Here is a 57,671-nt window from a genome sequence, read left to right as displayed (position 1 = left end):
ACATCTATTTCAATTGCTAAATCTGGTGGTGGATCTGACTCCCAATCAATTCTTTTTTTGCCTACTACTGCTCTGCAATTTTCAATGTAAAAGCAAAAGTCTGGCTCAATACCACTAATTTCTGGCAAGCTCATCGTGATGGGCGTAAATGACTCGTATATGTGGTTTAAATGGTCAAGTAGAGCTATTACTATCAATGCCAACAAACTTGCATCTCTTCCATGCTCTGGTAGCGGTGCCATCAGTAAAATTTCTCCTCTGCGATATTTAATGCGAGGCGAGGAGCGATCGCCTAGTTGCTGACTCAATACTTGATAGTCTTTCCAATTTCCCAAAAGCTTCAACACCGCGCCAGGTGGTAACTTGATTCTTTCTGGTGTAATTACGGTATCCATATATTAGCTCGCATTATTTCCATCGAAGATAGGCGATCGCAGGATTCATCAATTTAATGAACAGATTGTTATATCAAGGGCTTTTGCTGACAAATACAAAGCCACGGCTCTTATTTACTGAGGCATCATTTGTGAGCATTGCTTTCCATAAATCTGCTGCTTTTACCCAGACTGGTGGATATTTGTAACGAGAAACATCAAGAATTAAAAACCTATCTGTTTGCTCATTATATGCTGCTAAAGGAGAAATATGCCCACCTATCTCTTGACCTATTTGTTTGCGTAAATAGTTTACTAAAACAAAGTTTTGTGGTTGTTTTAAATTTTCTGCTGCTTGTTTGCGGAACTGCTCTAAACTAGTGTCGGCAGCGTGGTAAACATTAACTTTAACGCCATAGCTGGCTAGTAATTGCCCTAACTGGTCTAAAGTCATACCTTGGCGAGACACAACTTCAGGACTTAGGACTTTTTTTGTATTATCATTACTAAAAAAGTTTTCTTGAGTAAATATTCGATATGGCTTGTACTGCGGTGCTTCTGGTGCTGGAATTTGTAAACTATTCAGTACCATAACCATACTTGCAACACCACAATATGCCTGATTATTTTGAGTGGTGAATTGCATACTCAGTGGAAAGAAGTCTTCGTTTGACTTACTCTGAACTAATAATTTTTCACCTTCAGGTGTATTAAAACCTACTAAGTTAGAGGGAAGTGGTAATGTTTGAGAGAGAACGCTTCCGCTAGAGATACATAAGCCAATAGTTAAAGCTTTGAAAAATGTTTTACTGATTTTTCGTAACATAGCATTTATAAGTACCGTAAAATTTTCAAATCAGATCATATCAAGAATCTCACATCAAGATGCTAAATAAGTATAAAATTTTAGGAGAAATGGGATAAAAATGCTTACTGTTACTAAACCCAAGCGAGTTGCAATCGCAATCTTTTCTTTGGGCGTCTTGCTTTACAGTCAAGTCGCCTCAGCTGCCTTAACTTTACCCCTACACAGCAAAAAGGGGATGGTGGTTTCGGCCAATCCCTTAGCTAGTGAAGCGGGAATTTCGATGTTACGCAAAGGTGGTAATGCAGTGGATGCAGCTGTAGCCACAACCTTTGCAATCTCAGTAGTTGAGCCTTTTTCAGCCGGAATCGGCGGCGGCGGATTTTTGCTGATGCACTCTGAGAAAACTGGCGAGATGAAAGCGCTAGATTTCCGCGAACGCGCACCCCTGAAAGCCACAAGAAATATGTATCTAGACGCAAAAGGAAAGGTGCGCCCCAATGCAAGTATTAATGGTTATTTAGCAGTAGGCACACCAGGAACGGTGGCAGGACTTTATGAACTGCATCGTCGCTATGGTAAGCTTTCTTGGCAAGAGGTAATGAAACCTGCGATCGCACTTGCTGCATCTGGCTTTGTCCTCAGTTCTCAAATAACTTGGCGTTCCCTCCCAGAGTACGAAAACCGCAAGCAAGTAATTCTCAACAATCCAGCCGCGCGGGAAATTTTCACTCGCAATAGTGAGTTTTATCAACCAGCAGAGAAGCTAGTGCAGCGTGATTTGGCACGCACTTTAACAGAAATTGCCCAAAATCCCCAAAGTTTTTACACCGGAAGTATTGCTCGGGCGATCGCTTCTGATATGCTAAAAAATGGTGGTTTAATTACTCTAGATGACCTCAAAGCCTATAAAGCAATCTGGCGGACTCCCGTTTGTGGAAATTTCCGCAAAGCTAAAATTTGCTCAATGCCACCACCTTCATCGGGAGGTGTTCATCTATTGCAGATTTTAAATATTATTGGTGACACTGATTTAAAATCTTTGGGATGGCATCATCCCGACGCTATACATTTAATGGTAGAAGCAATGAAGATTGCTTACGCCGATCGCTCAGAATATTTAGGCGATCCTGATTTTGTCAAAGTTCCTGTGCAACAACTGCTCAGTCCAGCTTATGCCAAAAAACGCCGTCAAGAAATTAATATGCAAGTGGCTAGACCTTCGACCGAGGTCAAGCCAGTAGATAAAGAGACACTACAACGTTTTAGTCAAGCTAATAATCAGAAATCGGGAGATAATATTATCCCATCATCGCTTCAGTCTCTACAAACGAACGCAAGTCGCCATGAATCTCTTGAAACCAGTCATCTTACGGTTGTGGATGAAGAACGCAACGCCGTAAGTCTGACTTTCACGATTAACCTTGGTTTTGGCGCTGGTGTCGTGACACCGGGAACTGGAATTGTCCTCAACAATGAGATGGATGATTTTGCTTCTGCGCCAGGAGTGGCGAATGCCTTTGGTTTAGTTGGTAACGATGCCAATGCGATCGCACCTCGTAAGACTCCTTTATCCAGCATGACTCCCACAATTGTCACAGAAAATGGTCATTTCCGCATGGCAGCAGGTGCGCCTGGCGGTAGCACTATCATTACCCAGGTTTTGCAAGTAATCCTAAATGTGCTGGAATATAACATGGATGTTGGGGCGGCTGTTTCTGTTCCACGCATACATCATCAATGGCTTCCAGATGAGTTGCGCGTCGAATCTTGGGGCTTAGATGCTCTCACTATCCAAGACTTACGCCGTCGGGGACACAAAATAAAGCAAACTAATCCTTGGGGTAATGGTAACGCGATCGCTGTTACATCTGATGGAACTCTAGAAGGGGCTGCTGATCCTCGCGGTGAAGGTTCCCCCAGAGGTTTGTGAGCGAGTGAGGGACTGAAAAGACGCAGAGACGCCAAAAATAACAAATGACCAATGACCAATGACCAATGACCAATGACTACTGATTTTGGGTCGTTGACTCTACGTAGCTGCTACTGCCAAACTCATTTGCTCGTGCGCTAGGTACTAGTGTCCAACCTGCTTTGAGAAGTTTTTGATAAGTTGCCCAACCTTTAGAACCACCTGGTATTTGATAATCTGGGATTGTAAAACCTCTAAAAGCTGTGTAAGGACGCCAAGGTTGATTAGGTTCTGTCTGCAAATACAAAATTTTCTCTCCGTTGCCACCAGACTTAGGTAACCAGCACATTTGTCGATGCATTACAAACTCCTTGTACTTTTAGCTAATCAATCATAATAACAGACTATTGTCAAGCTACTTATCACCCTTCGGGGTTACTTTTTTGCCTAATATTTTAGACAAGGTGTAATTAAGTTCTGTCCATTACAGGATAATTACTTAACAACTCAGAGCTTACAAGACATCTGCTAGAGGGACACGAAGATAAACAGCTTTGCCTCACCCGATAAATAGGGTGAGATTTTTCTAATCTTATCCGCGTTTTTTGGGTTTATGTGTAACAATAACTACTATTTTTGCTGAAGTTCGCAATTAAACTATTTGTTTTTCTGATTAAATACATAAAGCCTATTGCCGATGATTAAGCCGGAGATGGCGGTTGCGCCTAGTGTTCTGTCCCATTAATTTTGCAAAGCTGCGAGATACCCCGACTTCTTGAAGAAGTCGGGGAGCTAAGTAGGTAGGCAAGATAAAATCAAACTATGTAACGAAAAGTAAAATCTCTGTATTTGGCTCGTAGTTGCCCTTTAGCGAAGACAGCGCAACTACGAGCCAGTGATAATTATTTGCGCCCACTTACTTAAACACCACGAACCTCTGAAAACTTTTGGGACAGACGGCTAGTGCGCCTTTGCATTCAAAAAATTGGTCTTTGATAACCCGTAACTTGGGTTATTACAAAGATGGAGCATACAACTTATCGCCGATAATCTGGCGAATTGTCTCTACTATTTGAGTGTATGCAAAGTCAGATAAAACTGGTTTTGCTCCTTGCAAATGAATTGGTTGATCTAAATCAATCCATGACTTGCAACCGCCGTATTTAGGGTGGTAGGGAATTTCTTGTTGGGGTAGTTTATATGTCCGCAGGAGGAGAATATAAAGCGGCTGGCGTGGCTTCCATTTGAGGCGATCGCTAATAAAATGCTCGTTCCAAATATGGAAGGGAAGCAATGTGTTGACAATAGACTGATCGCTACAGGGCAAAATATCTGTAATTTCAGCCCAACTGCCGATGGGTACTTTCTCTGGATGCCAACCTGATGTTACTGGATAAACACGATTGGCATACTCAGCTTTCAGCATGAAAGCTTGTTGATGTTCATAAGTAGGATAAAGCAAAATTTGCTTGTGGGCAACTTGAAAATGTCCATTTCGTTCATGAATACCGCCTTTGCGGAGCAACATAATTGTTTCGCCACTTTCTAAGGCATTTACGGCAACTGCCCATTCTTTGAGAGCATGAAAAGTTGTAGTCAATTCCATCAGCATCTACTGTAACTCTGATTTAATTTCAAGTTAAGACCGATAAAGTGTAAAACTATCTAGGGGAATGAATTAGAAAGTAAGCAGTTATGGAAAAGCGATCGCTAGGTACAACTGAAGTGCAAATCACACCCATCCTTATGGGAACTTGGCAAGCTGGTAAAAGAATGTGGGTGGGAGTTGAGGACGCTGACTCGATTAAAACGATTCGAGCCGCTTATGAATCTGGGATCACGACAATTGATACTGCTGAAGCTTATGGTCAAGGACACTCTGAGCAAATTGTCGCTGAAGCTTTATCTGATGTACGCGATCGCGTGGAGTATGCCACGAAAGTTTTTGCTAACCATCTAAAGTATGAACAAATCATTGAAGCTTGCGAGGGTTCCCTAACCAACCTGAAAACTGATTACATTGATCTTTACCAAATACATTGGCCCTCCGGTGCTTTCAATAGTGAAATAGTACCTATTGAGGAAACTATGAGCGCTCTTAACCTGCTTAAGGAGCAAGGTAAAATTCGAGCTATTGGTGTTTCCAATTTTTCCCACGCCCAATTGGCAGAAGCAGCAAGTTATGGACGTATTGATAGTTTACAACCACCCTATTCTTTATTTTGGAGACAGGTAGAACAAGATGTATTGCCCTATTGTATCGAAAATAATATTTCTATCCTTGCTTATTCGTCTTTAGCACAGGGGTTGTTAACAGGTAAATTTGCCCAGGGTCATAAATTTGACCCAGCAGATAACCGTGCTAAAAATAAACTGTTTCAAGGCGAAAACTTTGAACGTGCTCAACAAGCGCTACAACAACTGCGTCCCATAGCCCTTTTTCATAATTGTACACTTGCTCAGTTAGCTTTAGCGTGGTTAATTGCTCAACCCCAAACAAATGCAATCGCCGGGGCGCGTTATCCCGAACAAGCATCAGACAACGCATTAGCTGCCCAAATTAAGCTTTCCGCCGACCAATTGGCAGAAATTGATGCCATTGGACGTATTGTCACCGACCATTTGGATAACAGTCCAATTATGTGGAATTGGTGACAATGTAGTTTAGTTAGCCATGCTTATCTATCCAAGATCCCTTTAATTCTCTTAAAAATAGGCCTGGGGATCAAATCTATGATTCTAGATTGCAAAATCTAACAAAACGTCAACTTTAGTAAACGAAGGGTTGCAACTCACAAACTAAGTGGTAAATTAAATAGTAGGACACCACACAAAAAACCAAATTAAAAGGGTAAATGACTTAGTGTCTCCTGTCATCAACCCAAGCAGATTTCAGCATATTAAATATAGAAGTGGTAAAAAGCCAAATGTAGAAGGCAAAGCCAAATCCTAAAGCGGAAAAACACAATAATGCTGAGTTTGTTCGTTGTTTAGTCAACCTTAGTTATTACCTTTCAATTACTTAATTAGTTTAACAATTTGAAACCTGTAAACTCCATAAAACCTGGTCAACCTCGACCAGGTTTTTGGTATTTTATCATCATTTCCCTCCGCCTCCAGACACGGTTTAGCCATCCGTATTTAATACCGATTACAGAAAGCTTAAATTTGCTCAGTTGAAGCTTTTGGTCTGCCTATGTGTTGATTGGCAATTGGTTGTAATTTGGAGATCAACTAAATGAGCCGTTTTTTTGTCGCCCTTCTACCACCACAAGACATTCAAGACTACGCCAACCAGATTAAGCAGTACTTCGCCGATCGCTATGATAGTAGTGCGGCGCTAAAGTCTCCGCCTCATATTACCCTGCAACCACCCTTTGAATGGGCAGATGATAACAAGACAGTCCTAGAAGCGTCCTTGAAGGAATTTGCTAGTAGACAACAGCCAGTAGCAATTACACTCAAGGGGTTTGATGCCTTTGTGCCTCGTGTCATATACATTAATGTAGCCATAAGTCAAGAACTTTTGACTTTGCAAGCTGATTTAATGGCTTATGCAGAAAGCAACTTGGGAATCGTTGACAAGGTTTCTAAAACTCGCTCTTTTGCTCCTCATATAACGGTTGCGTTTCGAGATTTAAAAAAGCACAACTTTAAAGCTGCTTGGCCAGAATTTGAAAAGCGTCAGTTGCATTTTGAGTTTACTGCCGACAAATTAACGCTACTGCTTCATGATGGTAAGCGCTGGAATATTAAATCGGAGTTTGGTTTTCTGAACAATGAGTAACGTCTAAAGTGTATGGTTACATTACTTTTACTTTAGCTTTGCCTGCGAGTCATAGCCATCACCGCGTTAACCATAAGCTTTGGCAAATCCCCCAAAGTTGGTAAAATGTCTTCTGCGGAACAAACTAGTGGCAGATCATCTCCAAGCCATACCCAAATCTGTTGGCGAGTTATATCTATTAGCCAAGCTAATTGCGTTCCGTTGCTGAGACAGTGAAGAATTTTGTTTTGCAAGTCTAGGGTGCTTTGGTCAGGAGAGCGAATTTCAATTAACCAGTCAGGCGCTCCCTCTAGAGGGCCATCTTTATCGTCAAGGCGATCGCAAGCTATAACAGAAATATCTGGTACTGGGGAGTAAGGAGGTACAATACAACGCAGTTCTTGCACGGCTTCAAACAGCAAGGTATGACGATTTATGTAATTCACTAAATTACGTTGTAGCCGCGAGTGAAAAAGGGTTGGCATTGGTTTTTCCAGCGCTTGGCCGTTAATTAACTCCCATGCGGGGGAAGCCTCAATGTTGGGTTGAGAGAGAAACTCGGCTAAAGGGGTCTTTGCAATTGACTTCATATTATGAGAGCATAGATTCTTGCTGCACTTTAATATTAAACTACTTCCAACTTAGTAATATATAGTAACTGCGAACCCTACAATCAATAAAGAGCGATCGCACTACTATCAAGTTTAAGACTCAGCAATATATGCTCCCCCACTAATTCTACAAGTGCGATCGCGCTACTTAAACTACCAAAATCGACGATCTTACGGGGTTATTGCTGTCTAATTTTGTCTTGAGCATTGTCCTTATAATGGCATGTAATATATGCGATCGCTATTTAGAACAACCTGAAGCGATCGCCCACCAACGCTAAACGTCTCAAGGTCACACATCGCTTAAAGTTTTGAACGCCTTGTAAATAAGACATGTTAGATTTATTTATTTCTACTTAGATAAGGTTTGTAAACCAAGATACATTAAATAGGAATTTAGTAGCAAAGGAACCAAAAAGTATGGCTGTTAGTAGCCCTGAAGTTATCCGTCATATATTGATTGGGCTGGGATATTTAGCTCCTGAAATAGACCCTAACCCGGATCTGACTAAATTTGCTCCCTGGAAGCGCAATAACAACTCTTTGACAGATGATCCTACTGAACAAGCGATTAAAAAGTTTCAAAAACAATACCCACAAAAACTTGTGGTTAATGGTAATGCTGATGCCCAAACTCGAAGTGTAATGGAAGATACAGTTATCGGACTTCAGAATAAATTGAAGTTTCACGGTTTTGCAACCAATGCCGAAATCCCAAAAGACTTGCCTTTTTATGGGCCAGCCACTTATACAGCAGTCAAGAAATTTCAGAAATCTCAGGGTTTAACTGAAAATGGCATTGCCACTATTGAACAGCGTCAAATTTTACAGCAACCTACTCTCACAAACAAGCCGCAGTCGCAGCCACAGTCACAGATTAAGCTGATAGATTTATTGACTCAATTCAAAAAGAATCCTCAAAATCCTTCTTACATCGCAGCCCTAAATAACTTGCAACAAAATCTCCCCAAGGACGTTTTGCACAAAGTTACTAATACATGGAGGGGGACTAACGATCAAAACCCTGAGATTGTCAAGCTGACGAATGTGTTCACTTATTATGATGACAACAATCAAAACCATCGTGATGCACTAACTCACTTACAAAGTCAGATCACCCCAGCTATCTATAAAGAATTTATTAATCTCTGGAATAAGAAGTAAGCTAACCGTCAACCGATTTTGGATTTTAAATTTTGGATTTTAAATTGACCCCCCCTACAAGGGGGAGCCACTGTGGTCTTCGCTCGTAGCCAAGATGAGCAAGTGGCCTTGGGGCCTAAACCGAAATAATCTAAAATCTAAAATTGGCAAAGTTAAGCTATATTCTAGCGTTGACACTAATGCTTGCTTAAGCCCTTAGCCAGAAAAAGGCCGCAATGACTGATGAACAACTCAAACTGTTCACCCCTCAACGGAGTGAAACAGCATTTATTTTCTTAAACAGTCGATAATGTAAATAAATGTAATAAAATCTTCAGCAGGACAAAAGCATATATGCGTGTAATTTTGATGACCGGGAAAGGCGGCGTGGGCAAAACTTCCGTTGCTGCTGCAACTGGACTGCGTTGTGCGGAACTAGGCTATCGGACATTGGTTTTAAGTACAGATCCCGCTCATTCCCTCGCAGACAGTTTTGACATGGAACTGGGACATGCACCCCAAACAATTCGCCCAAATCTCTGGGGTGCTGAACTGGATGCCCTGCAAGAACTCGAAGGAAACTGGGGTGCTGTGAAACGTTATATTACCCAAGTTTTACAGGCAAGGGGTTTAGACGGCATACAGGCAGAAGAATTGGCAATTTTACCAGGCATGGATGAGATTTTTGGCTTGGTAAGGATGAAACGCCATTACGATGAAGGTGAGTTTGATGTTTTAATTATCGACTCAGCCCCCACCGGCACTGCACTACGCTTACTGAGTTTACCTGAAGTCGGTGGCTGGTATATGCGCCGTTTTTACAAACCATTCCAAAACATCTCGGTAGCACTTCGCCCTCTGGTTGAACCTTTTTTTAGACCAATTGCTGGTTTTTCGCTACCAGATAAAGAGGTGATGGATGCACCTTATGAGTTTTATGAACAAATTGAAGCTCTGGAAAAAGTATTAACAGATAATACTCAAACCTCAGTCCGTCTGGTAACAAATCCCGAAAAGATGGTGATTAAAGAGTCTCTGCGGGCCCATGCTTATCTGAGTTTGTATAATGTTGCAACAGATTTAATTGTGGCAAATCGAATTATTCCAAGCGTTGTCCAAGATCCATTTTTCCAGCGTTGGAAGGAAAGCCAGGAACAATATCGCCAGGAAATTCATGATAATTTCCACCCTTTACCTGTAAAAGAAGTTCCACTATTTTCTGAGGAAATGTGCGGTTTAGCTGCCTTAGAACGCCTGAAAGAAACTCTTTATAAAGATGAAGATCCGACTCAGGTTTATTACAAAGAAACGACTATGAGAGTCGTACAAGAGCAAAACCAATACAGCTTAGAAATTTATTTACCTGGGATTCCCAAAAACCAAGTTCAACTGAGCAAAAATGGAGACGAATTAAACATTACGATTGGCAACCATCGTCGTAACTTAGTTTTACCGCAAGCCTTAGCAGCACTACAACCAGGAGGGGCAAAGATGGAAGATGACTATCTTAAAATTCGCTTTGCTGACAATATAAAAGTTTAATGCTGCTACGGTAATCTTCGACAAAAAGTGAAAACTAAAAAGCAAGAAAATATTCTTGTAGCTAATACAGACGCAATTTTTTAGCGTCTGTTTCTGTGAAACTGGGGTATTTTTTTAATGATTTGCCCGTAGTTTTACGGAAGACAAATTGATTAAATAAATTTCAAAATGACTTTAGATTTAATTATGTCACTTTGCAAATTATTAATTGATTTTGCTATAAGCAATGACTTCCAACCCCGAACAAGATTTGCCCTTATGTCGCCATGAAGAAAGTTTACTACGCCGCATTACAAACCGTATCCGGCGAAGCTTAGAGTTTGAAGAAATTATCACAGTGACAACGGCAGAAGTGCGATCGCTCCTAAAAACTGACCGAGTGATGATTTACAAATTTCATGCCGATGGCAGTGGTCAGGTGATTGCTGAGTCAATTTATAACAATCGTTTGCCGTCCCTACTGGGGCTGAATTTCCCTGCTGAGGATATTCCACTCAGCGCCCGTGAGCTATTTATAAAATCACGGGTGTGTTCTTTTGTCAATGTTGATACTCAACAGATTGGTCAAATTCATCTGCGTGACTTGGATAATGGAGAAACTATTTCAGAGGAAATCCGTTACCGCCCTGTAGACTCCTGCCATATTGAATATTTAACGGCAATGGGAGTAAAGTTCTCTTTAGTAGCGCCTATTCTCTATCAAGATCAACTTTGGGGACTACTGGTGTCTCATAATTGCCAAGGGCAGTTGATTTCAGAATATGACCTGGAAGCAGTACAAATGGTAGTTGAGCAACTGTCAGTAGCGATCGCTCAAAGTACCCTGCTCACTCAAGTCCGCAAAACTGGGGAACGGGAAGCGATCGTCAACCGCATTGCTACCCTACTACATTCATTACCAACAATTGTATTACAACCAGCTTTAGAAGCGGCTGTTGCTGCCTTTAATGGCGTTGGTGGACGGCTTTGCATTAGAAATGCACCTGTGGATTCCCACAATAGCAGGGTGACGAGCTTAACAGAATGCTTGATACCAGGAAATACTTGTATCAAGCTTTATATCTGTGGACAGCAACCTGTGATGCCACAAACTATATATCCACTAATAGAGCAATACAGTGTCTGGCAAGAACACCACAAGTCTACTAACTACGATGTTTGGGCGATTTTAGATATATATAATACTCCTGGTATGCGAAGTTTGCAACCTGCTTTTCAACCAACAAAAATTCGCAGCATGTTGATGATCCCACTTTTGTATCGTCAGCAGTTGCTGGGGTATTTAAGTATTTTCCGCAACGAAGTAGACACAGAAACCCTATGGGCGGGGCAGTATGAGTGCGATCAAAGGCAATTGTACCCCAGGCGATCGTTTGAGGCTTGGCGCGAATCTAAAAAAGCACAAGCTCAAAAATGGACGGTTGAAGAGATTGAACTGGCTAGAAACCTCGGTAAACATTTCGCTTCAGCAGTTCAGCAATATGAACTATACCAACAAGTGCAAACCTTCAATGAAAATTTAGAAAAACAAGTTAAAAGACGCACAGTTGAGTTACAACGGACAGCTGAACAAGAACAGGCTGTGTTTAAAGTTATTGCCGAGATTCGAGAATCTCTTGACACAGATACCATTTTTCAAACAACTACTAAAGAAGTTTGTCAATTAATCAAAGCCGATCGCGTTTGTGTTTATCGTTTCGATTCTAATTGGGGTGGCGAATTTGTCGGAGATTTTGAGGCTGCTAGTCCCTACTGGTCGAATGAGTCTGAACTAGGTGTTAATACAATTTGGAATGATAGCTACTTACAAGATACAAAGGGAGGACGCTACCGCAACAATGAAACATTTGCAGTCGATGACATCTACAAGATGGGGTTTGCTCAGTGTCATATCGGCAATTTAGAACAGTTTCAAATTCACGCTTTTGTGCTTGCTCCGATTTTTGTTGGGCAAAAACTTTGGGGTTTGTTAGCAACTTATCAACACACTGGGCCTCGGCAATGGAAAGCTTCTGAAGTTAACTTTATCAGTCAAATTGCGGCTCAAATGGGGGTAGCACTCCAGCAAGCTGATTTACTCACTCAGACACGACAACAGACGTTAATTTTGCAACAAGCAGCAGAACAACAACGGGTATTGTTTGAAGTTGTTGCGAAAGTTAGGGAATCTCTTGATCTAGATGCAATTTTTCAGACAACTACCCAAGAAATCTGTAAATCACTACAAGCGGATCGAGTTGCAGTCTATCGCTTTCAGGCTGATTGGAGTGGTGAATATATCGCCGAGTTTGTGGTTGATGGCTGGGTAAAGTTAGTAAGTGATACTAATACAGTTTGGCAAGATAGCTATTTGCAGGAAACCCAAGGTGGGCGATATCGTCATAATCAAACCTTTGCAGTTGAAGACATCTATCAAGCGGGTCACTCTGAGTGCCATATTGCGGTTCTAGAGCAAATTCAGGCGAGGGCTTATGCGATCGCACCCATATTTATCGGGCAACAGCTATGGGGCTTACTAGCAGCTTACCAGAACTCTGCACCGCGCCATTGGGAAGCTTCAGAAATTAAGTTCATCACTCAAATTGCCAATCAGCTTGGGGTTGCACTTCAACAAGCGCAATTGCATAATCAAACCAAAGAGCAGACCCAAAAGTTGACTCAAGCTCTGCATGATTTAAAGCAAACTCAAACCCAACTGATCCAAACTGAGAAAATGTCCTCACTGGGTCAACTAGTAGCTGGTATTGCTCACGAAATTAATAACCCGGTGAACTTCATTTATGGTAACATCAATCATGTCAACGATTACACCGAAGATTTACTCAGTATATTAGACCTCTATTTGCAAAATACTCCTAATACCAGTCCTGAGATACGCGATCGCGCCTTCGATATAGACTTAGAATTTCTGATTGAAGATTTGCCCAAAACTTTATCTTCGATGAAAATTGGAATCGATCGCATCCGGCAAATTGTCTTGAGTTTACGGAATTTCTCTCGTCTTGACCAGGCAGAAATGAAGCCAGTTAATATTCACGAGGGCATTGATAGCACTTTGCTAATTTTACAGCATCGGTTGAAAGCAAAACCAGAAAGTCCGGCGATTAAATTAGTCAAAGAGTACAGCAACCTTCCCTTAGTAGAGTGCTATGCTGGTCCACTGAATCAGGTATTTATGAATGTTATAAGTAATGCGATCGATGCTTTAGAAGAATACAGGGAATCTCAATCAAAACCTCATACCAGGCAAATTACTATTAGTACTGCTCTTGGAAAGCTTGAAGGCAATATTAAGAGCGTAGTAATTCGCATTCTAGACAATGGTCTAGGTATACCCGAAACCCTAAAAGCAAGAATCTGCGACCCATTTTTCACTACTAAGCCAGTGGGGAAAGGCACTGGCTTGGGGTTATCAATAAGTTATCAGATTGTCGTAGATAAACACAGTGGTGTGTTTAAATGTGATTCTGTGCCGGGGTTAGGTACAGAATTTTGGATTGAAATTCCGATTAAACAAATTATAAAATAGTAGGGAGTGAAGAATGGGGTTCTTTTATTATGGGTAATTTGGCGGACATGATATTATCTACCGCGATCGCGTTCTAAGTCATCAATCACTTTTTGCAAATACCAGTCGTCTGACATTCCCGGATGATAATCTTGCTTCTGCTGAATTAATCTTTCGGCAATTTCCCAATATCCGCCAACCATTCGCAAAAGTCGCTGACGTAGTACGTTATATTTTTGCTTTTTTGACTCTGGAATAAATTGTTGAATTTTTTCTAAGCTACTTAAGACTTGTTGATAATTTCCCCAGTCTTCTTGTTCACAAAAAATACTCGCCGCCCGTTGATAATCTTGCAGGGCATTTTGCATTTCTTCTATGCAAGTATAGGCAATGCCACGATTGTAGTAAGCTTGAGCATCATTTTTGTTTATTTGCAGCGCTTGGGTGTAGTCTTGAATTGCATCGAGATAATTACCCATTGTCCGATAGGCATTACCTCTGGCAATATATACTAAGGGATCTTTAGGTTGCATCTGGAGTGCTTGGTTGAGGTCTGCGATCGCACCTTGATGATCGCCCAATATAGAACGGGCTTTACCTCGGTTGCGATAGACAATAGCATCTTGAAAATTTAGTCGCAATGCTTGATTAAAATCTGCGATCGCTTCTCGATAATTCCCCATTTTGCAACGCACAACCCCACGACAGCAGTAAGCTTGGGCATCTTGTGGATCGGCTTTTAATACCCAGTTTAAATCGGCCAGTGCCTCTTGCGTATCTCCCTTTTCAGCCTTTTCTAATAATTGCGTAAAATATTCGTTTGTGGATATAGGCGCATTTGGAGAACGTGATTGCTCTACAACAGGTAATTCTTGGGGTTGTAGCTGTTTAATTTGTTCCAGACACAGACGACAATTGTCTTTATCCTGTTGTTCTAGATATAATTGTGCAGCTTTTTTAAAGCTAGCGATCGCATCTTGAATATAACCCTGTTTGCGCCGCACTATCCCCCGCAGATTATAAGCAGGAGCATAATTGAGATTGAAACGAATAGCGCGGTCAACATCTTCTAGCGCCCCCGGTAAATTTTTCAGCGCCACCCTAGCCAATCCACGACAATAATATGCCTCTACACTTTCAGGATTCAGCTTCAGGGCTTCGGTATAATCTGAAACAGCCTTAAGAATTGCTCCTGAATCATAATGTGCCAAACCCCGTTGCAAATAAGCTTCGGTAAAGTAAGGTGTCAGTTGTAAAGCATGGTTAAATTCTTCAATTGCTCCAGCGTAGTCTTTTCGCCTAGCCTTTTCCAATCCTTTATTGTACAATTCATCATTCATGGCGTTTGTTTGGTTGATTCAGTTAATTGAATTCCAGCACCCTTGTTTCGTAGTCTCTCCTATACACTCACCTTTAATATTTTAAGTATTAAGTGTGCCTTTGCTTCTCCTGTATTGAAAAATGTATCAATAATAATCTGTGGTTACTCTGGATTTATGCTTCCGGTTTGTGAAGATGTCGTGATTATGCAATTTAGATGTTTTTTAGCTTATAAGTCCTAATTCTATTCAAGAGTTTGTGGCTGTGGACTGGATACAGTTCCGATACCAGCTGATATAAAGATAGAAAAAATTGTAGCTTTATTAATTTATATGGCAATTTTAGCCATCAATTAGATAAACCACTATCAGCACGATTATCCCCAATTACAAATAAAAAAGCTGGGGAAATGACTACATTCAATTCCCCATATCTCTTAAATTGTAAAATATTTATAGTTAACTACAATTATCCTGAAAGTAAGCTAGGAGAAGTCAATACAAAAATATCCCAACTTCCTTGAGTGTCAGTTTGTGGTTTTATGTGATTGGCGAAATGGAAAAACTCATGGTCATTGACCAATAATAGTTCCCCCGGATTTAGAACTTTGCTAAACACAGGTTTTTCTTTTTTGGCAGTATACAGATGTGTTTCTCCACCTTGAATATTATTTCTACCTACTGAAAAGATGCCAATAAAATCAGTCCCATCTTGATGGATGCCTTCAGGCGCTGGATTACCCCAATTATCTGGCGAACAAATAATTCTAATTTGATGAACTCCGATTTCACCTTCAGGATGAAGTTTACAAGAATCACTAAATGCCAAGACAAGATTTATAAAACTATCAAGTTTTATCAGCGCATCATCTAATTCTGCAAACTCTCTTATTATGTCGCCCGCTAATGGATTATACTCTTTACTTTGAAAGAAGTAGCCATGAGGCAATTTGATTAACTCATTTCCGGAGACTGTGAACCGAGATAATCTTCTCTGACGATAGTTGCCTTTGATATAAGGGTCAATCGGCATATTACTAAAAAATGACTTGAAACCTTCTAGGTTTATCGAATTTACCTTTCTTAAAGTAAATAGAAAAGCATATTCTAATTCCGTTGCTGTACCCACTTTTTGCATAGGATTTACCTCCTTGCATCTTAAATTTCTCCCGGATTTTTCTTTATGGGAGGCTTATAACAACTAGTATATGCTACTTTTTATTAAAATATTGTAAAGATAACTACAAAGTTTTAAATTATATGATATAGAAAGTTACCTGAAATCTTGCACCAGTCTCAACAACCGCCTCAGAATGAATTCACCTCTCTTATAGCTAAAGTCTATCTATTGAAGACTGAACAAGGGTTTTAGCCCACTAAGCGTGGACTTTAGCTATCAGCCGAGAAATTTATTTCTGGCCGGGCGATGGTGTTAATCGAGAATGCTGCAAGATATCAGTTACTGAGTTTCTGTTATCGGGCAGAGTAGTTGCTGAAAAGATTTGCTCTTAAGAGGTAGGTGGGTAAGGAATCGACGTATATTTACTACCAGCAATAACCGACTTTCCGCACTTCATCGTGTAATATGCGTAGATTTCCCATAGGTGGAAAAAAATGGTTAAATCAACAACATAAATCGCCAATGGTATTCAATATTAATACTTAATAATTTGAACATTATTAGGAATTTTTATTGAAAAGATAGATAATACATTTTGAAGTGCGGAATGTGGGCAATAAGGTTTCATAATGATAGATTGGCTTTACCGTTACCCACCTTTATATTCGGGTATTCTGCTAAAACGCTACAAGCGGTTTTTTGCTGACGTTCAACTTACTTCTGGCGAAATAGTCACAGCACACTGTCCAAATACAGGGCCAATGACTGGAGTATCAACTCCCCAAAGTGCTGTACAGCTTTCCAAAAGTGATAATCTTAACCGCAAATTGGCTTACACTTTAGAACTAATTCAGGTACATGACAACGAGCCGACTTGGGTAGGCATAAATACTTTTTTGCCCAATCGGGTGGTAAAGCTAGCTTTGGCGAAACATCTTTTTCTAGAATTGGGGGGCTATAGCCAAATTAAGGGCGAGGTGCTTTATGGGTTAGATAAAAAAAGTCGAGTGGATTTTTTCTTGACGGGGAGTGATGAGGAACGCCCGATTTATTTAGAAGTGAAAAATACAACTTTGTCTGATAGCAGACTAGCCTTATTTCCTGACACGGAGACTACAAGAGGACAAAAACATTTGCGAGAACTAATGGCATTGCTACCTCTAACTCGTGCGGTGATGCTTTACTTTATCAATCGTGGTGATTGTACAGAGTTCTCCCCTGGCGATCGCACAGATCCTGTATATGGTAAATTATTGCGAGATGCGATCGCTCTCGGTTTAGAGGTCTTACCTTGCCGTTTTGATATTTCCCCCGAAGGTATCCGTTATTTGGGTTTGGCGAAACTAAAAATTTGATTACACCTAATTAAATCTAAACGCATAAAACAACAAATCCATCTAGACAGTATCTAGATGGATTTATTGGTAGTTGGTGTTTACTAAAAAACATTCAACCAGACTGTAATTGAGAAACGACTATAGGCAGTCGCACCAGAAATAGCATTAGCTATTCTGACGTTTCCTTATGCAGGAATCAAAACGGTGTCAATTACGTGGATGACACCGTTATCAGCAGCAACATCTGGTGTTGCAACTGTTGCATCATTGATTTTAACGCCATTAGAAGCGTCAATTTTTACATCTGAACCTTCAACTGTTTTAGCTGTCTTCAGCTTAACTACATCAGCAGCTAGTACCTTGCCTGATACAACATGATAGGTCAAGATTTTCTTCAGCTTGGGAATATCTTTGAGTAATGCGTCTACTGTACCTGCTGGAAGCTTATTAAATGCTTCATCAGTAGGTGCGAAGACGGTAAATGGTCCAGGGCCTTTCAGTGTATCTACTAGACCAGCTGCTTGGATTGCTGCAACTAATGTTGTGAAAGAGCCATTATTAGCGGCGGTGTCAACTATATTGGCCATGTGCTTTACCTAGTTCTGTGTAACTTGTTACAAATCTAAACTATTTATTTCATAAAATCTATCTATCGTTAGACGTATGTAAAATAAAATTATTTATTGATACCATAAAAAATTATCTATATTTTTATATAAGTAGAGAATCATATATACATTGTCTGGGCGGATTAGTTATGGGCGCTCTTGGATGCATCGCCTCTTTTTCTATACAACTGTAGGAGCGATCGCTCTTCACTAGTATCAACATTGCACTCACTTTACCAAAAAAGTTAGTTAAATCGATAGTTAAAAGTATTTAGTTGGTATAAATAGGGTTTTAGCTATTCTAGGAACTATATGGTAATTTTATAGTAAAACCTTTGCTATATAAGGATTTTAGAGCTTTTTAAAAATTTAGATGCGCTTGGTATAGCTCATTGTCAGGATTTGTTAACCAAAAATGTTGGTATTGTGCAGATTTAACTGATATTATTTCATCACTAAATACATTTCACTTGCTGTTTATGTAATTCTAGTTGGAAATAATAAACGGTCTATCACACCAATGCTTGCAGTAATTGTGATTGGCTGTTTATTTACAGAATTTATTATGCGTAGGACTTACGTATAAACCCTCTCTAACTCCCATTTCTTTATATCCTCTGCCTCTGCCATCTGTGTAGTTGCTTTTTCGGTTGCCTGTGCATAAGTCAGGTATGTCAACAATGAGACTTTTAGGTAATAATTTCCCCAAACTATGACTTTTATGAACAGAAGAAGACTGATTGGTTGGATTGCTACGGCAGTTACCAGCATGATGCTAGTAATAGGTTGGCAGTTTGTCAATTTATCACCAGCCCAATCTGTAACCACACTTAACGTATATGCGGCTGTCAGCTTAACAAACGCGCTGAATGCCATCAAGACTCAGTACCAAAATGCTAACCCAAGCGTCAATGTGATTTATACATTTGGTGCTTCTGGTACCTTGTTAAGCCAAATACAAGCAGGAGCACCAGCAGATATTTTCATTTCTGCTGCCACGGACCAAATAAATGTCTTGCAGAATTCAAGCCCAAGTAAATTGGTAGCAGGTAGCCGTAAGAACATTGTTAAAAACAGTCTAGTTTTGATTAAACCTACGACACCTCCTGTTAGTGCTGGTAGTGCTGGTCTCCCTAGCATCAATGGTTTGACCAACGCCAACATTACTGGCATTGCTATAGGTGACTACACAGGTACTCCTCCAGTTGTGCCAGCAGGAAATTATGCCAAACAAGTTCTCACTAGCCGAGGTATTTTCAATAACATAACTTCTAAATTATACCTTGGCAGCAATGTACGTACTGTCTTAACTGCTGTTGAGAATAAAACTCTTCAAGTTAACGGTGTAAATAAAACTATTGATGCAGGTTTTGTTTATAAAACTGATGCTCTCATTTCTAACAAGGTAAAAGTCGTAGAAACCGCCTTACCATCAGAGAGCAATCCGATTGTCTACCCGCTAAGTATCCTCACCAGAACTACAGTTCTCTCGGCGGCACAGAGTTTTTCTAGCTACTTAAGTGGTACTACAGCTCAGGCTATCTTCAAAAATAATTATGGCTTTGCCCTGCCTTAATTACCACAAAGTAAATCAATTAAGTACTCGTTGTCGTGAATTTTGAACTATTTGGAGTAATGTTTCGTGAAGTTCACTAAAAAACTCTCAATTATTGTTTGTAGTTTGACCACCGCCTTTCTTCATACTGCTGTGATTACCAATACTTATAAATCGGTAGCACAAGCGCAAGGACAAGAGCTAATTATCAACGGGGGATTTGAAAACGATTCTCTTGTAGATCCTAATAATCCCAAGACTCCAAATCCTAATATTATCGGATGGACTAAATCTGGCGATCCGATAGATACATCAGGTATTAGAATTAGTAACTTTCCTAATACTGGTAATCAAGGTTTATCACTTGGTGCATTTTCAGGGATTAGCTACATATCACAGACTATCCGTACAGTTCCTGGTAAACACTACCAACTTACTTACTATTTAGCATCGACAGAGGAAGCACCTGACCTGAAGAATAAATTTAAGGTTTTTATAGGTGGAAAGAAGGTTGATGTTAAAAACAATACTCCTTTTCAAGCTTATACAAAATCCACGTTAGATTTTAAAGCAAAAGGAAGATCCACAGAGATAAAATTTGGTTCCAAAGCCAAGTATGCGTTTTTATATTTGGATGATGTGAGTGTGAAAGCGACACCTGAACATCAAGGAAAAAATTATGGAGATTCAGGGGTAGGAGATTTCCAAGAAGTAAATTATCCATCTTGTGGAATGGGCATCTTGTCCGCCCTAAATCTGGAACAGGTGGAGATACTCATCCCACAAGAAAATTTGGGATGTTTTTTTATTCCGAAGTCCCTAGATGACGGTGATGAATAAACCATCGGTAGAAGCCTCTCAAGTTTAAATTGATAGTTAAGCAATTTCGTAGTGAGTTAGCGCAGTCTTGGGGGTTTCCCCCATGAGCGACTAACGAACCCGTTGGGTAAAGACTAAAACCCTTGTTTGATAAGCACTAAAGTGCTTACTACAAAGTTTTAAAAGTAGCTTAACAAAGTAGTAAAAAACCAAACAATGTCTGTCTCAATAAGTTTTATTGACAAGTACTTAGAGCCAGCATGAATGTAACTATCAACTTGTTTTAATTGTCAGAATTTAGAATTATTTGGAGTCAAGTTTCATGAAGTTAACTAAAAAACTCTCAATTATTGTTTTTAGTGTTACCACTACCTTAATTAGCACTGCTGTGATTACCAATACTTATAATACAGCAGCACAAGCGGCAGAACTTGTTCAAAACGGAAGTTTTGAACTCGATCCCCTCGTAGATTCTAACAATCCCAACCTGACAAATCCTAATGTTACAGACTGGATTAAATCTGGCGATTCGATGGATGCATCAGGGATTAGAATTAACAATTTTCCTCAGCATGATAATGGTAATCAAGGTTTATCGATTGGTTCATTTTTAAATCCTGCTTACATATCCCAGAATTTGGCTACAACTATCGGTAGTAACTATAATCTCAGTTTCTTTTTAGGAACAGATGAAGATAGCAGTCAAGTTGATAACATATTTCAGGCATTTGTCGATGGAAATAAAGTTTTTGATAAAATAAATACTATAAATATTGCTGGAGTTCCCTTTACACAATATGACTTGAATTTTTTGGCGACACAATCATCTACAGAGTTAAAGTTGGGTGGTAGAGCTAGCTATGGTTTTTTATACTTGGATAATGTGAGTGTAAAACCTGTGCCTGAGCCATCGAATATTGGAGGAATAGCAGTTGCTGTATCCATAGGAATTTGGCTGAAGAAAAAGAAGGCAATTAGCTAGAAAGAGATGGACTAGGATTCAACTTTTACATAATGTTTGGCTTAATACCGTAATAGCGATCGCTGTTACGGTATCTTCATAAAAGCGATATAGAGGTATTGACAAATACAGTAGCTATAAATTGATTGTGAGAAAATAACAAGGGTGTAAATTTAACTAAGTATGGGTGCAAAATGTAGAGGTTTTCGCTAACTGAATTGAACGAAACCTATCGAAAACCTTGTGAAATCAAAGGCGCATTTACACACAAACTTATAAGGTAATTAAAATGACTTACGATTCAGAAGATGTACAAAAAATCCTTCAAATAGCACTTGCTCGTAAACAGGAAGGTGGATTTTCACGAGAACAGCTTATAGAAATGGCATCTGAGTTAGGGATCTCTTCTGATATTTTGGAAAAAACTGAAAAAAAGTGGTTAGCTCAAGAAGAAGAGGAACGTTTGCGACGCACATTTAATACTTTCCGACGCAGAAGCTTTAGAGCACACTTGGTTAGCTTCATAGCAGTGAATTTATTCCTGATTATTTTGAATTTAATAACTAGTCCTAGTTATTTTTGGGCTATCTTTCCCCTATTAGGATGGGGGTTAGGACTATTTTTTCATTGGTGGAGTGTTTATCAGAGTAAATCAGAGGATTACGAGATAGCCTTTCAGAATTGGCGTGCAAAAATTTAACTCTTCCCTACTTTGAAGAATGGAGATGCCAAGAAGATGCTTTAAGTTTTAAAAGCAAATGTAGGGCAATTCATGAATTGCCCCTACGGAAAATTAAGGCTTTCACTGCCTTTTTGCGTAAGTCCTAAGATTCCTATAATTTTTTGGGGCGATCGCTTTACTAATCATGGTGGCAAAAGTTTGCCTATTGTTAAGCCCCTTCTTTACGAGTTGAAAGTAATTTTTCACCTATAAATGGGGAAATTTCCGTACTTGATACTTTGCTAACTCCACTATTGGATAAAATTCTCTCAGTGCTTGGATGAATTTATCTTCACTATTGGGCAAATCTCCTTGGGGTAAGGCTTTCCACTGCTCCAGTGTTGCTCAACAAATGATGAGGATAACTTCTGTGTGGTCATTGAGGCTGATTTAAACCTCTTTAGCAAGAAATCTAGGATATTCAGCCAGGGCTATTATCCAAATTTGTGCGTCCTTCTGGATAAAATTTTCCCTTAAATGCAGAGCAACCTTAAACTTGAGTTGTTCTATAAGCAAACCCTGCGATCTCTGTGTTTGCTAATTTGCCAAAATAGAGATGTAGGCTAGAATAACCACGCTTTTAGCATAGCTTGATTGCTTATACTCAGGAGCAAGGATCGGCTGGTTTGAAATAAGTTAAGAGGAAGGGAGTATGGACAGCAACAACTGGTTGCAACAGCTTATGATGGTGGGTCTTGGCACAACGTCTTTAGTAGCAGAAAAACTGCGCCAAGTCAGCGATGATTTAGTTAAAGACGGTAAGCTCAATCCTGAGCAAGCCAAGGCAGTTATAGATGATATTGCCCAGCAGCTAAAGTCAGAGCAGGGAAACCTCGATGTCCAAATGCAACGGCAAATGCGAAATATGATGCAAGATTTGGGGGTAGCTCGCCAGTCGGAAGTGGACGAACTGCGCGGTAGAATTGACCGTTTAGAGCGTCAATTGCGGGATTTAGAAAATAAGCTTTGGCGTTAAGATGTCCTTTCTGATTTAAACTAATTATGTCCTGTTGGTAATGTTTTTGCCAGGATACCTAAGTAAGGAGAACTGATTTTGAAACCAATTTTCCTCAGCGTGGCGTTCATGCTGGTGTGTGTTGTGCTTTTGGCTGTAGGGCAAGTAGGCAGTAAACAGAATACTGCCATTGCTGCCGAGTTAACTCAAATGCCGCCAGGATCTACAACTGTAACTGAAAATAATACTCTAATTGCGAGCAATCCTATGCCTGATGCTAATGCCGTAACTACCCCCTCTGGATTAAAGTATGTCGAGTTAAAAGAGGGGACTGGGGCGACTCCTCAACCTGGACAAACGGTTGAAGTTCACTATGTCGGTACTTTAGAAGATGGTACTAAGTTTGATAGTTCACGCGATCGCGGCCAACCCTTCAGCTTTAAAATTGGCGTTGGACAGGTAATCAAAGGTTGGGACGAAGGACTTAGCACCATGAAAGTAGGCGGTCGTCGTCAGTTAATCATCCCCCCAGAGTTAGGTTATGGCTCTCGTGGTGCTGGTAATGTCATTCCGGCTAACGCCACTCTGCTATTTGATGTGGAATTGCTCGGAGTTAAGTAGAAACTAGGGAATTGGGAATTGGTTTCTCCCAGTCCCACTTCCCAATTCAATAGCTAAATTTTTAAATTTTGAAACTTTGTAAACTGAGGATTAAATAAAAGTTTCGCAGTACCAGTAGGCCCGTTGCGATGTTTAGCTATAATCACTTCTGCAATGCCGCGATCGGGAGTATCTGGAGAATAATATTCATCCCGATATAACATTATTACTAAATCCGCGTCTTGTTCTATTGAGTTGTGAACAATAATATTATTCGCAACAAAATTATGCAAACCAGGAACTGTAAGATCAAAGACTTCTTCCTCGCCGCTATATTCTATTGTTAGTATCTCGTCCCAATAAACATCACTTTTGGCAAGAGTAACCAGTTTAGATGATTGAACAACGTTGCCGACTTTTAAAGCTCTTTCTCGACTTAAATTTACTTTGTAAAGAGTAGAGCCACAATACGAAACTCCAAATGCTACTTCGGCATAAGTCATGGTTTGCTTACCAAGACTGGGGAGATGTCTTGGTAAACATAGATGTTGTTTAGGAGTTAATTCATCAAGTCTTTTCCAGCCATTAATTGTTAAAAACTTGTGATTACCTGTGGTACGGATTTTTCGGCCCAATCGAGTTGTTAAAGTAAACAGAGGCTTTATACCTGTGGAAAAAGCATTGCTAACAATTGCCTTTTCTAGCTGCATTGTAACTTCGTTCAACGCCCAAACTGCAAAACCAGATTTACCTGCTAATTCCCTAATTGGTACTTGCAAGCCACTATCCGCCAAAGTCACCAGGCTCTCGCCTGCTAAACAACCCGATTCTCTCAAATCAGATAACATCGGACGCTTGTTAGTACGTGCTTCCACCCCTCGACTCAACTGAGATAGAGCAATAACTGGTACAGACAATTCCCGCGCTAAACCTTTGAGTTGACGCGTAATTTTTGACAACTCTTGTACGCGATTATCACCTGCTCCTTCCATCAATTGCAAGTAATCTATTACAATTAATCCTAATTCAGTTCCAACTTCTGCTTGCAGTCTTCTTGCCTGACTACGCATTTGTGTAACTGTAATATTCGGCGTGTCGTCAATATAAATTGGCATCTCCGATAGGATACCAATAGCACGGCTTAAAGGTTCCCACTGTGTTTGGCTGAGGCGGCCAGTTCGCAGATAACTACTTTCAATTTGCGCCTCTTGTGCTAATAACCGTTGCGTCAATTGCTCTTTTGACATTTCCAAGCTGAAGAGAGCAACTGGTAATTTATAAGAAGCAGCAATGTTATGAGCAAGGTTTAAGCAAAATGCTGTTTTTCCCATTGATGGGCGGCCTGCGACAATAATCAAATCAGAACGTTGAAAGCCGCTGGTCATGGCATCTAAATCGTAAAATCCGGAGGGAATCCCAGGTAAGGAAATGCCTTGATTTCGCTCCTCAATATCCTGAAAATTATTAATTAGAGTATCAGAAATGTGAACTAAACCCGATTGGGGACGTTCTTGAGTAACACTAAAAACTTTCTGTTCTGCCTGATCCAAAACAGTTGGTAATTCTGTTTCTGTTTCGTAACCAAGATGTACAATTTCATTGCCAGCTTTAATTAACTGCCGCCGCAGGTATTTGTCCGTCACCAAAGAGGCTAAGGCGTCGATGTTGACGGCTGACACTGTGCGGTCTACCAGGGTTGCTAATTTATTTCTACCACCAATCCGGGCTAGCATTTCATGGTCAGTCAGCCAACTTGTGACTGAGAGCAAATCTGTGGGTTTCCCTTGGGCGTGGAGCCTCACAGCTGCTTGATAAATCTCTTTGTGAGCGCTAATGTAAAAAGCTTCTGGAAGGAGGCGATCGCTAACTCGACTAATCGCTTCTGGATCTAGTAAAATACCCCCCAAAATCGCTTCTTCCGCCTCAATATTTTGTGGTGGGAGGCGATCGCTACCATCGCCTTGAAAACTAAGTGCTTCAGCCATAAACGATTTTAGTTTTGAAATGAAAGCTAGTCGGGAGTTAGGGAGTTAGGAGTTATTTATCACCCCTGCTCCCTCATCCCCCTCATCCCCCCCTGCTGTCCCTTAGCTAGCGACGACTTGAATATCGACTTGTGCCGCTACTTCCGAATGCAGCTTGATTTCGGCTTGATAAGTACCAAGGTGGTTAATATCGGGGATGGTAATTCCACGCCGATCGATTTCTTGACCGGTGGCTGCCTTAATTGCATCTACAACATCTTGAGTGGTGATAGTACCGAAAATTGCTTCGTTTTCACCAACTGGCTTGGCAATTGTTAAGCTGCCAACTTTTTCTAAAGATTCTTTTTGCTCAAGAGCTTGTTGTCTGAGTTCTAATTGCCGTTGACGCTCTTGCTCACGACGGCGTTCTACTTGCTTGAGAATACCAGGAGTGGCATTAGTTGCCAATTTTTGGGGAATCAGATAATTACGAGCGTAGCCAGGAGCTACTTCCACTAAGTCGCCAGATTTTCCCAGCTTACTGATATCCTGATTTAAAACTAACTGTACGCGTTTCGCCATCGTTTTTCCTGTAAAATCTGATTAATTTGGGTTTGGGTAAGATAGCTCACAATGTCACTGCTGTATTCCAAGCTTCTTTGCCTATACCCTAAAGCTTACAGATCGTAGCGAAAGGAAGGGTGCGATCGCAACTATTAGAGAAAATTGAATGAATGAGGGAGTGGGGAGTGGGGAGTGGGGAGTGGGGAGTGGGGGATGAGGGAGCAGGGGAGGCAGAGGAAGAATAATTAATGACTAATGACTAATGACTAATCACTAAAAGTTATTTCTCATTTCTCGTATCCGCGCAAAGGTTTGGACTGCATCGGTACTCTTAAGAGTTAATTGTAATGATTGCTGATCCCAACGTAAAAAGGGATTGGTTCGCTTCTCCACTCCCAGGAGCGAGGGGATGGTGGCTTCACCTCGATTACGGTAAGCTTTTACTTCATTGAAGCGTCTTTGTAAGTCGGCGTTGTCGCCATCTACAGTTAGGGCAAATTGCAGATTTTTCAAGGTGTATTCGTGAGCACACCAGATGCGTGTATCATCGGGTAGACAGCGCAATTTGCTTAAAGAGTCTACCATTTGGCTCGGTGTTCCTTCAAACAAGCGACCGCAACCGCCAGAAAATAAGGTATCGCCGCAAAATAAGTCGCCTGTCTCACCAGTTTTTTCTGGGGGAAAGTAGTAAACGATGTGAGCGCGGGTATGTCCGGGAACGAAGATAACTTCAGCTATGCGGTCTGCAAACTCGACGCGATCGCCTTGTTGCAAAAACACCTGCTGTCCGGGAATTCTACCACGATCCTCCGCTCCTCCATAAACTCTCAGTTGAGGGAATTGTTCTATTAGTTGCTTGTTACCACCCACATGATCGTTATGGTGGTGCGTGTTGAAAATTGCTACTAACTCAGCTTTTAATTCTGCCAGTTTCTCTAATACTGGTAGAGACTCCGCAGGATCGACGACGGCCGCAATATTTTGTTTATGGTCGTGTAGCAAGAATATGTAGTTGTCTAAAAGTGCTTCCAGACGGATTACCTGCATTACCTCTGCCTCCCTTGCAACATAGATGTTTGGTATCGAGTAGCAATCCTAAGCCTCACCAATTCAATAAATTAATTGTATAAAATATATTAAGCATTTATACGCAAATTACTCCCATTTTAATGCCTAATTAACAGTTATGATAGTATACAACCGTAGTTATACGGGAAACATACCAGAACAAAGCAAAATTTATCTGGATTTATCAGTGAATTTTCTCTGGAAATAACCGCAAATACAAAGTTAAATTTATTGGATTATTTCCTATTCTAAGGATACCAGAAAATCAACTCAATCATAGGGGATATTTCTTGTAACTTGCTAAATTTAATATAATTTAAATTTTATCTATATTAAAACCTTAGCAAATATTATTAATATTTATTTTTAGAGGTTTTATACATGTTATTAATCTCTTCGACATCTGGACAACTAGGCAATAGTTCCTTCTTATCTGTTAAGTTTATGGTATTTGTCATTGAAAATAATTTCACACTTTTAGACCCAGTACTTGAAGCGAAGATTTTGTTCATTTTTATCAAGGGCAAAAAGTTTTTTAGTATAACCTCACCCTGCCTCCGGCTTCCCTCTCCAAAGCCTCATAGAGGGATTGAGGGTGAGATTTTATCTTATGTTTAATTATGCCTACCTACTTAAAACTTTTTGAGAATGGACAAATTACATTGACTTGACAGACTAAAATTACAAATTATTTAACTTATTTATGAAAACAGAAAGCAGAGGATTTATTACAATTTTAACTGGACTTTACTCTTTTCAAGATTGTATTCATTTTTTAGCGGCAATTAGGAAGTTTCATCAAGAGCCGATAATTATTTTAATTGACCAAGTTCCGTTATTTCTCTATCCCTTATTAAAGGTTTTCAAAAATGTAATTCTAAAGCCAGCGCCGGCAAATGAAAATACTGTTTTAGCATCAAGGCAAGCAAAACTAGCTCTATATGCAGCCTCTGAGTTTGATAAAACAATTTACCTAGATTCAGATATTTGCTTACTTTCTGATATCAACGATGTATTTGAGTCTTTAGATGAGTATGACTTTTTGTTAACTGAAGATGTGCAACCTTCTATTCTTAAAGCTACGAATTTATTACGTGGTAATCAAGAAGAACTTTTGCCAAATGTTTTGCCAATTCTGCAATCAATAGGTTTACCATTACAAGCAGATAGTGTGCAGTATAATGGCGGTTTTATGGCTTTTCGGAAAACAGAAGTAACCAAGGTATTTTTTGAAGAATTTAAACGTTATTTTGAGATTATCAAAAATAACCAAGATAAATTACTCCTAAAAGATCAAGGTGCTTTTGCTTCTGCGATCGCATCTGTACGCCCTAAAATGAAAATACTACCTCCAACCTATAATTATCTCAGTAAATGGGAAGAAGATTATGATATTCAAGATAAAATTAAAGTTCTTCACTGTACCTATCCTTATCGACCTCAATATGCTAAAAATGTTACCCGTTCTTTCTACACAAGGGTATTTGACAGATTTGCTAAAGTATTTTTACCAAATCAAGTTACAAATCCCTGGCGCAAGAAATGACATATTCATAATGAATATATCCACGAGTCTTTTTTGTGGATAACATGCTGAAAAAATTTAAATATTTATTAATATTGAAATTGCGAACTTGCAGGAGTAAATAGCAAAATTGAAAGTTTCATTAGTTGTTGGCGATCTATCTGGAGGGGGTAGTATTCGAGCATTTTTACTAGCTCAAGTACTGCAAAGCCTCAATTATCAAGTGGAAATTGTTGGTTTTATTTATGGTAAAGAACTGTATGCTATTCCTCCCTCTGGCATTTCAATTGTTTCTCTTCCAGGTACAAATTATCCAGAATTTCTGATATCTGCTCCTCAACTCTTACAAAAAATAGATGGAGATATTATTTATGCAGTAAAACCAAAGTTTACAAGTTTTGGCCTATCGCTACTGAAAAAATTTAGTGGTCGTCGTCCTTTAATTTTAGATATGGATGACTGGGAACTCAGTTGGCACGGAGGTGATGAGTGGAAATATCGTCCTAGTCTTAAGCAATTTTATCGTGACATTTTCAAGAAAAATGGCGCATTAAAATTTCCAGATCATCCACTGTATCTCAAGTGGATGGAAAACTTAGTGGCAAAGGCAGATGCAGTAACGATAGATACTGACTTTCTCCAAAAACGCTTCGGTGGTACTTACGTACCGAATGGTAAAGATACTGCAATGTTTGACCCCCAGAAGTATGATTCTGAGACTAGCAGAACGGATTACGGTCTTTCTGAGTATCGAATTCTCATGTTTCCTGGCGCACCACGACCTCACAAAGGGGTTGAAGACATTCTAATGGCGCTCGATTTGTTGGATGAGCCAGATTTAAGATTAGTGATTGTGGGTGGTAGTCCTTACGATGATTATGACGATAAATTGATTCAAAAGTGGGGGCGTTGGATTATTAAATTACCAAGGTGTCCTGTAGAATTAATGCCTAAAATTGTAGCATCTGCTCACATTGTAGTTGTTCCCCAACGAGATACTTTGACTGCTCGCGCTCAGTTTCCCCTGAAGTTGACAGATGGAATGGCAATGGCTAAACCTGTATTATCGACGCGCGTTGGAGATATTCCCAAAATTTTAGGTAATACTGGTTATTTAGTCGAGCCTGATTGTCCCGAACAGCTTGCTGAACAAATTCAATTGATTTTTCAGGATTTAGACTCAGCACAGCAGCAAGGTATCAAGGCAAGAGAAAGATGTGTGGAACTCTATAGCATAGAGACTATGGCTTCTGTACTCAAGTCGGTAATTGCTCGGTTGTAAATCTTGATTGGCGTTTGATTTATTTGATGATTAGCAAATTTGACAAGTAAATTGTGAATAATATTAATAATGAAAGTTGCATAAAAATCCCCAATGTCTACCAGAAAACTACTACTAAGATTCGCTAAACCCTATCCAGGTTTGATTCTGCTAACAATATTGTTAGGATTTTCTGGAGCCTTATTTAATGGAATTAGCACAGCTTTAATTGTGCCAGTGATTTTAAAAATTGTCGGGCAACAAGTAGATTTAAGTTCGGCCCCTCCCATCCTAAAAAGGTTGATATCTCCCTTTGATAATACTCCCGAATCTTACCGGATAGTAGTAATGGCTGGGACGATTCTATTCACAATTTTTTTAAAAAACTTAGCTACTTATGCCAGCGCCTTAGCATCGAGTTCTTTAAGCCGCAAGCTGACATCGGATATGCGCGAAACCGGGTTAAAGCTATTACTAGAAGTTGATATAGATTATTATGCCAAAGCAAAAGTTGGTGATTTAATCAACCGTCTTGGTGGAGAAATTGGGCGGGCTGCAAGTGCTATAGGTAGCACAGTCAAGATAGTTATCTTGGGAATCACAATTTTAGTTTTTGTCGCTTTATTACTGTCAATTTCTTGGCAGTTGACAATTGCTTCTACGCTTTTGCTGTCGTTGGTGACGTTAGTAAATCAGTATGCCATTTCCCAGTCGAGAAATTTTGGTAAGCAGCTTAGTGAAATGTCTAGAGCATATTCAATCTCTGTGCTGGAGACTTTGAACGGAATCCGACTGGTAAAGGCGACGGGAAATGAAGAAAAAGAATATCAACGGATTAAAAAATTAATTCGCGATCGCGAGTTAGCAGATTTCCAATCTCAGGTTAATTCAGAAGCGATTACACCTTTGAGTGAGGTGATGGGTATTACAGCTTTACTGCTGATTGTACTTTTGAGCAAAACCTTCTTTGCTGGCCAGGTTTCTTCTGTTTCCACCGTACTTTTGACATATTTATTAGTACTGCTGCGAGTGCTACCATTAATTTCTCAGTTAAATACTATTCGCAGCAACTTTGCCAGTACCGCCGCCAGTGTAGATATGGCAAATGAGTTTTTAAGCCTCCATGATAAGCCGTTCATGGATAAGGGTAAGCTTCCCTATACAAAATTACTTGAGGGCGTGTCTTTTAATTCTCTTTGCTTTGCTTACCCTAATCATGAAAAGTTGGTACTCAAAGATGTAAATTTATTTTTACCTCGTGGCACCACCTTAGCATTAGTAGGTAGTTCTGGTGCTGGTAAATCCACTTTAGCAGACCTTTTGCCCAGATTCTATGACCCAATAGCTGGCAGTATTACCATTGACGGTACTGATTTGCGGGAGTTCGATATTGTATCCCTGCGAAGGCGAATGGGCATTGTCAGTCAAGATACCTTTCTTTTTAATGACTCGGTGCGAAATAATATCGCTTATGGGCGAGAAGAGGCTACTGAGGATGAAATTCTGATAGCAGCCAAGCGGGCAAATGCTTATGAATTTATTAACAAATTGCCTCAAGGATTTGACACCTTAATTGGCGATCGCGGCGTAATGTTATCTGGTGGACAAAGGCAAAGATTAGCGATCGCCCGCGCCTTACTCCAAAATCCAGATATTCTGATTTTAGATGAAGCCACCAGCGCTTTAGATACCGTTTCCGAACGCTTAGTACAATCTGCACTTGATGACTTGAGCCGCGATCGCACAACCCTTGTAATTGCTCACCGCCTTTCCACAGTTCAAAAAGCTGATCAAATTGCCGTATTAGATCAAGGACAGGTGGTAGAAATGGGAACCCATGAAAAACTTTTAGAAAAAGGTGGTTACTACTCACGTTTGTACTCAATGCAATTTAGCGATCACCCTGACAAAAACTTAATTCAGACAAAAATTTTTAAGGCAATGCGCCTAAACTCAAAGAAATTTGTTGAACATCCTGAAGCCGCTATTAAACACAAGCAAAGCTTGCTCCGCATCTCTCACGAAATTCGGACACAGTTAAACTCAATGATTGGGTTCCTGCGCTTATTACTTGATGATCTGGTAGACGATTCCGAAGAACAGCAGAAATTAATTGAAGACTCTTACAAATCAGCTTGGAGAATTCTCAACACCATAGATGTTTTTGAGGATGTTATGAACTTGCAAATAAAGGGAGAAATTATCTCAATTTCTGAAGAAAAGCAAGATATTATAAACACCTATTATCAGACCTTTAATCATCTCTCCAGTGACTTTCGGACTTCTCTCAATCTCATCCTTAGTTCTCTCCGCTCTCTAACTGATAGTTTTATATACACCACAGAAGAAGAAAATGGATTAATTGCTGAAAGTTATGAATCTGCTATATCTCTGCTCGATAAATTAGAAATTTTTGAGAATATTATTAATATCTAAATTTATGAAAAAGCCGGCTTCTAAAAAACATTATATTTTTTTCATTGGTGAAGAGTTACCGCAACCAGAGGCTCACTTAGTGCAGTCTACAAATGCAGCTAACGGCGCTGCCAACTTGGGATACTCAACAGTTTTGGTATATCCTGAAAAAGGAGCAAAAGCTATTAATCCAGCTAATTTAGCTCGTCCTTTTCAACCGAGAAAAACACCAACAGAACTTATCAAATATTACAACCTTCATGACAAGTTAAAAGTTGCTCCCTTACCGATGCCTTGGCCAATTGACCATTTTCGGAGCAAATTTACTGACTCTAACACCATTGCCAGCAAGTATTATTTACCATTTCACATACTTCCAACTACTAAAATTGTCCACAGTCGCAACTGGAATTTTGTCAAAGCTGCCATCAAAAATGGCGTTCCGGCAATTTATGAACACCACCACCACGAAGACAAACCATTTGAGCCAGAAATTGTTACAAATCCGCTATTGCAAATTGCTGTCACCGTTGTAGGCACCATCCGCGAAAGCATGATTAAAAATGGGATGCCACCAGAAAAAGTGATTAAGCTGCACAATGGTTTTAATCGCTTATTTATGGAGAGACAACCAGAAAAAGCCACAGAATGGCGTCAAAAACTATTGCAAGACGAAAGCCAAAAATTGGTAGTTTATGCAGGAGCGTTACAGCAATTTAAAGGTATTGATATATTAATTGATGTGGCTAATGAAATGCCTAATGTGCAATTCGTTTGTGCCGGGGGAAAACCCGCAGAAGTCGAATATTATCAGCAATTGGTAAAAGAAAAACAGATTAATAATATTAAATTTTTGGGATATATATTACATAATGATTTAGCCTCTTTGCTACAAGCAGCCGATGTTTTAGCTCACCCTCATTGTTCGGGAAAAGCCGCAACTTTCACATCTCCCTTAAAGCTATTTGACTACTTCGCCTCTGGGACTCCCATTGTAGCAACAGAAATTCCATCATTAGTTGAATTTCAAGATACTCAAGCGATCGCTGCTTGGTGTGAGCCAGATAACCCCAGCAAATTTGCCGAATCTCTAAAACGGGTTTTAGAAACTCATCCCCGAAAAATAGAAGGTTATCCAGATAGTATCAATTTTGTCAAGCAGTTCTCTTGGGAAAATAGAGCGGCAACAATCCTGAGTTATGTTGATGAATCTCTGTTACCCGAACTTGTTGTATAAGGAAAAATGAGTAAGATTAGGGGAAATAACTAATGACAAATAATAAGTGACTAATAACTAAAATGACTATCAAAACTGTAGGTATGATTAGCAGCTATCGAGGTTTAGAAACTAGAGCCGATTGGCTGTGGCAACAAACTCCAAATCAATTTGGAGTTTGGGACAATATCCAAATCCAGGCATTGGCAGCCAAACCAGATTATCTGCTGATGTATCAATTTGATTTTCCCCAAGCAGCACCACAAACATCTTGGTTAGATAGTTTTCGTAAACGGCAGCAAAAACCAGTACTAAATGTTGAATCTCTACTGCGTGATGTGAGTAAAGAGCGGATTATTTATTTACTAAGAGAACCGCCTCTAGATGAAATTGTAGAAATCACTAATCATAATTATCAACAAGCTCAAAACTATTGTGGCTACGTTTCTGGACCAGATGATTTTGCCCCCACTCCCGACTATATGCCTGCTATTTGGTATCATTCAAATTCATTTCAAGATTTAAATGAAATGCCACCTCCCGAAAAGGTTGCTCCATGCAGTTGGATTACTTCAGGAATTAGCCGTACTGTCAACCATCGCCAGCGTTTAGACTTTTTGCAGTCTCTACAATCTAGTGGCATTAAATTTGATTTATATGGGCGTAACTTACCACAATGGGCTAACAAGTCGGGAGAACTGGGTAATAAGTGGTATGGCATGGCACCATACTATTACAATCTAGCAATTGAAAATTATGCTGATAATAATTGGTATGTGAGTGAAAAACTTTGGGATAGTTTACTTGCCTGGTGTTTACCAATTTACTATGGTGGTCCGGCTGCTGATAAATTATTGCCACCGGGTAGTTTTTTGCGGTTGCCCAGTTTAGATGAAAAAGGCATTACCTACATCCAAGAAGTCACAGCTACACCTGATGCTTGGTATGCTGCCAAAGATGCGATCGCAGAAGCACGTCAAATCATTTTACACAAATTAAACCTACTTAACTGGTTATCAAACTTTGTTGCTCAAAACTCATAAATTATGAATGGTATTTGTACCCTTGGCAATGATTATGTTTTCGATCAACTTGTGGCTTTGCTCAATAGTATTGATGTTATCTTAGGCCCAGAAACTCCTGTTTGTATCTATCCTTTTGACGATCAAACACAGCGAATTGCTGATGAAATAAGTAAACGCCCGAATGTATTTATTTACGATAATCAAGAATCAATCAATCGCTGGGATCAATTTATGCTCTCAGCAGCACCAGAACGATTGAATCGGAGTAAATTCCGTTTGTATGGCGCTCACCGTCGTTTTTGTGCTTTTGATGGACCATTTGAGAAGTTTATCTATTTAGATGCAGACACGTTGGTGATGAACTCCCTCGCGGCAGTGTTTGAAAAGTTAGATAGTTATGATTTTGTTATCTACGATTTTCAATTTAAAGATGTTAGTAAAGTATATAATGTTAATTCTCCAAAATTACTAAAACTTTTCGATCAAAAGCGCATTGATTCTGAAATATTTTGCTCAGGTTTCTATGGCTCAAAACAAGGCATATTTAATTCAGAACAAAGAGATTTGCTAATATCTAATTTACAAAATGGTGAAGCAGAAGTTTTGTATGAAGGGGCTGGTGAACAACCACTCATAAACTACATGGTAATGAGGTCTAATCTTTCTATTTATAACTTTGCTCAACAACTACCAGATAATCAAAAGACTGGATGTTCTGCCACATCTAAGCATTTTCAAGAACGAGAGCATATTCTATATGACAAAGGCAATAGACTAACTTACATTCATTACATTGGTATTCCTCCTAATATCAATCAAGCAGTCTGCGCTGGAGAAAATATTGAGTTTCCCTATCGAGATTTATTTCTCTATTATCGTTATTTACATGAACAAGAATTGCGTCCAGTCTTTACAACTCCTCCTAAAAATTATCATGACGCTCCAACACCAAATTTACTTACAAGAGCTTTGCGAAAACTTAAGTTAATTAACCAAGGATAATTTATGAGTAGGGGAATTTATATTGTTGCCAATGACCGGGTTATTGATAATGCGATCGCTTTACTCAATAGCATTCGTTACTATGACCCAGAAGTTACCATTTATCTTATACCTTTTAATGAAAATTATCACAAGGTAGCAGAGCAGCTTGCTACCTTACATAAAGTGCAAATTTTCCCAGATTTAGAACTTATTGATACATTTACCAAACGCATCGGAGAAATTTTTGATCGAGATTTCCTCGCCTTACCTAACAAAATGCGTAAACTGGTTGCATGGTTTGGCCCTTTAGATGAGTTTATTTATATTGATACTGATATTGTCGTTTTTGAAAAAATTGCCGACAATTTAGATAAACTTTCAGAAATCGATTTCTTCTGTTGTGATTACCATCATGCCAATGACAAGCTGCGAAATATCTTTTCTCCATTTGTGAAAGAGCAGCAAATTTTTTCAGATGCCCAACTTGAAGACGTTTTCAATAGCGGTTTTTGGGCTTCCAGAAAAGGAATTATTACGGAACAACAGATGGATGAAGCTTTGCGCGAATGTGCTGCACATCGAGAATATTTCGATTTTTCTGAAGGAGTTACAGACCAACCAATTTTAAATTATCTTGTTCTTAAGTTGATTTCCAAACGTGGAAATCTCGTCAAAATTCCTGGGGGAGGACCTGGTAGTTGGGCTGGTTCGCAAAATTTCCAACAGCAAGACTACGCCCTCTACGACCGAGGACAACGACTAAAATATCTCCACTGGGCTGGTACGCGGATGAAAATTGGTAGTCCCTATTGGCAATTGTGGGAACATTATCGCTATCTCCATGAGGGGAAATTCGCCTTCATTCCCAAACTGACTCGCCGTTTATTTCCCTTTGTTGTTGCCCGTACTTAATAATATTATGAGTATCCCAATGATTGATGGTATTTACATCTTAGCAAATGATGTTGTCTATGAGCAATTAGTTGCGTTGCTCAACAGTATAGAAGCTAATGCTGGTAGAAAAATTCCTATTTGTATACTTCCATATAATGAGCGATTAGACAAGGTAAAGGCAGAGATTGCATCTAGAGATAATATCAGCTTATTTGAAGACTCTAAGTCCATAGCTTATTGGGATAACTTTGCCACTCAGATATGGAAAAATTACCCTAGAGCACAAAAAACTTGGCGAGAGTGGGGCTTTCCAAAACTTTATGAGCTACCAATGCACCGCAAATTTTGTGCTATCGATGGACCATTTGATAGATTTATTTATTTTGATGCAGATACTTTGTTGATGGGGCCTGTAGATTATGTGTATGAAAAATTAGATAACTACGATTGGGTAGTCAATGATTTTCAATATAAATCTAAATTAAAATTTATTTTTGATGGGTCACCAGAGCAGATGCAGCAAGTTTTCAACTCAGATAATTTACAATCTAAAGTATTTTGTGCTGGTTGGTTTGCTACTAAAAAAAATATTTTTTCTCCAGCAATCAGAGCCGACTTAATCGACAAGTTAACATCAGGTGAGGCAGATGTCATGGCCTTTTTAGCCCCTGACCAATCTTTGTTTAACTACATGGTGTTGAGAACTGGAATTTCCTATTATAACTTTGCTTTTCATGACTGCGAACAGGCAACTGGAAACCACTGGAGTTCTCAATTTGATGTAGTAGATAATATCCTTTACGACCAAGGGCGCAGGTTGACGTATTTACACTATATGAGTATATCTTCTTCAGCTTTTGTGCGGCTTTGTGGAGGTGAAGATGTTGATATTCCTTACCGCGATGTTTTCTTATATTATCGCTATTTAAAATCGCCTGAAGAACGTCCTCAAAGCTTTACCCGCCCAAGCCAGCTAATGCTTCTGCAAAAGTCTACTAGGAGTTTTATTCAGCAAAGAATCAATAATATTAAGCTAAATTACCGCAATTTAAAGGATAGAATTAATGGGTACTAATCGAATACTTGTTTCTTCAAAATGTTTAGCTTGTAGTAAGCGCCTCCAGCCGTGCTTTTATGCAAATTAAATGTTCCTTAGTTTACCTACTTAGACTGTTCCAATACAATTTTTAGCTCATGTTTGTATTCTGTAAATATTGTATGCAATATCTTTCATAAAAACTCTGCACCAAATAAGCAAAAACAAAAATTATTGGAATTCCTATAAATATTTCAATCGCCATCACTATGTATTGATTATTAATTTCCATTCCTTGTTGTACTATTTTTCTTAGAAAAAACCAAATTGGTCTGTGAAAAAGGTACATTCCGTAGGAAGCATAAGCAATTGCTTGTACAACTTGACTAGACTTTAATATTTTTGCTATGGCATTACAAATACCATAAATTGACAAAATAAAACTGAACATCAGAATATTCAGAATTGTATAGCTTTTTATCAAACCCAAATCATCAATTCCGTATTTCTTCTCCAAAAAAAAGCAACTAATGAAAATACAAACGAAGCCAGCAGTAATTATGAAAGTATTTTTTTTGAGCCAAGAAGTTTCCAAAATTTTGCTTTCAGCACAGTAAATCCCAAAGATAAAAATCCAGTAATATAAACTTATTCTGTAATCCATAAAATGGAGCGATGTACTTGCAAAAGAAACAATAAAAGGGAAAATTCCAATTGCCAATAATCTATATATATTCCTAATTTTTTCGGCTTTGCAAAAAATAAAAATACAATAATATACTAAAATGGTGCCTACAAACCACAGAGTTGGTAATGATGGCAAGTGTTTTGAAAATAATAGTGATTGTAGACCCAAAATATGAATAATGATTCTTAAAGGTTCACTGATATTTAAAATATAGCAAAAAAACACAAGTGCTATATAGTACATTGGGAAAATCCTGATTATTCTTTTGTATAAAAATGTCCCTACAGTAGTCCAGTCTAGAAAGCTTGTTTTTTTTACATTGATTAAGTATCCAGACATAAATATAAATAAACTAAGTCCCAAATATGTATTAAGTTCATTACATACAGATAAATCGATGTTAATTCCAAAGTTTTTGAGGTTATAAAAATCGAAGCAGTAACTTGGTAAATGATGAAAAAGTATTATAAAAGTTGCTATAAACCTGAGCAAGTCAAAGACTAAAAATCTATCTTTTGTTTCTATATTTTTCATATTTATCCTGAATGCTTATATTCTGGAGTTTAGACTAAGTTGACAAGTTTTATAGACAATGGCACTCTCGGCACTGTATCAACAGCACACTGCTTTAACCAGAGGACTATTTCATTTTATTTTTACGGCAGTTTTTACGAATCTTTTTGAGAAAAATAAGAATTTAAACCTTCGCTAAGTTGAGAACCGTAGTTTTTGCCCTCACTTTAAATCCGTCTCCCATATATGGGAGAGGGACTTTGAAATTCTGGCTCCTCTTCTAGTCGCCTGGTGCAAGATATAAGAATAGGTGTTATTCGGAAAGAGCAAGCGACGAACGGACTATAATCTACCTCATGTTTTAGGAAATGCGATATAACTTCCTACCATTTGTTATAGCCTACATTTCGCAGTTTGAGGGTCAAGTGATGGTATTTTAAAGTCTAAGTGGATGAAAGTAGTAGTGGCAGTTGCTAATGAGTTAGAACTAGCCCTTTCAAGCTGAATCGGAAATCTCTTGTTTTTGTCAGCGCTCTCTGTGTCTGGAGTAGTTTATTTAACAACTTGAAAAAATTTAAGCTTGTTCAGGACTTACGGACAGGTAACGGAAAATCGCGCCACAAAGGAAGCAGAGAAGCCAGTGCGCCCTTGCGGGTCTCCCAAGGGGAGAAGCAACTGGCGCGACACGGAGGAATAATTTGAGAGGTTTTTTGCGTAAGTCCTATTGTTAACGAAAAATTCGTCGAAAACTGAGTCTTATTGACTATCTTTGAGCAGAGATACTACAGTCTTTGTACGTAATTCAAACGTTATTAGATATTGAAATTTGTGATATTTCAGTAAAATAAGTATTAATCGCCAGCAAATTATTTACTAGCGGTAGAGATTTATCGTAAGTTCGAGGGTTTAAGAATCTGCAATCTATATGTAGCAGCAGTTTCAGTCGGGGTTTAAATCCCCATCTTAAATATCTCTAATTTTGAATTTTGAATTTTGAATTGTTAAGTTGATTTGAATGTTCGTGGATTTTGCTACATACATCTAAGAAAAAGAATCTAAATCTAAAGATTGCATCCCTTCGCGTTCTATAAAAGTCATCATACTTCCCAACTGCAACCAAACTAATAAACAAGTAAACAGACTAATTGGTAAACCGACTCCTAAAGCTAAAGAGGTGGGAAAGCCAAATATCTCTAAGCCTGAAGACAGAAATAGAGAAGTACCGCCAGTTATACCGATAAATGGCACTAGTAATTGTTTCAGCGAGGAACGCGGTTTAGTATTTTCTGTACGATCGCTTGGCCATTTCTGTACAATTACTTTCAAAGTACCAGATAATGCCAAACCAGATGTTAATGCTGTTAGAAAGCCAACAAGTAATAGAAAATAAGGCGGTTGCAGAGGAAAATAGTACATGAAAACTCCTGATTTATATTAAAGATTTTTTAGTTTTTGTTTGTTGACTGGTTCCCAGCAAAAGGCGCAAGGAATGTAGTTTTTGGCAGGATAGCAGCTGCGCCTTCCCTGGATAAGTCTGTTAAAATACCGATCGCTATATTTAATAAACGATCCGGTTTTAAGTCATCTTTAACCAGGTTCCACAGGCGTTGGACATCTTCGGTGTGCAAGCGGTCATCTTCGGTGAGAGCAAGCACCAGTTGTCGCCGCAGAAATTTGCCTTCTTCCGACATTAAAAATTGGAACCCCATCTGGGCTGTGGGCAAGACATCAAAGTTGTTATCGGTACGAGCGATCGCAATCAAATTCTCTAATCGCTGCCACTGAAATTTACCATCTTTAAATAACACATTCAATAATCGTCGCCGTAATTCCGGCGATTCCCCTGTCAGCAACCGCCGTGCTATATAGGGATAACCCACTTCAACAATTTTGAAATTCGGGTTGAGGCTCAGGGCAATACCTTCTTGAGTCACCAAAGAACGAATAATTAAAGCAAACTTCGCCGGGACTCGGAAAGGATATTCGTACATCAGTTCCGAAAATTCATCCGTAATAGTTTTGAAGTTAAAATCCTTGACATTTTTGCCAATGGCGTTTCCTAGCACCGCTTCTAATGCTGGCACAATCGGGCAAATATTTGTGTCTGGAGTCAGAAATCCTAATTTTACAAAATCTTCAGCTAAATCTGTGTAGTCTTTATTCACCAAATGCACTAGCGCATCCACGAGTGCTTCTTTGGTGCTTTCCTCCAACTGATCCATCATGCCGAAGTCAATATAAGCCATCCGACCATCAGGTACAGCAAACAAATTGCCGGGATGAGGGTCAGCATGAAAGTAGCCGTGTTCTAAAAGCTGTTGCAATCCTGATGTAACGCCAATTTGGATAATCGCTTCTGGATCTAAACCTGCTTCGCGGATGCGTTTAGTATCTGTCAACTTGAAGCCGTCAATCCATTCCAGGGTTAAAACGTGGATATTGGTATAACGCCAGTAAATTCCTGGAACTTTAACTTGGGGGTCGTTGCGGAAGTTGCTAGCAAATTTTTCGGCGTTGCGACCTTCATTTATATAGTCGATTTCTTCAAATAGCTTCGTGCCAAACTCGTCCACGATTAAAGTTAGGTCGTGACCAAGATTCAGGGGTAGCCAGGGAGCTACCCAACTCGCCCCCCACCGCAATAAATAGAGGTCGCGGGTGAGAGTCGGGCGTAAGTTGGGGCGTTGCACCTTGACGGCGACTTCTTCACCACTGATTAGACGACCACGATATACTTGACCCAAGCTAGCTGCTGCTACTGGGTTAGGCGACAGTTCGCTAAAGCTTTCATGAATGGGACGGTCTAGTTCTGTTTCGATAATTTTGTAAGCGATCGCATTATCGAAAGGTGGTAACTGATCTTGTAACTTGATCAGTTCTTCTAGAAAATCTTTACGGATTAGGTCAGGTCTGGTAGAGAGGGCTTGACCAACTTTAATAAAAGTCGGCCCCAGGCGGGTGAGCAGTTCTCGCAACTGGATAGCTCGTTTACCCTTGTTCTGCTCAACTTTATCTTGCCATTCGTCCCATTTGAGACTAAGTATAAATCCCGCAAAAGAGAAGATAATTCTCAGGAGTCGCCCCCAGGCTAGCCAGGGACGGTAACTATAGTAGCGAGCGATCGCGTCTGGATTATAGAGTTGTAGTTGAGCAGGTTGATACTGACCCACGCCTTTTTTTGCCTCTTCAACTGAAAAATTTACAATGATTGTTTTTCTCCTAACCCACAAGTTAGTTGCAAGTTCAGGATAGCGGTAGTCTTTTATCTAAAACAACTAGAACTCTACCCTTTTGGGATACTGTTCGCGGTTATTTTAGCCTATGTTACTGCCTAAGATTTGTTTATCTTTTTCTTAATTATACTTTATAAAACTACAACTACTTTTCTAAGTTTTAGATGATTTTATTTTTTCTTAACCATTATTTATAAAAATATAAATATTTATCTATGTCTGATTATGCAAATTTAAATAAACTGGGAACGTAAGTAACTTTATTTACTAAGAGTTATATCCGACTTTCCGCACTTCATCGTGTAATATGCGTAGATTTCCCATAGGTGGAAAAAAATGGTTAAATCAACAACATAAATCGCCAATGGTATTCAATATTAATACTTAATAATTTGAACATTATTAGGAATTTTTATTGAAAAGATAGATAATACATTTTGAAGTGCGGAATGTGGGTTATATGAATTAGTAGTAATATTACTGTCTTGGATTTAATCTTCGTTAGTATTCCCACCTCGGAATAAATTCCTCTCAAGAGGACTAAATACAAAATTTTCAGCCATGTAAAAGGCTATCTTATAGCGGTTCTGGGCTGAGTAGGTATAGAACAGAACCCCACCCCCTCTAAGAGCAAGCGAGGAGCTTGCGGGGAGGGGTTCTTGTATCTCACCAGACTGGAAAAGCTATATCTAAAAGGAAAAATTTCAGTCCACTTGAGTGGAATGCAAGCTATCAGCCCAGAACTTAAGTTCTGGGCGGGATATCGCATGAGCGCGACACTTTGACTGTTACAAAAATGTGGGTAATGACAAGCCCTTTTAAGGTGCGTACAAATTTATTTCTTTACTCTGTTTAGATGGTTGCTCTATTTACGCCGTGGCGTACTAACCCTAGAATTGTATAGTTAGGTGGAAGAATCAACCTATTACTCATAACATAATTATTTATAATTGCTATAAATTTGGTAATTGGTAGTGACTTTGCCACAATTACCAATTACCAATTAACTACTTTTAACCATCATGTAATGCTATTTAGATTTTGCCTCCAAGTTTTCTAAACGGCTTCTCAATTCCTGATTTTGTTGTTTGAGTTGGTCGAAATCTTCACGCAATTGACGCAGGGTTTTTTCTGAACCAATATTCTTTTGCACTTTAGAAATTTCTTCTTCAGCATAGCGACGTACACGCCCATCGGGTGTTTGTTCAACTAGCGATCGCAAAATTCCCACTGCTTTAGGTGTTTCCATTTGTCCTAATGCTGCTGCTACCGCCACTTGCGTTAAAAAGAAGGTTTCTTTGGCGAGTTCTGTTAATTTTTCTAAAATCCGTTCCAAATTAACCGGACTTTGACCTACAGAAATCTTTCCTAAAGCGCGAATTGTGGCTAAACGTAGGGGTTGTGGTACACCGAGTTTGGTATATTCGATCAAGAGATTTAAAGCTGCTTCCGAAGTTTTGAATTCAGCTAAACCAGCAACTGCTCCACTCCGCACGACTTCATTCCAACCCGCCTTTTCTTCTAAAACCGATTTCAGCAGCTTTAGTACCTTGTCTTCCTTGGGTTTTTCTTCCAAGTTTGCAGATGCAATCGCCCCGATCGCACGAGAAGCTGCTGCTTCCACGTAATAACTAGGATCGCCCTTTTGCGCTAACCCTTTCACAACTTTATAGCTTTCAGCAGTTTTGATTTGAGCAAGTACTTCTACTACAGATCGTCGCACGTAAGCATTTTTATCTTTTAACCCAAAAACTAACCCATCAAAGGCTTGATCTAAATTAATTTGCGCTAGTTGTTTCGCCGCTTCCACACGCACACCCCACAATGGGTCATTTTTTAGCGCCGCAGATAGTGCAATGGTAGCTTCTAACCCACCTTTTTTCGCCAAAGCTTCTGCTGCGTAAATACGTGAAATCGGGTCGGAATCAAATTCTAACTGTGCTTTTAACTCTGATATTGGATACTCCAAACTTACTGTTTTCAGGTAATTATTCTCAACATCAAAGCTGATAAATTGGGGCTTATTTTCTAGGGGAAAGTAGAAGCTTTGTTCACGTTCATTTACCCGGACAGTAAAAGTTTTGAGTTGTGAGTTATGAGTTTGGAGTTTGGAATTCTTCTTAACTCCTAACTCCTCACTCCTAACTTCTTCTTGCTGGGTATAGCCAAAACCAATAGGTATTTTTAAATCAAACAAATCCTTACTGCCATTTTGACCTTCAGCAGCTTGGGTTTGAGTTACCGTGATTTTTGCTAATTTAGCATCTCCATCCCAAGAGTAAGCTACTTTAAAATCGGGATGACCACCACGAAAAACGTATTGGTCAAAGAGGAATAAAAGATTACGTCCGGTAGCCTTTTCAATCGCCCTGAGTAAGTCTACTGTTTCTACGGTTTTGTGGGCATTATCTTGAACAAATGTTTGGATTGCTTGCCAAAATAATTCATCTCCTAATTGGGCGCGAATCATGTGATAAACACAAGATCCTTTTTCGTAAATGTGGCGATCGTAAAGCTCAATAGCTTCCCGGTAAACATGTGTTACCATCGGGCGACGATAACGGCCGCTATCTTCACTTAAGTAACGACGAGCTTCTAATAAACGATAGTAAGCTGCTTCTTGGAGACTATATTCCTGTTCTGTCCACATCACCTCAGAATAAGAAGCCATCCCTTCTTTGATCCAAGCATGAGACCAATGCTTAATTATCACCAAATCACCAAACCATTGGTGCGCGAGTTCGTGGACGACTAAACTTTCGGTATTGCGGTTATCTAAAGCGGCCCGTTCATCCAGCAAACATCTATCTGTTAACAGTGTTGTGGAGGTGTTTTCCATCCCGCCAAAAATGAAGTCATCGACGCAAACCTGGGCGTATTTTGGAAAAGGGTATGGATAGCCATACTTTTGGCTCAAAAATTCGATCATCCGGGGAGTTTTGCCCATGCTGCGTTTAGCATCTTCCTCCCGTCCCTTTTCTACGTAGTAGGTAACTGGTTTACCGTTCCACTCATCCTGAATTTCGGCAAAGTCACCTACTGCTAAAGTCATCAAGTAGGTAGGATGAACTTGTTGCTGTGACCAATGGTAGATTTTGTAATCACCATCTTCTGTGGTGTTAATCAACTCGCCGTTAGAAATCGCTACCAGAGGGTTGGGGACACGAACGCGAATTTCTGAAGTAGAGAGTTGTCCTGGGTAGTCAAAGCAGGGGAACCAAAAGCGAGAGTCTTCGTCTTCTCCTTGAGTCCAGACTTGAGTGGGCTTGTTTGGGTAGTGCTTGTCTGGTTGAATAAAGTAAAGACCACGCTGCGGTTTTGCCACTGAATAGGCGATCGCAATCAGTAAGCGTTTACCAATTTGGGTCACCTCAGCAAGTTGGATAGAAAGCTGTTCCCCGTCGTAGTCAAAATTTTGTGGCACCTCGTCCACCTGCACAGACTCGATATTCAGGTTGACAGCATCCAAAGTCAAACGGTCAATGCCATTACGGATTGGTAAGAGACGAATGCTACAATTGCCCTGATAGGAAAGCTTTGGGATATCCAAGCTGAGATCGAGAAAAATATGCTCTACCTGTCCGGGGCGATCGGGGTTGTAGTGTGGTCTTGCTCCCGGTAACTCAAAAGGTTTGTGTACGTTATTATCTGTATCAAAATAAGACTTCGACATTGATCCTTACTGACCTTGTAATCCTGAAAAGTCTGGCTTGGCTGGATGTTGTTAAGCAAAATAGCGGTGTCTAAATATATTTCCCAAATCAACAGGGCATTATGGAGGTGAGAATTCCCTTTTGGGATTGGGGGATTAAAATTAATCTCACCCGAATTTCCGAAGATCGGCTGGCGATCCTTGGACTTTTTTCCATATCCCTCCCGCATTTACTTCTACTGATGTTTTGCACTTTTTTGTCATCGAGTCAAGAGTCTCTTGCACCTCAATAAATTTTTATTAAGTACAAACACTCCTAATTATTCTTATATAGGACTCCGATTTGATTGTTGAAAACATACTAAGACTGAAAAGCCTGTTAATCAGGGTTTGATTTGAAATTTTGTTCAAAAATCAGACAGGAGTCCTATAACTTAGGATAGCTTGCCTCTGTTGAGGAGGCTATTTTGTTTGAAATGAACAGCATATCATTTGCCGATTCGCTCGCCATCTCGTGGAAATGGAAGTATTTTTTACAGTAATTATTTTAGACTGCTAGCTTATAGGACTACTAATTTTATCAGTAAATACCGATCAATGAGCGGAAATTATTAATAAAACCGAAAAATCTACAATGACACTTGTATAAATCTCAGTGACAATCTGAGCAAAAGAGGATAACAAAATGCCTGAAAGTAAATCTAAGTTTTTGATTCCTGCTGTTGGTGCTGCTGTAGTTATTGCCGGAAGTATAGCAGCTTACACGTATTTTAAAGCCCCCTCAGCAGGTAGCTCAGAGGCTCTAGGCAGCGCTAAACTAGTACCTTCAACAGCATTGATGGCAACTTATATTACTACTGACTCTCAAGCCTGGGCAAAGCTACAGCAGTTTGGCACTCCAGAAGCACAAAAATTAGTGGCTAAAGGTCTGGAAAATTTCAATAAGCAAATGTTCAGTGACAGTAATGTTTCTTATGAAAAAGACATAAAGCCTTGGGCTGGTGGTGTGATGATTGCTGTATTACCACCTAATCCTGTTAAACCGGCACAGTTGACAGCACCTTCTCAAGCACCTAATGCGCTAATCAATGTACAACAGGAATCAAATATCTTGATCGTAGTGGGAATCAAGGACAAACTCAGCGCCTTGAATTTTGCCAACAAATTAAAGTCACAAAAAGGAGTAAAATTTCAGGAATCTGACTATAAAGGTCAAAAAATTATAGAAACTACAGAAAATGGCAAGCCGACATATAGCGTAGTTTTAAATAATAGTCACTTAGTATTAGCACCCGAAAAGCAAGCTGTAGAAAAAACAATTGACACCTTTAAAGGAGAGTCTTCTTTTGCTAGTAAAGAAGGTGCAAGCAGCATCTTCAACAAAGGAGTAGATGTCAAAAACAGCCTCGCCCAAATTTATGTACCAGACTATCCAGGCATGATACAGCAATTAGCAGCCGGAAGTCAGCAGGCAAAGCAGTTAGCTCCACAAGCTCTGGCGCAACTCAAGCAGATAAAATCTGTAGTGGCGGGTATTGGTGTTGATGATGCGGGAGTGCGGGTAAAAGCGATCGCCAATTTAGATCCGCAACTAAATAAATTTCAGTATCAATCAAGTCCGGGAAAGATAGTCGGGCAATTTCCCACTGGTACTTTAGCTCTAATTAGCGGAAATGGCATCAGCCGTGGCTGGGAAACACTAGTAGAAGAGTCAAAAAATTATCCAGAAATGAAGCAAGGGATTGAACAGGTGCGAGGACAACTGAAATTTGTCAATATTGATCTAGATAAAGATATTTTTAGCTGGATGAATGGGGAATTTGCCGTTGGTGCGATTCCATCTAATCAAGGGGTGCTAGCAAGTGTTGGTTTTGGAGGTGCCTTAGTATTTGATACTAGCGATCGCAAAACTGCCGAAGCCACCTTGACGAAATTGGATACCCTTGCCAAAAACTATCAAATCGACATCGCCAACAGAAATATCGGTGGGAAAGACATAACTGAATGGCAAATCCCCAGACAAGGGGTTTTATTGGCACATGGTTGGCTAGATCAAGATACTGTATTTGTAGCTCTTGGTGGCCCTGTTGCTGAAGCGATCGGCGATCGGAATAATCCATCTCTCGACAATAGCGATGCCTTCAAAGCCGTTACTGGTTCTTTGCAAAAGCCCAACGGCGGCTATTTCTACTTAGATATGGACAAAACTCAAACTGTGCCGTTGATCAAGAGTTTAATCTCATCTGACGCCAATACTATCACCATCTTGGGTTCCATTCGTGGTCTTGCTTTTACCGCTACTAGCCATGATAAATCTACCAGTCAATTGGAGATGTTGTTAGCCCTCAAGCCAAATAATACTGCAAAATAAGTCATTGGGCATCCGGCATTGGGTATTGGGCATTGGTTATTAATTCTTGTCCCTCACTCCCTCACTCCCTCATCTCCCCCCACTCCCCACTTACAATTCAATTTGCTTCTAGACTGGCGTCCAACAAGTATGTCATAAGTATAAAAGGCTGTTAAATGCAAACTGATTTATGACTGCTGCTGTAAATACGACTCCTGGCTTCGCTTCCCGCTTGGTAAATGGCGTACTGGCAATCAAACCTTTAGCCGATCTAGCCAAGCACCAAGCTAGACAAATGATGATTAAACGTGCCGAAAGAATTGGCGTGCCTTGGACGCAAGAAGTCGAGACACTACAGGCGCGTGATTGGAGGGCTGATCTAGCTCAAGTAGAAAATCCTCAGCTTTCCTACCCCGATTACTACGTCACTTCATTCCATGCCTACAAAACTGGAAATCTCAGTTGGCAAGCCGCTTTTGAGGTAGAACCTGCTGCTTACGCTGTCCACGCTAAGATTTTGCAGGGCGCTGAAGAAGCGCAAGGCGATCCCATGCTGCGCCAAAGCTACCACAATATCCTGAAAAGTCAAATTCCTAATGAGCCGCAAGCCATCTTAGATGTAGGGTGTAGTGTTGGCTTGAGTAGTTTTGCCCTACAAGCAGTTTATCCCCATGCTCAAATTACAGGCTTGGACTTATCTCCCTACTTTTTAGCCGTTGCCAATTACCGCGCTGGGCAACGTCAAGCTAAAATAAATTGGCTTCATGCCCAAGCGGAATCTACTGGGCTACCTGATGCCTCTTTTGATTTAGTTTCCATTTTCCTGATGTGCCACGAATTACCCCAATCAGCAACCAGACAGATTTTAACTGAAATGCGGCGCTTGCTGCGTCCGGGTGGCTACTTGGCAATCATGGATATGAATCCAAAATCTGAAGTTTACAAAAAAATGCCAGCTTACATTTTGACTTTGCTCAAAAGTACTGAACCGTATTTAGATGAATATTTCGCTTTGGACATTGAGCAAGCTATTATTGAGGCGGGTTTCCAAACTCCCACTATCACTAACAATACCCACCGTCACCGCACAGCGATCGCTCAGGTGAGTGGTTGATTTTTCTCTACTGCTTTGGGCAGCAATACCACCTTTGCTGCTGCTAGGGTACTATTACTGTCGAGTGCCATTTGCCCCACCTCTGTTAAAGTTGCTGATGTTCTTTATCATCGGGGCAATATCTGGTATCTTAGCCCTTAGCCTCGAATGGGTTTTTGAAACTGTAGCCAACAGGGTTGTAGACTCGAATCAGATTAAGCTATGTCTGCCGACAAGTCGCTGCGCGTCTACCCTTACTGGAATAGCATTGCGGCAGCTTCTAGAAGTAGGGCCAATTGAAGAAGGCTGCAAGTTTGTAGCGGTTGTTGTCCCAATCTACTATTTGCAACGCAAGTATCGATTATTTGCATCTACCGTTTTCCTCTTCACCATAGCCGTTGCCCTTGGATTCACTGCCGAAGAGAATTGGATTTACCTTTTCTACGATACAGCATCAATTCTAGACCGTACTATCGGTATGCCAGTCCACGCCATGTTCTCTGCACCTTGGGGATATGCTTTAGGAATCTATATTTCCTCCAACACTCGGTTAAATCGAGACAAAAAGTTCATTTTTAGGGCTTGGCTAAATTCTGTAATCTGTCATGCCTTAGTTAATGTCTTATCTAGCGCTTGGCGTTACTCACTACCTTTAGGTTTTCTGAGTTATGGTTTATTCCCGTTTCTCTTGTGGATGTTTTGGCGACTAGAACAATTACTGCGAAAAGTCCAAGGCAAACCCGCGATTACCCTGATTTCAGACCATACACCCCAACGCCGTTACTGGCAGAGGAGTTTAGTGCTGTTTGCCCTTGTGCTGGGTGGAAATGCTATTTTTGGGCTGTTTCTCTTAGCCAGGATTCTTAGTCCCTTGAATCCGTCGAAGCTTTTTGATACTGAGATTTTGTGGTTTATAATTAGTCGCTTTTTCCTAAATCTCTTTTTCGGAGTTTTAGCTTGGGGGATTTATCGCTATTTGCGACATTCCGCTCGTCGTCGGTATTTTTAAAATATGATTTAGAAAAATGCTAGGGGGTTTCTATGCAAACAACTCCAGTGCGTTGGACGACAGATGATCTAGATTTTTTCGCTAGCGATTCTCGTTCCGAGACACTTCGTGAACGCAAAAATCGCTATGAGATTATTGATGGAGAACTATTTGTGACTAAAGCACCTCACTGGGATCATCAAACAAGCTGTGGCAATATTGTTACAGTTCTTAAGATTTGGTCAGATGAAACTGGTTTAGGTAAAGCTGCGTAGGCGTAGCCCGTCGTAGACATCGCACCTGGAATTATTTTCTCAGATTCTGACAATGTGATCCCTGATGTGGTATGGGCAAGTCATGAACGCTTAAAAAACTTACTAGATGAAGCTGGACATCTCACGGGTGCACCGGAGTTAGTAGTAGAAGTTTTATCACCCAGCGAAAAAAACGAGAAACGCGACAAGGAAACAAAGCTAAAGCTTTACTCGGTGCAAGGGGTTCAAGAATATTGGATTTGCGATTCTATGCAGAAGAAAGTTGAAGTTTATCGTCGTGAACAAGCTGCATTAAAGTTAGCAGCTACTTTATTTAATCAAGATGAGTTAACAAGTCCTTTGCTACCTGGTTTCAACTGCTTAGTGAGTAAACTTTTTTAGCTGGGCATTGGGCATTGGGGAGCCAGTGCGTTGGGCGGCAAAGCCCGACTTGAAGCAACTGGCGTCATGGGGATGATATAATTCCCTATGCCTAAATTTTCAATTACCTAAACGCTTGCCAATACTGGCTGATTCCCGGTTGCACTGACTGAATTTGATTCAGACTCAGTACAGTAGATTTCACAGGAGTTATTGGGACTTTCAATCAATTTCACTTTGTAAAGTTTAGCTCCCAATTCAAGAATTGGCGATCGCAGTAAATTACTAATGTAAAGTGCGATATTCTCAGCAGTGGGAACAACTTCGGCAAAGTAAGAAATGTCTTTGTTTAAAAAGGTGTGATCGAATGGCTCAACCACATAATCTTCTATTACTTGGTTTAATGCCCCTAAATCAACAATCATCCCAGTCCTTGGGTCAATTTCCCCTTTCACACTAACTTCTAAATGATAGTTGTGTCCGTGACCGTGGGGACGAGCGCACTTACCATAAATCTCAGTGTTTTCTTCGTTACTGAGGTTAGGGTGAGCTAGCCGATGGGCGGCGCTAAAGTGAGTACTGATGGTGAGGTAGGCTTCCATTGCGTTTCCCATATAATCTGCCCAAAGTTCAGGATGTTCAAATAACTGCACACGGACTAAAGGCAAGTGTGGTGCTAGTCGTTGCCAAATAATCCGTGCAATATTCTCAGTAGTCGGCAGAGTTTGTTGAAATTCTGCCCACGCATCGTTGAGATAAGAGAAGTCCAATTGACTGGTAACTTCCTGTTTAATTACGTGTTTCACATCAGACAAGTTCAGCACCATGCCATATTTATCCAATTCCCCGGCTAGGGAGATAAATAAGACATAGTTATGCCCGTGTCCAGGAAATCTAGAGCAAGCACCAAATTTCTCAATATTTTCAGCTTCACTCAGTTCTGGCAACCAATAACGATGACTTGCCGAAAACTGGGCGCGGCGATTAACAATACATTGCATGAGTACACTATGAGCAGAATTTAAAATTTCTTAATCTTTCTCTATTTCCAGCATAAACTAATTTCTTAGTCATTAGTCCTTTGACGTGCAGCGAAATTGACCCATGCCCAATGCCTAATGACTATGTAACAGATGCTTGTGCCTCACAGTGTAATCCCGTAGCTATGCGGAATAGTTCTTGACCCGTGTGTAAATAACGCTCATCGTAGTTCAAAGGAAAATAAGCTAATTCATCAAGTCCATCTGCTACTTGATCGAGGCTGTAGTAAAGATGAGCGGCTGTTCTTGCTAAACTAGGGGGATTCGGTAGGGAACGAAAAGTAGTTTGTGCCTGTTTGAGGTCATCTCGACAGGCTTTTAAATATTCTTGAAATTCATCTAACAACTCATCATCAAAAGGATCAGCAGCTAATTGCTCCATTTGTTCTTCTAACGAATAAAGAATGGTACAAAGTAAGCGATTTACTGGTTGGTAAACTTGGCGGAGCCATTCCTCAACTTGCTCGTCAACATCGCGTCCAGTTTTTCGTCTTGTCTGGTAATGCTTTTGTGCTGATGCTGTACGCTGTTGGCGATCGCTATTTAATTTTTGAGAATCATCTTGCAGTTGTTGGTCATAATTGCGGCGATTTTGGTTGTCGCCTAAGACTTCATAAGCTGCATTGATGCGGATTATCTGCTCTTGATCTGCTGTTTCCTGATTAATATCAGGATGAAACAACTTAACCAAGCGGCGATAAGCTTGCTTAATCTCCGCAAGGCTTGCACTTGGACTAACTTTGAGAGTTTCGTAATGGTTAGAAACGTGCTTAGAATTGACCATTAATTCAATTTATCGTTAGCTGATGCTAGCGGCTAACCTTGTTTCCAGGTCTTGGAACAACGGTGTACTCAAATACCTCTCACCAAAACTGGGCTGAATCATCACAATTAAACGACCCTTATTTTCTTGACGTTGGGCGACGCGAATTGCTGCACATAAAGCTGCTCCACTGGAAATACCAGATAGTAGCCCTTCTTCTTTTGCCAAACGCCGACTATAAGCGATCGCTTCTTCATCGGTGACGGTAATCACTTCATCTATCAATTTTATCTTGAGAACTTGGGGAATGAACCCAGCCCCAATTCCTTGGATTTTGTGTGGCCCTGGCCTTCCCCCAGATAAAACTGGGCTATTGGCTGGTTCAACAGCGATCGCCTTAAAACTAGGCTTGCGTGCTTTAATCACTTCTGCTACACCAGCGATCGTACCACCTGTTCCCACCCCTGCCACGATCATATCTACTTGTCCATCGGTATCTTCCCAGATTTCAATAGCTGTAGTTTCCCGATGCACTTTTGCATTAGCTGGATTGCGGAACTGCTGCAACATATAAGTATTTGGCATAGTATTAACCATTTGTTGCGCCCGCCCAATTGCCCCACTCATGCCTTCCATCCCTGGCGTTAGTTCTACTTCTGCTCCATAAGCCCGCAACATTGCCCGTCGCTCCGCACTCATTGTCTCTGGCATTGTCAAAATTAATCGATAACCCTTAGCTGCTGCTGCCATTGCTAGGGCAATTCCTGTGTTTCCAGAAGTAGGTTCTACCAATATTGTCTTAAGAGGAGTAATCAGCCCCTCTTCTTCGGCGGCGTTAATCATACTCACCCCAATCCGATCTTTGACTGATGCCGATGGGTTCATACTTTCCAGTTTCACCACAATTTTTGCAACACATCCTTCTGTTTGGGGAATGCGGTTCAACTGTACCAGGGGTGTACGACCAACCAGTTCTGTAATGTTACGAGCAATTCGCATAATTTAGTCCTTAGTTGTTAGTCAAAAGTCATTAGTCATTAGTCATTGGTAAGTCCAGTCCTGTTCGGTTTTGTCGTTCCTGTTAAATTTTTATATTCAATCCCTTCTCCCAAGGGGAGACGCTGCGCGAACGCGTTCAGCAGTCGCTCATGGGGGAAACCCCCAAGACCGCGCTGCTTCACCAAAATTCAAAATTTCTCTTGAAAAGTTCTGTTCGCCGGCAAGCAACGCTTAGGAACATGGATTAAATAAAATGCAAAACTTCATCCTCTATCACCATTCCTCTCCAATACATCGGAGAGGGATTGAGGGTGAGGTAAGCCAGGGACATAATTTGTATCTTATTTAATTCTTATTCCTTAAACTTTCCCCAAAACCTAAAACTGGCAGAGTTAGAAGTTTTTAATTGTTAACTCAGAACTTTTAACACTCTTAACTTTTCTAGTATACTCCGGTTAGCTACTGGGGTTTATTACCAACAACAAAAAGCCCCGCCTAATGGCGGGGAGCAATAAAGTTAAATTATTAGCAGATTGTCAATATTCTAGAAGGTGAAAGTTGTTCTCAGGGTACCGATAATCGCATCATCAGTACCACTGTTCTGACCAGGAGAAGTCAACCAAATTACACCAGGGGTAATTGCGACGTTATCTGACACGCGATATTTGTAGAAGCCTTCAAAGTGATAAGGTACATCATTATTACCACCAAAACCTGGACGGTTAAACGAATAAGGTTCTGCACCAGCAAAAAGACCCAAGACGTTACCCTTTTTACCAAAATCAGGTAATGCTACCCCTAAACCGTAGCTCCAAGCCTTATAATCATCACCCAAACCGGAGCCCATCACATCGTGGTAAGAGACAAAGCCACTAATAGACAGTTTGTCGCTAGGTCTAAACGCAGCTTCCACACCGTAGGAATTACTTGAAGATGAGCTTAGAGTATTTGTTGCACGATTACCTAAAAAGTTAGCTTGTCCAGTACCTACTGCAAGAAGCTCTGGGTTTGATGTCGAACCCGAGTTGAATAAAGAACCGCCGCCTCCATTATATCCGTGGACGTAGGTAGCAGCTAAAGCTACACGATCGCCAACACTAAAGTTCAACTGTCCTAAAGCAGCATAGTTGCCGTTGGCCAGACCTGAACTAAGACCAGTAATACCAGTACCAGGATCGTTAGCTTGGGATGCCAAGTAACCAGCAGTTATTGAGCTATTTCCTAGTATGCCGCCACCTTTACCAAGAGGTAGATTGAGCGCTATACCGGCACCGCCACCAATCCGATAAATGGGACTTTCAGAAGCAAAGGTAGACAAAGCACCATTACCACCGTCAGTTTGGTCAAAAAAGTAAGGATTATTGACAGAGGCATAATGGCTGTGCCGTCCACCACTAGCTGCTAGATAAACTTGGGCTGGGCCTATGGGAACTTCATAAGTCAAACGATCTATTTTGACACTGTTGTTACCATCGCCAGCACCAACTTGAAATGTTTGTGTGCCTTCAGAAGTACCGACAGGATTACCAGCGTTATCTCTTAGTGAAAAGGCTTGTGCATTACCTGCTGCCAGACGTGTGTGTAAAACGTCTCTACCAGTAAAGCTGGTTTGCAAGTCTAAACGTACCCGATCTTGGAAGACGGTGTTGTTATTGTCGCTGGTCTTACCCCCAAACACATCACTAACCGCAAAAACAGCTTCACCAACTAGTTTTGTGGTAGTGGAGAACTGATTAGCTTCTAATTCAGCAGTTCGTGCTTCTAAAGAATCAACCCGACCACGTAGGGTTGCCAATTCTGCGGCAAATTCTTCTTGTAACCTTTGTAAGGTGGCTAAATCTTGTTTGGTTACCAAGTCAGCTGTTGCTGTGGCAATCAATTCGTTAACCCTATCCAAACAGGCATTCAAACCTGCGGCAAATTCATAACGGGTTAAAGCACGGTTACCGCGATAAGTAGCATTTGGGTAACCTGCAATACAACCATAACGCTCAACCAAGGACTGCAATGCTTGGAATGCCCAGTCGGTGGGTTGTACGTCGGAAAATTGAGAAACCGATGTTACTTGAGACTGAGAGTTATTTTGGTTGCCTTCGTTGCTGTAGCGATTAACTTGGTCTATGGTTGTTTGAGCCAGTATTTCTGGCTGTTGAACAACTTCAGTTACACCTGGTTGTGCGACTGGTGATACAACAGTTGTTTTGTTTGGGGCTGCAATTGCGGTTGCCGAAACTAACAATGTCGCTCCCAAAACTGCTGGGCTAACCACTAAGGATTTCCACAATATACTAGACATCTCTTTCCTCCTCACACCTTGTTTAGATAATTGTATTCGTTGCACCTAAAATTTCAAAAATGCGACATCTCATTGAAACCACTGGATGAGGCATAGTTGCCACTACTACAATTTTAGTTTTTGCAAAGCTAATAAACGATTAACTTAGGGTTAAAAACTTATGTGATTAACTTATGCAAAAACATATCTTTATATCATAACATTATAAAACATCGAATCTAGATGGCAAGATTGGAGCGATCGCCTTAATAACTGTCACATATAATTATCTAAATATCTAAGCAGGGACTAGAATCTAGGGCATTCGCTCGCTACTTCGGCTAGATTGCTCTAAGCTTAGACACTTAGCATGTCAGTAAAAATTCCTTCTTACACTTAGCCCTGTTAAAATTCACAGACTGATTAAAACATATTGACTCAGCTATACAAATGTAGATAAAGCTTTCATGCAGGGTAGTTTATCTGCTATTGCGATCGCAAACACCAGCTTAAGAATCAAGAGTTTTGAAACCAGCGCACTCCAAAGTAAAACCCGTAGTCCTAATCTTAAAGCTTGGTACACCCTGCGTTTCTCGTCGCGGTGACTTACACTTATTTAGTTCAAGATGTCAGAAAAAATCACTTAGTTAATTTGGGAAATCGCCCGCGCTAAATCAAAGTCAGCCTGCGTCAGTCCGCCTGCATCATGTGTGGTGAGTGTAATCTTCACTTTGTTGTAGGAAATCTCTATATCTGGATGATGTCCTGCCGACTCAGTAGGCTCCACCAGCTTACCCGCAAACTCAATTGCTTGGATAAAATTATTGAATGTGCGGGTAATCTGCAAGTTGGAGCCTTGAACAGTCCAACCTGACAGAACCTTTGCACTTTCTTGAATTTCCGCTTCAGTGAGTAGTTGTGCCATATCAAAAAATTCCTAGTTGTATTATTTAGACCACATTATGTATTTTATTAAATAAAATTCCTTTTATTCTCCACAAAGATAACGATGGCAGGATCAACTAGGGAATAATGCCTCTGTGCATATTTAAATCAGACTTATTAAATAGACGCTATTACTCACATCTGGTCAGATCCCAAGGTTTGATGCAAGATATTTTTATTTTTAATAAAATTTAAACATGTTGGCTTTGCCGCCGCAGCGATCGCCATCTAAGTTTTTAAAACTGACCGTTCATAAATTAAAAATTACCCATAAAAAACTATCCGCTCTGAGTTAGATCAGATGATCTAACTCAGAGCGGTCTAGCGGGTCTTCAGGTTGCAACCAGACTGCCGGAAGGAACTCCGAGCTTGCCTAGCTAGTTGAGCTAACTTAGTATCTCAAAGATAACTAAGGCTAACTTTTAGAGAACAGCCCCGGCACACAGCCGGCTAACTGCAACCTGATGACCCATGCATTTACTACTTTCTATCATGGGCATCACCTCCTTGTTGCCTAAGCGGTCTTAGTCTCAAAAGGGCAGAGCATTTACTCTGGGCTTATAACCTTCATCTAAGATAACACATAAATTTAGAGATATTAACGATCTATAAAAAATAAAAAAATCTCCCGCCTTTTGGTGGGAGATGACTGGAGAATGGGAAATCTTGACACTTTATTGGCTTATGCCAAAGAGATTATTTAATCTGGTTAGTGTCTATTTTCGGCAACCACAACCATGACTTAAGTCATGGTCAGCTTTCAATATTAGAGAGCGTTACCGCGAGGTAGAACTTCCTCAGGGAATACAAATTGTTCGTGGGGTTGATCTTGAGGAGCCATCCAAGCGCGGATACCCTCATTCAGCAAAATGTTTTTGGTATAGAAGGT

General features: G+C 40.1%; 45 protein-coding genes and 3 pseudogenes (1 of these 48 running past the window's edge). 27 read left to right on the top strand and 21 right to left on the bottom strand.

Features of this window, described 5'->3' with window-relative positions; genetic code table 11:
- Both V7K32_RS20900 and V7K32_RS20895 read right to left on the bottom strand, forming a co-directional pair.
- Positions 1 to 395 carry the 5' portion of a Uma2 family endonuclease gene (locus tag V7K32_RS20900; protein ID WP_334995706.1) on the bottom strand. Its footprint begins 235 nt before the window's first position, so the window shows 395 of its 630 coding nt (coding positions 1-395); it begins with the start codon at positions 393 to 395; the stop codon falls past the left edge of the window.
- Between the two features lie 73 nt (positions 396 to 468).
- Complete coding sequence (locus V7K32_RS20895) at positions 469 to 1,200, bottom strand: phytochelatin synthase family protein (protein ID WP_334995705.1); 732 nt, start codon at positions 1,198 to 1,200, stop codon at positions 469 to 471.
- A gap of 100 nt (positions 1,201 to 1,300) precedes the next feature.
- On the opposite strand from V7K32_RS20895, the gene ggt reads away from it, so the two are divergent.
- Positions 1,301 to 3,112 (top strand): gamma-glutamyltransferase, encoded by a 1,812-nt coding sequence (gene ggt, locus V7K32_RS20890; RefSeq protein WP_334995704.1) that lies wholly within the window; start codon positions 1,301 to 1,303, stop codon positions 3,110 to 3,112.
- Positions 3,113 to 3,188: 76 nt separating this feature from the next.
- Here the strand turns inward: ggt and V7K32_RS20885 are convergent, their stop codons facing one another.
- Positions 3,189 to 3,452 carry a hypothetical protein gene (locus V7K32_RS20885; RefSeq protein ID WP_334995703.1) on the bottom strand — a complete coding sequence of 88 codons (264 nt, stop codon included), beginning with the start codon at positions 3,450 to 3,452 and terminating at the stop codon, positions 3,189 to 3,191.
- A 654-nt stretch (positions 3,453 to 4,106) separates the two neighbouring features.
- The gene (locus V7K32_RS20880; protein WP_334995702.1) at positions 4,107 to 4,703 is read right to left on the bottom strand and encodes a DUF1802 family protein; all 597 of its coding nucleotides are present in this window, start codon (positions 4,701 to 4,703) and stop codon (positions 4,107 to 4,109) included.
- An 83-nt stretch (positions 4,704 to 4,786) separates the two neighbouring features.
- On the opposite strand from V7K32_RS20880, the gene V7K32_RS20875 reads away from it, so the two are divergent.
- Positions 4,787 to 5,746 carry an aldo/keto reductase gene (locus V7K32_RS20875; RefSeq protein ID WP_334995701.1) on the top strand — a complete coding sequence of 320 codons (960 nt, stop codon included), beginning with the start codon at positions 4,787 to 4,789 and terminating at the stop codon, positions 5,744 to 5,746.
- 583 nt (positions 5,747 to 6,329) lie between these two features.
- Positions 6,330 to 6,878, top strand: a complete 549-nt coding sequence (locus V7K32_RS20870; RefSeq protein WP_334995700.1) for a 2'-5' RNA ligase family protein — start codon at positions 6,330 to 6,332, stop codon at positions 6,876 to 6,878.
- 32 nt (positions 6,879 to 6,910) lie between these two features.
- Here V7K32_RS20870 and V7K32_RS20865 read toward each other — a convergent pair whose 3' ends face one another.
- Positions 6,911 to 7,447, bottom strand: coding sequence for a Uma2 family endonuclease (locus V7K32_RS20865; RefSeq protein WP_334995699.1), 537 nt, complete (start codon positions 7,445 to 7,447; stop codon positions 6,911 to 6,913).
- Positions 7,448 to 7,888: 441 nt separating this feature from the next.
- Between V7K32_RS20865 and V7K32_RS20860 the strand changes: the two genes are divergently transcribed.
- The 3 genes from V7K32_RS20860 (at position 7,889) to V7K32_RS20850 (ending at position 13,682) form a co-directional block, all read left to right on the top strand.
- Complete coding sequence (locus tag V7K32_RS20860; RefSeq protein WP_334995698.1) at positions 7,889 to 8,632, top strand: peptidoglycan-binding domain-containing protein; 744 nt, start codon at positions 7,889 to 7,891, stop codon at positions 8,630 to 8,632.
- Positions 8,633 to 8,965: 333 nt separating this feature from the next.
- Positions 8,966 to 10,153 (top strand): TRC40/GET3/ArsA family transport-energizing ATPase, encoded by a 1,188-nt coding sequence (locus V7K32_RS20855; protein ID WP_334995697.1) that lies wholly within the window; start codon positions 8,966 to 8,968, stop codon positions 10,151 to 10,153.
- A 226-nt stretch (positions 10,154 to 10,379) separates the two neighbouring features.
- Positions 10,380 to 13,682 (top strand): GAF domain-containing protein, encoded by a 3,303-nt coding sequence (locus tag V7K32_RS20850; RefSeq protein ID WP_334995696.1) that lies wholly within the window; start codon positions 10,380 to 10,382, stop codon positions 13,680 to 13,682.
- Between the two features lie 53 nt (positions 13,683 to 13,735).
- On the opposite strand, the gene V7K32_RS20845 is transcribed toward V7K32_RS20850, so the two are convergent.
- Positions 13,736 to 15,001: a tetratricopeptide repeat protein gene (locus V7K32_RS20845; RefSeq protein WP_334995695.1), complete on the bottom strand. Its 1,266-nt coding sequence runs from the start codon at positions 14,999 to 15,001 to the stop codon at positions 13,736 to 13,738.
- Between the two features lie 111 nt (positions 15,002 to 15,112).
- Between V7K32_RS20845 and V7K32_RS20840 the strand changes: the two are divergent.
- Positions 15,113 to 15,504 (top strand): annotated as a pseudogene (locus tag V7K32_RS20840) (DUF711 family protein); the annotation flags it as partial.
- Here the strand turns inward: V7K32_RS20840 and V7K32_RS20835 are convergent.
- On the bottom strand, positions 15,450 to 16,118 hold the full coding sequence (locus tag V7K32_RS20835; protein ID WP_334995694.1) for a 2OG-Fe dioxygenase family protein: 669 nt from the start codon (positions 16,116 to 16,118) through the stop codon (positions 15,450 to 15,452). The pseudogene V7K32_RS20840 and the gene V7K32_RS20835 sit on opposite strands and share 55 nt — an antisense overlap.
- A gap of 611 nt (positions 16,119 to 16,729) precedes the next feature.
- Here V7K32_RS20835 and sfsA point away from each other — a divergent pair.
- Complete coding sequence (gene sfsA / locus V7K32_RS20830; protein WP_334995693.1) at positions 16,730 to 17,455, top strand: DNA/RNA nuclease SfsA; 726 nt, start codon at positions 16,730 to 16,732, stop codon at positions 17,453 to 17,455.
- Positions 17,456 to 17,622: 167 nt separating this feature from the next.
- On the opposite strand, the gene V7K32_RS20825 is transcribed toward sfsA, so the two are convergent.
- On the bottom strand, positions 17,623 to 18,024 hold the full coding sequence (locus tag V7K32_RS20825; RefSeq protein ID WP_334995692.1) for a fasciclin domain-containing protein: 402 nt from the start codon (positions 18,022 to 18,024) through the stop codon (positions 17,623 to 17,625).
- 742 nt (positions 18,025 to 18,766) lie between these two features.
- Here V7K32_RS20825 and modA point away from each other — a divergent pair.
- The 6 genes from modA to V7K32_RS20795 all read left to right on the top strand — a co-directional run bounded on the left by modA (position 18,767) and on the right by V7K32_RS20795 (position 23,677).
- On the top strand, positions 18,767 to 19,621 hold the full coding sequence (gene modA / locus V7K32_RS20820) for a molybdate ABC transporter substrate-binding protein (protein ID WP_334995691.1): 855 nt from the start codon (positions 18,767 to 18,769) through the stop codon (positions 19,619 to 19,621).
- Between the two features lie 66 nt (positions 19,622 to 19,687).
- Complete coding sequence (locus tag V7K32_RS20815; RefSeq protein ID WP_334995690.1) at positions 19,688 to 20,440, top strand: DUF642 domain-containing protein; 753 nt, start codon at positions 19,688 to 19,690, stop codon at positions 20,438 to 20,440.
- 301 nt (positions 20,441 to 20,741) lie between these two features.
- The gene (locus V7K32_RS20810; RefSeq protein WP_334995689.1) at positions 20,742 to 21,401 is read left to right on the top strand and encodes a PEP-CTERM sorting domain-containing protein; all 660 of its coding nucleotides are present in this window, start codon (positions 20,742 to 20,744) and stop codon (positions 21,399 to 21,401) included.
- A gap of 268 nt (positions 21,402 to 21,669) precedes the next feature.
- Entirely contained in the window at positions 21,670 to 22,080 is a 411-nt protein-coding gene (locus V7K32_RS20805) for a 2TM domain-containing protein (RefSeq protein ID WP_334883076.1), read from the top strand.
- Between the two features lie 673 nt (positions 22,081 to 22,753).
- Positions 22,754 to 23,077: a phasin family protein gene (locus V7K32_RS20800; RefSeq protein WP_322649270.1), complete on the top strand. Its 324-nt coding sequence runs from the start codon at positions 22,754 to 22,756 to the stop codon at positions 23,075 to 23,077.
- A 78-nt stretch (positions 23,078 to 23,155) separates the two neighbouring features.
- On the top strand, positions 23,156 to 23,677 hold the full coding sequence (locus V7K32_RS20795; protein WP_334995688.1) for an FKBP-type peptidyl-prolyl cis-trans isomerase: 522 nt from the start codon (positions 23,156 to 23,158) through the stop codon (positions 23,675 to 23,677).
- Positions 23,678 to 23,730: 53 nt separating this feature from the next.
- On the opposite strand, the gene V7K32_RS20790 is transcribed toward V7K32_RS20795, so the two are convergent.
- From V7K32_RS20790 to gloB, 3 genes are all read right to left on the bottom strand, one after another.
- Complete coding sequence (locus tag V7K32_RS20790; RefSeq protein ID WP_334995687.1) at positions 23,731 to 25,641, bottom strand: replicative DNA helicase; 1,911 nt, start codon at positions 25,639 to 25,641, stop codon at positions 23,731 to 23,733.
- A 102-nt stretch (positions 25,642 to 25,743) separates the two neighbouring features.
- Complete coding sequence (gene rplI, locus V7K32_RS20785) at positions 25,744 to 26,202, bottom strand: 50S ribosomal protein L9 (RefSeq protein WP_094352304.1); 459 nt, start codon at positions 26,200 to 26,202, stop codon at positions 25,744 to 25,746.
- A 255-nt stretch (positions 26,203 to 26,457) separates the two neighbouring features.
- Positions 26,458 to 27,231: a hydroxyacylglutathione hydrolase gene (gloB, locus tag V7K32_RS20780; protein WP_334995686.1), complete on the bottom strand. Its 774-nt coding sequence runs from the start codon at positions 27,229 to 27,231 to the stop codon at positions 26,458 to 26,460.
- A 724-nt stretch (positions 27,232 to 27,955) separates the two neighbouring features.
- Here gloB and V7K32_RS20775 point away from each other — a divergent pair.
- The 8 genes from V7K32_RS20775 to V7K32_RS20740 all read left to right on the top strand — a co-directional run bounded on the left by V7K32_RS20775 (position 27,956) and on the right by V7K32_RS20740 (position 37,647).
- Positions 27,956 to 28,798, top strand: coding sequence for a putative nucleotide-diphospho-sugar transferase (locus V7K32_RS20775; RefSeq protein ID WP_334995685.1), 843 nt, complete (start codon positions 27,956 to 27,958; stop codon positions 28,796 to 28,798).
- Positions 28,799 to 28,907: 109 nt separating this feature from the next.
- Positions 28,908 to 30,059 (top strand): glycosyltransferase family 4 protein, encoded by a 1,152-nt coding sequence (locus V7K32_RS20770; RefSeq protein WP_334995684.1) that lies wholly within the window; start codon positions 28,908 to 28,910, stop codon positions 30,057 to 30,059.
- A 93-nt stretch (positions 30,060 to 30,152) separates the two neighbouring features.
- Positions 30,153 to 32,474: an ATP-binding cassette domain-containing protein gene (locus V7K32_RS20765; RefSeq protein WP_334995683.1), complete on the top strand. Its 2,322-nt coding sequence runs from the start codon at positions 30,153 to 30,155 to the stop codon at positions 32,472 to 32,474.
- A gap of 4 nt (positions 32,475 to 32,478) precedes the next feature.
- Positions 32,479 to 33,690 (top strand): glycosyltransferase family 4 protein, encoded by a 1,212-nt coding sequence (locus V7K32_RS20760; protein ID WP_334995682.1) that lies wholly within the window; start codon positions 32,479 to 32,481, stop codon positions 33,688 to 33,690.
- Positions 33,691 to 33,752: 62 nt separating this feature from the next.
- Positions 33,753 to 34,712 (top strand): glycosyltransferase family 10 domain-containing protein, encoded by a 960-nt coding sequence (locus V7K32_RS20755; RefSeq protein WP_334995681.1) that lies wholly within the window; start codon positions 33,753 to 33,755, stop codon positions 34,710 to 34,712.
- 3 nt (positions 34,713 to 34,715) lie between these two features.
- Complete coding sequence (locus tag V7K32_RS20750) at positions 34,716 to 35,696, top strand: Npun_R2821/Npun_R2822 family protein (RefSeq protein WP_334995680.1); 981 nt, start codon at positions 34,716 to 34,718, stop codon at positions 35,694 to 35,696.
- Between the two features lie 3 nt (positions 35,697 to 35,699).
- Positions 35,700 to 36,590, top strand: a complete 891-nt coding sequence (locus V7K32_RS20745; protein WP_334884518.1) for an Npun_R2821/Npun_R2822 family protein — start codon at positions 35,700 to 35,702, stop codon at positions 36,588 to 36,590.
- Between the two features lie 19 nt (positions 36,591 to 36,609).
- Complete coding sequence (locus tag V7K32_RS20740; protein ID WP_334995679.1) at positions 36,610 to 37,647, top strand: Npun_R2821/Npun_R2822 family protein; 1,038 nt, start codon at positions 36,610 to 36,612, stop codon at positions 37,645 to 37,647.
- 112 nt (positions 37,648 to 37,759) lie between these two features.
- Here V7K32_RS20740 and V7K32_RS20735 read toward each other — a convergent pair whose 3' ends face one another.
- The 4 genes from V7K32_RS20735 to V7K32_RS20720 form a co-directional block, all read right to left on the bottom strand.
- A complete protein-coding gene (locus tag V7K32_RS20735) occupies positions 37,760 to 38,830 on the bottom strand; it encodes an acyltransferase family protein (RefSeq protein ID WP_334995678.1) in 1,071 nt (356 codons plus the stop codon).
- Between the two features lie 1,020 nt (positions 38,831 to 39,850).
- Positions 39,851 to 40,225, bottom strand: coding sequence for a hypothetical protein (locus V7K32_RS20730; RefSeq protein ID WP_334995677.1), 375 nt, complete (start codon positions 40,223 to 40,225; stop codon positions 39,851 to 39,853).
- 29 nt (positions 40,226 to 40,254) lie between these two features.
- Complete coding sequence (locus V7K32_RS20725; RefSeq protein WP_334995676.1) at positions 40,255 to 41,979, bottom strand: ABC1 kinase family protein; 1,725 nt, start codon at positions 41,977 to 41,979, stop codon at positions 40,255 to 40,257.
- 1,093 nt (positions 41,980 to 43,072) lie between these two features.
- Complete coding sequence (locus V7K32_RS20720) at positions 43,073 to 45,715, bottom strand: M1 family metallopeptidase (RefSeq protein WP_334995675.1); 2,643 nt, start codon at positions 45,713 to 45,715, stop codon at positions 43,073 to 43,075.
- 664 nt (positions 45,716 to 46,379) lie between these two features.
- Here V7K32_RS20720 and V7K32_RS20715 point away from each other — a divergent pair.
- The 4 genes and pseudogenes from V7K32_RS20715 to V7K32_RS20700 all read left to right on the top strand — a co-directional run bounded on the left by V7K32_RS20715 (position 46,380) and on the right by V7K32_RS20700 (position 50,781).
- The gene (locus V7K32_RS20715) at positions 46,380 to 48,065 is read left to right on the top strand and encodes a DUF3352 domain-containing protein (RefSeq protein WP_334995674.1); all 1,686 of its coding nucleotides are present in this window, start codon (positions 46,380 to 46,382) and stop codon (positions 48,063 to 48,065) included.
- 169 nt (positions 48,066 to 48,234) lie between these two features.
- The gene (locus V7K32_RS20710) at positions 48,235 to 49,158 is read left to right on the top strand and encodes a class I SAM-dependent methyltransferase (protein ID WP_334995673.1); all 924 of its coding nucleotides are present in this window, start codon (positions 48,235 to 48,237) and stop codon (positions 49,156 to 49,158) included.
- On the top strand, positions 49,151 to 50,146 hold the full coding sequence (locus V7K32_RS20705; RefSeq protein WP_334995672.1) for a PrsW family intramembrane metalloprotease: 996 nt from the start codon (positions 49,151 to 49,153) through the stop codon (positions 50,144 to 50,146). Before V7K32_RS20710 ends, V7K32_RS20705 begins: the two co-directional genes overlap by 8 nt.
- A gap of 32 nt (positions 50,147 to 50,178) precedes the next feature.
- A pseudogene (locus V7K32_RS20700) lies at positions 50,179 to 50,781 on the top strand (Uma2 family endonuclease).
- Positions 50,782 to 50,888: 107 nt separating this feature from the next.
- Here the strand turns inward: V7K32_RS20700 and V7K32_RS20695 are convergent.
- The 4 genes from V7K32_RS20695 to V7K32_RS20680 all read right to left on the bottom strand — a co-directional run bounded on the left by V7K32_RS20695 (position 50,889) and on the right by V7K32_RS20680 (position 55,858).
- Entirely contained in the window at positions 50,889 to 51,761 is an 873-nt protein-coding gene (locus tag V7K32_RS20695; RefSeq protein ID WP_334995671.1) for a 6-carboxytetrahydropterin synthase, read from the bottom strand.
- Between the two features lie 121 nt (positions 51,762 to 51,882).
- Positions 51,883 to 52,584 carry a J domain-containing protein gene (locus V7K32_RS20690; protein ID WP_334995670.1) on the bottom strand — a complete coding sequence of 234 codons (702 nt, stop codon included), beginning with the start codon at positions 52,582 to 52,584 and terminating at the stop codon, positions 51,883 to 51,885.
- Between the two features lie 15 nt (positions 52,585 to 52,599).
- Positions 52,600 to 53,562, bottom strand: coding sequence for a cysteine synthase A (cysK, locus tag V7K32_RS20685; protein ID WP_334995669.1), 963 nt, complete (start codon positions 53,560 to 53,562; stop codon positions 52,600 to 52,602).
- A gap of 544 nt (positions 53,563 to 54,106) precedes the next feature.
- The gene (locus V7K32_RS20680) at positions 54,107 to 55,858 is read right to left on the bottom strand and encodes an iron uptake porin (protein ID WP_334995668.1); all 1,752 of its coding nucleotides are present in this window, start codon (positions 55,856 to 55,858) and stop codon (positions 54,107 to 54,109) included.
- 446 nt (positions 55,859 to 56,304) lie between these two features.
- Between V7K32_RS20680 and V7K32_RS20675 the strand changes: the two genes are divergently transcribed.
- Positions 56,305 to 56,442, top strand: a complete 138-nt coding sequence (locus V7K32_RS20675) for a hypothetical protein (protein ID WP_334995667.1) — start codon at positions 56,305 to 56,307, stop codon at positions 56,440 to 56,442.
- Between the two features lie 38 nt (positions 56,443 to 56,480).
- Here the strand turns inward: V7K32_RS20675 and V7K32_RS20670 are convergent, their stop codons facing one another.
- A complete protein-coding gene (locus V7K32_RS20670) occupies positions 56,481 to 56,762 on the bottom strand; it encodes a 4a-hydroxytetrahydrobiopterin dehydratase (RefSeq protein WP_334995666.1) in 282 nt (93 codons plus the stop codon).
- A gap of 786 nt (positions 56,763 to 57,548) precedes the next feature.
- Positions 57,549 to 57,671, bottom strand: a pseudogene (locus tag V7K32_RS20665) (photosystem II D2 protein (photosystem q(a) protein)); the annotation flags it as partial.

It is taken from the genome of Nostoc sp., from assembly GCF_036917635.1.
Lineage (GTDB): Bacteria > Cyanobacteriota > Cyanobacteriia > Cyanobacteriales > Nostocaceae > Nostoc.
The sequence above is the reverse complement of the archived record's forward strand: the minus strand, read 5'-3'. Positions and strand labels throughout refer to the sequence as shown.

Bases quoted from the DNA above. Each gene is read 5' to 3' on its own strand.
- V7K32_RS20775 (WP_334995685.1), top strand. From the start codon at position 27,956: ATGAAAACAGAAAGCAGAGGATTTATTACAATTTTAACTGGACTTTAC.
- V7K32_RS20850 (WP_334995696.1), top strand. From the start codon at position 10,380: ATGACTTCCAACCCCGAACAAGATTTGCCCTTATGTCGCCATGAAGAA.
- V7K32_RS20740 (WP_334995679.1), top strand. From the start codon at position 36,610: ATGATTGATGGTATTTACATCTTAGCAAATGATGTTGTCTATGAGCAA.
- V7K32_RS20875 (WP_334995701.1), top strand. From the start codon at position 4,787: ATGGAAAAGCGATCGCTAGGTACAACTGAAGTGCAAATCACACCCATC.
- V7K32_RS20715 (WP_334995674.1), top strand. From the start codon at position 46,380: ATGCCTGAAAGTAAATCTAAGTTTTTGATTCCTGCTGTTGGTGCTGCT.
- V7K32_RS20865 (WP_334995699.1), bottom strand. From the start codon at position 7,447: ATGAAGTCAATTGCAAAGACCCCTTTAGCCGAGTTTCTCTCTCAACCC.
- V7K32_RS20885 (WP_334995703.1), bottom strand. From the start codon at position 3,452: ATGCATCGACAAATGTGCTGGTTACCTAAGTCTGGTGGCAACGGAGAG.
- V7K32_RS20800 (WP_322649270.1), top strand. From the start codon at position 22,754: ATGGACAGCAACAACTGGTTGCAACAGCTTATGATGGTGGGTCTTGGC.
- sfsA (WP_334995693.1), top strand. From the start codon at position 16,730: ATGATAGATTGGCTTTACCGTTACCCACCTTTATATTCGGGTATTCTG.
- V7K32_RS20790 (WP_334995687.1), bottom strand. From the start codon at position 25,641: ATGGCTGAAGCACTTAGTTTTCAAGGCGATGGTAGCGATCGCCTCCCA.
- V7K32_RS20675 (WP_334995667.1), top strand. From the start codon at position 56,305: ATGCAGGGTAGTTTATCTGCTATTGCGATCGCAAACACCAGCTTAAGA.
- V7K32_RS20825 (WP_334995692.1), bottom strand. From the start codon at position 18,024: ATGGCCAATATAGTTGACACCGCCGCTAATAATGGCTCTTTCACAACA.
- rplI (WP_094352304.1), bottom strand. From the start codon at position 26,202: ATGGCGAAACGCGTACAGTTAGTTTTAAATCAGGATATCAGTAAGCTG.
- V7K32_RS20745 (WP_334884518.1), top strand. From the start codon at position 35,700: ATGAGTAGGGGAATTTATATTGTTGCCAATGACCGGGTTATTGATAAT.
- ggt (WP_334995704.1), top strand. From the start codon at position 1,301: ATGCTTACTGTTACTAAACCCAAGCGAGTTGCAATCGCAATCTTTTCT.
- cysK (WP_334995669.1), bottom strand. From the start codon at position 53,562: ATGCGAATTGCTCGTAACATTACAGAACTGGTTGGTCGTACACCCCTG.
- modA (WP_334995691.1), top strand. From the start codon at position 18,767: ATGAACAGAAGAAGACTGATTGGTTGGATTGCTACGGCAGTTACCAGC.
- V7K32_RS20860 (WP_334995698.1), top strand. From the start codon at position 7,889: ATGGCTGTTAGTAGCCCTGAAGTTATCCGTCATATATTGATTGGGCTG.
- V7K32_RS20835 (WP_334995694.1), bottom strand. From the start codon at position 16,118: ATGCAAAAAGTGGGTACAGCAACGGAATTAGAATATGCTTTTCTATTT.
- V7K32_RS20750 (WP_334995680.1), top strand. From the start codon at position 34,716: ATGAATGGTATTTGTACCCTTGGCAATGATTATGTTTTCGATCAACTT.
- V7K32_RS20710 (WP_334995673.1), top strand. From the start codon at position 48,235: ATGACTGCTGCTGTAAATACGACTCCTGGCTTCGCTTCCCGCTTGGTA.
- V7K32_RS20695 (WP_334995671.1), bottom strand. From the start codon at position 51,761: ATGCAATGTATTGTTAATCGCCGCGCCCAGTTTTCGGCAAGTCATCGT.
- gloB (WP_334995686.1), bottom strand. From the start codon at position 27,231: ATGCAGGTAATCCGTCTGGAAGCACTTTTAGACAACTACATATTCTTG.
- V7K32_RS20855 (WP_334995697.1), top strand. From the start codon at position 8,966: ATGCGTGTAATTTTGATGACCGGGAAAGGCGGCGTGGGCAAAACTTCC.
- V7K32_RS20845 (WP_334995695.1), bottom strand. From the start codon at position 15,001: ATGAATGATGAATTGTACAATAAAGGATTGGAAAAGGCTAGGCGAAAA.
- V7K32_RS20765 (WP_334995683.1), top strand. From the start codon at position 30,153: ATGTCTACCAGAAAACTACTACTAAGATTCGCTAAACCCTATCCAGGT.
- V7K32_RS20810 (WP_334995689.1), top strand. From the start codon at position 20,742: ATGAAGTTAACTAAAAAACTCTCAATTATTGTTTTTAGTGTTACCACT.
- V7K32_RS20730 (WP_334995677.1), bottom strand. From the start codon at position 40,225: ATGTACTATTTTCCTCTGCAACCGCCTTATTTTCTATTACTTGTTGGC.
- V7K32_RS20805 (WP_334883076.1), top strand. From the start codon at position 21,670: ATGACTTACGATTCAGAAGATGTACAAAAAATCCTTCAAATAGCACTT.
- V7K32_RS20895 (WP_334995705.1), bottom strand. From the start codon at position 1,200: ATGTTACGAAAAATCAGTAAAACATTTTTCAAAGCTTTAACTATTGGC.
- V7K32_RS20690 (WP_334995670.1), bottom strand. From the start codon at position 52,584: ATGGTCAATTCTAAGCACGTTTCTAACCATTACGAAACTCTCAAAGTT.
- V7K32_RS20880 (WP_334995702.1), bottom strand. From the start codon at position 4,703: ATGCTGATGGAATTGACTACAACTTTTCATGCTCTCAAAGAATGGGCA.
- V7K32_RS20720 (WP_334995675.1), bottom strand. From the start codon at position 45,715: ATGTCGAAGTCTTATTTTGATACAGATAATAACGTACACAAACCTTTT.
- V7K32_RS20680 (WP_334995668.1), bottom strand. From the start codon at position 55,858: ATGTCTAGTATATTGTGGAAATCCTTAGTGGTTAGCCCAGCAGTTTTG.
- V7K32_RS20870 (WP_334995700.1), top strand. From the start codon at position 6,330: ATGAGCCGTTTTTTTGTCGCCCTTCTACCACCACAAGACATTCAAGAC.
- V7K32_RS20755 (WP_334995681.1), top strand. From the start codon at position 33,753: ATGACTATCAAAACTGTAGGTATGATTAGCAGCTATCGAGGTTTAGAA.
- V7K32_RS20735 (WP_334995678.1), bottom strand. From the start codon at position 38,830: ATGAAAAATATAGAAACAAAAGATAGATTTTTAGTCTTTGACTTGCTC.
- V7K32_RS20760 (WP_334995682.1), top strand. From the start codon at position 32,479: ATGAAAAAGCCGGCTTCTAAAAAACATTATATTTTTTTCATTGGTGAA.
- V7K32_RS20670 (WP_334995666.1), bottom strand. From the start codon at position 56,762: ATGGCACAACTACTCACTGAAGCGGAAATTCAAGAAAGTGCAAAGGTT.